The organism is Sphingomonas sp. T1 (assembly GCF_902506585.1).
GTDB lineage: Bacteria > Pseudomonadota > Alphaproteobacteria > Sphingomonadales > Sphingomonadaceae > Sphingomonas > Sphingomonas aerolata.
Map to the genome: position 1 here is coordinate 3,155,881 of NZ_LR733875.1, position 54,363 is coordinate 3,210,243.

The 54,363-nt window shown below is 65.9% G+C and carries 42 protein-coding genes and 1 tRNA gene; 21 read left to right on the forward strand and 22 right to left on the reverse strand.

Annotation, left to right across the window (positions count from 1 at the left end):
* Positions 1-24: 24 nt before the first annotated feature.
* Positions 25-2,526, reverse strand: a complete 2,502-nt coding sequence (ligD, locus tag GV027_RS14390; RefSeq protein WP_159512291.1) for a DNA ligase D — start codon at positions 2,524-2,526, stop codon at positions 25-27.
* Positions 2,527-2,591: 65 nt separating this feature from the next.
* On the reverse strand, positions 2,592-3,476 hold the full coding sequence (ku, locus tag GV027_RS14395; protein ID WP_159512292.1) for a non-homologous end joining protein Ku: 885 nt from the start codon (positions 3,474-3,476) through the stop codon (positions 2,592-2,594).
* Positions 3,477-3,589: 113 nt separating this feature from the next.
* On the opposite strand from ku, the gene pdxH reads away from it, so the two are divergent.
* Genes pdxH through GV027_RS14410 form a run of 3 tightly spaced genes read left to right on the forward strand, consistent with a single transcriptional unit; the run spans position 3,590 to position 5,944 of the window.
* Positions 3,590-4,168, forward strand: coding sequence for a pyridoxamine 5'-phosphate oxidase (pdxH, locus tag GV027_RS14400; RefSeq protein WP_056674035.1), 579 nt, complete (start codon positions 3,590-3,592; stop codon positions 4,166-4,168).
* A complete protein-coding gene (locus GV027_RS14405) occupies positions 4,165-5,112 on the forward strand; it encodes a cation diffusion facilitator family transporter (RefSeq protein ID WP_037529981.1) in 948 nt (315 codons plus the stop codon). Before pdxH ends, GV027_RS14405 begins: the two co-directional genes overlap by 4 nt.
* A gap of 40 nt (positions 5,113-5,152) precedes the next feature.
* Entirely contained in the window at positions 5,153-5,944 is a 792-nt protein-coding gene (locus tag GV027_RS14410; protein WP_031440564.1) for a PhzF family phenazine biosynthesis protein, read from the forward strand.
* Positions 5,945-6,065: 121 nt separating this feature from the next.
* On the opposite strand, the gene GV027_RS14415 is transcribed toward GV027_RS14410, so the two are convergent.
* On the reverse strand, positions 6,066-6,314 hold the full coding sequence (locus GV027_RS14415) for a UvrB/UvrC motif-containing protein (RefSeq protein WP_031440563.1): 249 nt from the start codon (positions 6,312-6,314) through the stop codon (positions 6,066-6,068).
* A gap of 15 nt (positions 6,315-6,329) precedes the next feature.
* Positions 6,330-7,454, reverse strand: a complete 1,125-nt coding sequence (gene mnmA / locus GV027_RS14420; RefSeq protein WP_159512293.1) for a tRNA 2-thiouridine(34) synthase MnmA — start codon at positions 7,452-7,454, stop codon at positions 6,330-6,332.
* Between the two features lie 136 nt (positions 7,455-7,590).
* On the opposite strand from mnmA, the gene GV027_RS14425 reads away from it, so the two are divergent.
* The 3 genes from GV027_RS14425 (at position 7,591) to GV027_RS14435 (ending at position 8,580) form a co-directional block, all read left to right on the forward strand.
* Positions 7,591-7,818 carry a hypothetical protein gene (locus GV027_RS14425; protein ID WP_031393005.1) on the forward strand — a complete coding sequence of 76 codons (228 nt, stop codon included), beginning with the start codon at positions 7,591-7,593 and terminating at the stop codon, positions 7,816-7,818.
* Positions 7,819-7,920: 102 nt separating this feature from the next.
* Complete coding sequence (gene sciP / locus GV027_RS14430) at positions 7,921-8,220, forward strand: CtrA inhibitor SciP (RefSeq protein ID WP_031393004.1); 300 nt, start codon at positions 7,921-7,923, stop codon at positions 8,218-8,220.
* A 102-nt stretch (positions 8,221-8,322) separates the two neighbouring features.
* Complete coding sequence (locus GV027_RS14435; protein WP_031393003.1) at positions 8,323-8,580, forward strand: GlsB/YeaQ/YmgE family stress response membrane protein; 258 nt, start codon at positions 8,323-8,325, stop codon at positions 8,578-8,580.
* Between the two features lie 66 nt (positions 8,581-8,646).
* Here GV027_RS14435 and GV027_RS14440 read toward each other — a convergent pair whose 3' ends face one another.
* Positions 8,647-9,387 carry an SIMPL domain-containing protein gene (locus tag GV027_RS14440; protein WP_159512294.1) on the reverse strand — a complete coding sequence of 247 codons (741 nt, stop codon included), beginning with the start codon at positions 9,385-9,387 and terminating at the stop codon, positions 8,647-8,649.
* Positions 9,388-9,604: 217 nt separating this feature from the next.
* Here GV027_RS14440 and GV027_RS14445 point away from each other — a divergent pair, with 217 nt between their 5' ends.
* From GV027_RS14445 to GV027_RS14455, 3 genes are read left to right on the forward strand one after another with little or no spacing between them, the layout of a single operon-like run.
* Positions 9,605-10,819, forward strand: coding sequence for an efflux RND transporter periplasmic adaptor subunit (locus tag GV027_RS14445; protein ID WP_159512295.1), 1,215 nt, complete (start codon positions 9,605-9,607; stop codon positions 10,817-10,819).
* A 6-nt stretch (positions 10,820-10,825) separates the two neighbouring features.
* Positions 10,826-13,981, forward strand: a complete 3,156-nt coding sequence (locus GV027_RS14450; protein ID WP_031440559.1) for an efflux RND transporter permease subunit — start codon at positions 10,826-10,828, stop codon at positions 13,979-13,981.
* 57 nt (positions 13,982-14,038) lie between these two features.
* Positions 14,039-15,307, forward strand: coding sequence for a DUF445 domain-containing protein (locus GV027_RS14455; protein WP_236559240.1), 1,269 nt, complete (start codon positions 14,039-14,041; stop codon positions 15,305-15,307).
* A gap of 9 nt (positions 15,308-15,316) precedes the next feature.
* On the opposite strand, the gene GV027_RS14460 is transcribed toward GV027_RS14455, so the two are convergent.
* On the reverse strand, positions 15,317-15,997 hold the full coding sequence (locus tag GV027_RS14460; protein WP_031440557.1) for an HAD family hydrolase: 681 nt from the start codon (positions 15,995-15,997) through the stop codon (positions 15,317-15,319).
* Between the two features lie 62 nt (positions 15,998-16,059).
* Between GV027_RS14460 and GV027_RS14465 the strand changes: the two genes are divergently transcribed.
* The 4 genes from GV027_RS14465 to GV027_RS14480 are packed head-to-tail and all read left to right on the forward strand — an operon-like array spanning position 16,060 to position 19,626.
* A complete protein-coding gene (locus GV027_RS14465; protein WP_031396263.1) occupies positions 16,060-17,169 on the forward strand; it encodes an ABC transporter permease in 1,110 nt (369 codons plus the stop codon).
* The gene (locus tag GV027_RS14470; protein ID WP_031396264.1) at positions 17,169-18,065 is read left to right on the forward strand and encodes an ABC transporter ATP-binding protein; all 897 of its coding nucleotides are present in this window, start codon (positions 17,169-17,171) and stop codon (positions 18,063-18,065) included. Before GV027_RS14465 ends, GV027_RS14470 begins: the two co-directional genes overlap by 1 nt.
* Positions 18,065-19,027, forward strand: coding sequence for an MlaD family protein (locus GV027_RS14475; RefSeq protein WP_031396265.1), 963 nt, complete (start codon positions 18,065-18,067; stop codon positions 19,025-19,027). The genes GV027_RS14470 and GV027_RS14475 overlap by 1 nt, the downstream gene beginning before the upstream one ends.
* A gap of 8 nt (positions 19,028-19,035) precedes the next feature.
* Positions 19,036-19,626 carry an ABC-type transport auxiliary lipoprotein family protein gene (locus GV027_RS14480; RefSeq protein ID WP_159512946.1) on the forward strand — a complete coding sequence of 197 codons (591 nt, stop codon included), beginning with the start codon at positions 19,036-19,038 and terminating at the stop codon, positions 19,624-19,626.
* A 7-nt stretch (positions 19,627-19,633) separates the two neighbouring features.
* Here the strand turns inward: GV027_RS14480 and GV027_RS14485 are convergent, their stop codons facing one another.
* The 8 genes from GV027_RS14485 to GV027_RS14520 all read right to left on the reverse strand — a co-directional run bounded on the left by GV027_RS14485 (position 19,634) and on the right by GV027_RS14520 (position 31,784).
* A complete protein-coding gene (locus GV027_RS14485; RefSeq protein ID WP_159512296.1) occupies positions 19,634-20,488 on the reverse strand; it encodes an HpcH/HpaI aldolase/citrate lyase family protein in 855 nt (284 codons plus the stop codon).
* Between the two features lie 66 nt (positions 20,489-20,554).
* Positions 20,555-22,174, reverse strand: coding sequence for an alpha-D-glucose phosphate-specific phosphoglucomutase (locus GV027_RS14490; RefSeq protein WP_159512297.1), 1,620 nt, complete (start codon positions 22,172-22,174; stop codon positions 20,555-20,557).
* Positions 22,171-23,616 carry a glycogen synthase GlgA gene (glgA, locus tag GV027_RS14495; RefSeq protein ID WP_159512298.1) on the reverse strand — a complete coding sequence of 482 codons (1,446 nt, stop codon included), beginning with the start codon at positions 23,614-23,616 and terminating at the stop codon, positions 22,171-22,173. Before glgA ends, GV027_RS14490 begins: the two co-directional genes overlap by 4 nt.
* A gap of 43 nt (positions 23,617-23,659) precedes the next feature.
* The gene (gene glgC / locus GV027_RS14500) at positions 23,660-24,922 is read right to left on the reverse strand and encodes a glucose-1-phosphate adenylyltransferase (RefSeq protein ID WP_031396272.1); all 1,263 of its coding nucleotides are present in this window, start codon (positions 24,920-24,922) and stop codon (positions 23,660-23,662) included.
* A 59-nt stretch (positions 24,923-24,981) separates the two neighbouring features.
* Positions 24,982-27,144: a 1,4-alpha-glucan branching protein GlgB gene (gene glgB / locus GV027_RS14505; protein WP_159512299.1), complete on the reverse strand. Its 2,163-nt coding sequence runs from the start codon at positions 27,142-27,144 to the stop codon at positions 24,982-24,984.
* On the reverse strand, positions 27,141-29,567 hold the full coding sequence (locus GV027_RS14510; RefSeq protein WP_201302629.1) for a glycogen/starch/alpha-glucan phosphorylase: 2,427 nt from the start codon (positions 29,565-29,567) through the stop codon (positions 27,141-27,143). The genes glgB and GV027_RS14510 overlap by 4 nt, the downstream gene beginning before the upstream one ends.
* Positions 29,568-29,697: 130 nt before the next feature.
* Entirely contained in the window at positions 29,698-31,005 is a 1,308-nt protein-coding gene (locus GV027_RS14515; protein WP_159512300.1) for an Nramp family divalent metal transporter, read from the reverse strand.
* A 155-nt stretch (positions 31,006-31,160) separates the two neighbouring features.
* Positions 31,161-31,784, reverse strand: coding sequence for a DNA-3-methyladenine glycosylase family protein (locus GV027_RS14520; RefSeq protein ID WP_159512301.1), 624 nt, complete (start codon positions 31,782-31,784; stop codon positions 31,161-31,163).
* A gap of 72 nt (positions 31,785-31,856) precedes the next feature.
* Between GV027_RS14520 and GV027_RS14525 the strand changes: the two genes are divergently transcribed.
* The gene (locus GV027_RS14525) at positions 31,857-32,174 is read left to right on the forward strand and encodes a 2Fe-2S iron-sulfur cluster-binding protein (RefSeq protein WP_031396278.1); all 318 of its coding nucleotides are present in this window, start codon (positions 31,857-31,859) and stop codon (positions 32,172-32,174) included.
* 114 nt (positions 32,175-32,288) lie between these two features.
* Here GV027_RS14525 and rlmB read toward each other — a convergent pair whose 3' ends face one another.
* A complete protein-coding gene (gene rlmB, locus GV027_RS14530; protein WP_031396279.1) occupies positions 32,289-33,035 on the reverse strand; it encodes a 23S rRNA (guanosine(2251)-2'-O)-methyltransferase RlmB in 747 nt (248 codons plus the stop codon).
* Between the two features lie 21 nt (positions 33,036-33,056).
* Positions 33,057-34,706: a M20/M25/M40 family metallo-hydrolase gene (locus GV027_RS14535; RefSeq protein WP_159512302.1), complete on the reverse strand. Its 1,650-nt coding sequence runs from the start codon at positions 34,704-34,706 to the stop codon at positions 33,057-33,059.
* Positions 34,707-34,832: 126 nt separating this feature from the next.
* On the opposite strand from GV027_RS14535, the gene GV027_RS14540 reads away from it, so the two are divergent.
* The 3 genes from GV027_RS14540 to GV027_RS14550 all read left to right on the forward strand — a co-directional run bounded on the left by GV027_RS14540 (position 34,833) and on the right by GV027_RS14550 (position 37,053).
* A tRNA-Tyr gene (locus GV027_RS14540) sits at positions 34,833-34,919 on the forward strand.
* Positions 34,920-35,078: 159 nt separating this feature from the next.
* Complete coding sequence (locus tag GV027_RS14545; RefSeq protein ID WP_159512303.1) at positions 35,079-36,344, forward strand: tyrosine-type recombinase/integrase; 1,266 nt, start codon at positions 35,079-35,081, stop codon at positions 36,342-36,344.
* A gap of 19 nt (positions 36,345-36,363) precedes the next feature.
* Positions 36,364-37,053 (forward strand): replication protein A, encoded by a 690-nt coding sequence (locus GV027_RS14550; protein ID WP_159512304.1) that lies wholly within the window; start codon positions 36,364-36,366, stop codon positions 37,051-37,053.
* 334 nt (positions 37,054-37,387) lie between these two features.
* Here the strand turns inward: GV027_RS14550 and GV027_RS14555 are convergent, their stop codons facing one another.
* The 3 genes from GV027_RS14555 to GV027_RS14565 form a co-directional block, all read right to left on the reverse strand.
* Positions 37,388-37,849 carry a hypothetical protein gene (locus GV027_RS14555; protein WP_159512305.1) on the reverse strand — a complete coding sequence of 154 codons (462 nt, stop codon included), beginning with the start codon at positions 37,847-37,849 and terminating at the stop codon, positions 37,388-37,390.
* A 602-nt stretch (positions 37,850-38,451) separates the two neighbouring features.
* Positions 38,452-41,904 carry a glycosyl hydrolase 2 galactose-binding domain-containing protein gene (locus GV027_RS14560; RefSeq protein WP_159512306.1) on the reverse strand — a complete coding sequence of 1,151 codons (3,453 nt, stop codon included), beginning with the start codon at positions 41,902-41,904 and terminating at the stop codon, positions 38,452-38,454.
* 67 nt (positions 41,905-41,971) lie between these two features.
* On the reverse strand, positions 41,972-43,126 hold the full coding sequence (locus GV027_RS14565; RefSeq protein ID WP_236559241.1) for an ROK family protein: 1,155 nt from the start codon (positions 43,124-43,126) through the stop codon (positions 41,972-41,974).
* Positions 43,127-43,193: 67 nt separating this feature from the next.
* Between GV027_RS14565 and GV027_RS14570 the strand changes: the two genes are divergently transcribed.
* Together GV027_RS14570 and GV027_RS14575 are read left to right on the forward strand one after the other, a co-directional pair.
* Complete coding sequence (locus tag GV027_RS14570) at positions 43,194-46,373, forward strand: TonB-dependent receptor (protein WP_236559242.1); 3,180 nt, start codon at positions 43,194-43,196, stop codon at positions 46,371-46,373.
* Positions 46,374-46,459: 86 nt separating this feature from the next.
* Positions 46,460-48,052, forward strand: a complete 1,593-nt coding sequence (locus GV027_RS14575) for a tryptophan halogenase family protein (protein WP_159512309.1) — start codon at positions 46,460-46,462, stop codon at positions 48,050-48,052.
* Here GV027_RS14575 and GV027_RS14580 read toward each other — a convergent pair.
* The 3 genes from GV027_RS14580 to GV027_RS14590 form a co-directional block, all read right to left on the reverse strand.
* Positions 48,049-49,524: a carboxylesterase/lipase family protein gene (locus tag GV027_RS14580; RefSeq protein ID WP_159512310.1), complete on the reverse strand. Its 1,476-nt coding sequence runs from the start codon at positions 49,522-49,524 to the stop codon at positions 48,049-48,051. The two genes, GV027_RS14575 and GV027_RS14580, sit on opposite strands and share 4 nt — an antisense overlap.
* Positions 49,521-50,270 carry an SGNH/GDSL hydrolase family protein gene (locus tag GV027_RS14585; RefSeq protein WP_159512311.1) on the reverse strand — a complete coding sequence of 250 codons (750 nt, stop codon included), beginning with the start codon at positions 50,268-50,270 and terminating at the stop codon, positions 49,521-49,523. Before GV027_RS14585 ends, GV027_RS14580 begins: the two co-directional genes overlap by 4 nt.
* A gap of 566 nt (positions 50,271-50,836) precedes the next feature.
* On the reverse strand, positions 50,837-51,073 hold the full coding sequence (locus tag GV027_RS14590) for a DUF3253 domain-containing protein (RefSeq protein ID WP_159512312.1): 237 nt from the start codon (positions 51,071-51,073) through the stop codon (positions 50,837-50,839).
* A 971-nt stretch (positions 51,074-52,044) separates the two neighbouring features.
* Between GV027_RS14590 and GV027_RS14595 the strand changes: the two genes are divergently transcribed.
* Both GV027_RS14595 and GV027_RS14600 read left to right on the forward strand, forming a co-directional pair.
* Positions 52,045-53,439 carry a DUF4139 domain-containing protein gene (locus GV027_RS14595; RefSeq protein ID WP_236559348.1) on the forward strand — a complete coding sequence of 465 codons (1,395 nt, stop codon included), beginning with the start codon at positions 52,045-52,047 and terminating at the stop codon, positions 53,437-53,439.
* The coding region (locus GV027_RS14600) for a DUF4139 domain-containing protein (protein WP_443029540.1) at positions 53,439-54,363 on the forward strand (925 nt) is incomplete at its 3' end. The genes GV027_RS14595 and GV027_RS14600, both read left to right, overlap by 1 nt.

Consider the following 54,363-nt stretch of genomic DNA (forward strand, 5'->3'; position numbering starts at 1 on the left):
AGCCATATACAGGCGGCCGCGCCTTCAGAAATCCGGCAGGACCTGGTCCGCCACACCCCAGCCCTTCAACCCGCGCGACCCGGCGCGTGCGATCAGGTCGTCGGCGTCGCGCACACCCCAGCGGGCGGCGGTGTCGATGTCGCGCAATTCGCTCCACGACACGGGCGCGGCGACAGGTGCGCCGGCGCGGACGCGGGCGGAATAGGGCATCACCGCGGTGCTGCCGCGCTGGTTGCGGAGCCAGTCGATGAAGATCCGGCCCTTGCGCTTGGCCTTGGCCATCGATGCCACGAACCGGTCGGGTTCGGCACTCGCCAGCGCGCGGGCGAAGCGGTCGGCGAAATCCTTGACCGCGGGCCATTCCGCCCTGGGGGTGAGCGGGACGACGACATGGACGCCCTTGCCGCCTGACAGCATTGCGAAGCTGACGAGGCCGAGTTCGGCGAGCTGCGTCTTCAGATACTCTGCGGCCTTCTTGGTATCGTCGAAGTCGAGCCCCTCGTCGGGGTCGAGATCGAAGACGAGCCGGTCGGGCTTTTCGAGCGTCTCGTTGGAGGATCCCCAGCCGTGGAACTCGATCGTCCCCATCTGGACGCAGGCGACCAGCCCGTCGGCATCGTCGACATAGAGATAGTCCTCGGTCGATCCGTCCTTCTCGCGGATCGGTACCTGATGGACCGCGTCGCCGAAGCTGCCGGCATCGTGTTTCTGGAAGAAGCAGGCGCGCGACCGGCCTTGCGGGCAGCGGACGAGGCTGATCGGGCGGTTGCCCGCGAAGGGGAGGATGAGGCCCGACAGCGCGGTATAATAATCGGCGAGATCCCCCTTGGTGACGTCGGACTCGTCGAAGATCACGCGGTCGCGGTTGGTGATCTTGATCGTGGTCTCAGGCGCGGCATCGGGGAGCGGGGCGGGGGTCTCCGCGACGACGTCCTTCGCCGCCTTGTCCTCGCGCAGGCCGATGAAGCTTGAATGGCGCAGCACGCCGTCGGGGGTGGTTTCGGCAAAGGCGATCTCGGCGACGAGCTTCGGCGTGACCCAGCGCGCGCCGCGGACCGCGGCTTTCGGGGCTTCGACGGTCGGCGTCTTGCGGCCGAGCGCCTCGAGCTTGCCGCGGAGCTCGTCCATCAGCGCCTGGTCGAAGCCGGTGCCGACCTTGCCCGCATAGCGATAGGTCTTGCCGTCGCGGACGCCGAGCAGCAGCGACTTGAAGCCGCGCTTCTTGTCGGACGGGAGCCAGCCGACGATGACGAATTCCTGGCGGTGCGTGCATTTGACCTTGAGCCACGCCTTGGTCCGCTTGCCCTGATAGGGCGCGTCGGCGCGTTTCGAGACGATGCCTTCGAGGCCTTCGCGGCACATCGTCTCGAACAATTGCTCGCCCGCGCCGATGACGTGGTCCGAATAGCGCAGGCGGTCGTCATCGGCCGGGATCAGCGGTTCGAGCCGGGCCTTGCGGTCGAGATTGGACAGGCCGGTCAGGTCCTCACCGTCGACTTCGAGCAGGTCGAACGCGAACAAGGTCATGTCTCCGCCGCTGGAGATCGCGTCCTTCAGCGTCGAGAAATCGGGGTGGCCGTTCTTGAAGGCGACGATCTCGCCGTCGAGCAGCGCCGACTTCACGGGGAGCTTCGCGGCAGCGGCGGCGATTCCGGCGAACTTGTCGGTCCAGTCGAGGCCGGTGCGGGTGAAGACCTTGGCCTCGCCGTTCGCGACCGCGACGAGCGCGCGGTAGCCGTCATATTTGACCTCGTGCAGCCAGGCGGTGCCGGTAGGGATGGCGTCGACGAGCGTGCAAAGTTGGGGGTCGCGGAAATCGGGGAGCGTGCCGTCATCCTGGCGAAGGCCAGAATCCAAAGTATGGGCCGCGACGCTTTTGGCTCTGGATCCCGGCTTTCGCCTAGATGACGGGGGAGGGGCGGGTTTGCTCACGCGTGCCGGCTTCTTGCCTTCCGCGATCTCCGCCATCGTACGCCCTGTCGAGACGCTGGTGAGCGCTTCGTCGACCAGCGTGTCGGTGCCGCCCGCCGCGGCGTCGTCGATCTTGCGGAGCAGCCAGTTCTCGCGCTTTTCCTTCGCGCGGGGTTTCAGGCGGATCAGCAGCCATTCGCCCTTCATCCGCTCGCCATCGAGGACGAAGTGGAGATGGCCCTTGTCGAGGTCCTTCGCCGACTTGCCCTTGATCGGTGCCCAGGTGCCGCGGTCCCACAGCATTACCGTGCCGCCGCCATATTCTCCCGCGGGGATCGCGCCTTCGAACGTGGCGTAGCTCAAGGGATGGTCCTCGGTGCGGACCGCGAGGCGCTTTTCGTCGGGGTCGAGGCTGGGGCCGCGGGTGACCGCCCAGCTTTTCAGGACGCCGTCGATCTCCAGGCGCAGGTCCCAGTGGAGGCGGGTGGCGTCGTGCTTCTGCACCATGAAGCTGTTGCCGTTGCCGGGGGTCAGCGTGCCCGCGGGTTCGGCGGTCTTCGCGAAGTCCCGCTTGGCATTGTAGAGCGCAAGGGGGTCGGGGGTGTCAGCCACCATCGGTCTCCCGCGAAGGCGGGAGCCCAGGCTGGGTCCCCGCCTTCGCAGGGACACAACAGGGGGCGTTACGCACGTTTCTTGGCCGGGGTCTTGGTCGCAGTCTTCGGCGCGGTCTTGGCCGGGGCTTTCTTGGCGGGCGCCTTCTTCGCAGCCGCGGTGCCGCCCGATTTCTCCATCGACTTCTTCAGCGCCGCCATCAGGTCGACGACGTTCGACCCCTTGCTCTCGCCGCTGTCCTTGTCGTCGATGATCGTCTTGCCGTTCGCCTTGCGCTTGCGTTCGATCAGGTCCTTCAGCGCGTCGACATACCGATCGTGGAAGTCCTGCGGGTGGAAGTCGCCGCTGCGCTTCTCGATCAGCGCCTCGGCGAGTTCGAGAAGCTCCTCGGAGGGCTTGTCGTCGGGGATGTCGCGGAAATAGCCCTGGGCCTTGTGCACCTCGTCCGCGTAGCGCAGCGTCTCGAGCACCAAGCCGCGCCCGCACGGCTTGAGGCTGACGACATATTCGCGGCCGCGCATCGCGAGCTGGCCGAGCCCGACCTTCTTGGTCCGCCGGAGTGCCTCGCGCAGGACGATGAACGCCTCCTCCGCCAGATCGTCCGCAGGGACGACGAAATAGGGCTTTTCATAATAGAGCACGTCGATCTCGCTCGCATCGACGAACTGGGTGAGCTCGAGCGTCTTCTTCGATTCGAGCTTCACCGCGTCGATCTCGTCCTGGTCGAGCAGGACATATTCGCCCTTTTCGACCTCATAGCCCTTCATGATCTCGTCCGCATCGACCGGGCCGACGCCGGTGACGACCTTATCGTAATGGATCGGCTGGCCCGAGGGTTCGTGGATCTGCTTGAACGGGACCGCCGCACCCGATTTGGTGGCGGAGTAGATTTCGACCGGGATCGAGACCAGCGCGAGCCGGATCTGTCCCTGCCAATAGGCGCGCGCTGCCACGGTGCGGTTTCCTTCGTTGCGAAACCGATTCAATCGTCGGCGTCGCGAGTCGTTCCGTGAGCGCCGTGCCGTGCGGTGTTTCGCGCCCCGTGAAGTTTCGCTATGGCGCTGCCATGTCCGACAACCCGATCACGCTGTTCGACGCCTGGTACGCCGAGGCCAGGCAGACAGAAATCAACGACTCCAACGCTGTAGCCCTCGCCACTGCGGATGCGCAGGGACGTCCGTCGGTGCGGATGGTGCTGCTGAAAGGGCATGGCCCCGATGGTTTCGTCATCTACACCAACCGCGAGAGCCGCAAGGCCGGCGAGCTGACCGCGAACGCGCATGCGGCGTTGCTCTTCCACTGGAAGTCGCTGCGCCGGCAGGTCCGGATCGAGGGGCGCGTCAGCCTTGTGAGCGATGCGGAATCGGACGCCTATTTCGCGACGCGCGGCCGTGATTCGCAACTCGGGGCCTGGGCGTCGGAGCAATCGCGCCCGCTCGACACGCGCGACACGTTCGAACGCCGTTTTGCCGAGGCGCAGGCGCGGTTCGAGGGTGGCGACGTGCCGCGGCCGCCGCACTGGGGCGGGTACCGGATCGCGCCCGATCGCATCGAGCTGTGGCAGGACCGCGAACACCGCCTACATGAGCGGCGACTGTTCGTGCGCGACGGTGAAGGCTGGACCGAAGGATTGCTGTTCCCATGACCCAGGACGAACGCCGCAGGGTGATCCCGCTGGCGACGCGCGCAGCGCTCGCCAGCGTCGCGATGGCGTGTTTCCTGCTGCTGCTGAAGGGCTTTGCGGCGTGGACGACCGGATCGGTCGCGATGCTTGGCTCGCTGGCCGATACCGCGCTCGACCTGCTCGCCAGCCTCGTCACGCTGTACGGCGTGCGGCTCGCGGCGACGCCTGCCGATCACGACCACCGCTTCGGCCACGGCAAGGCGGAGGCGCTCGCCGCGCTGTTCCAGGTGATGCTGATCACCGCGTCGGCGGCCGGCATCGCCTGGCGCGCGATCCTCGCGTTCAACGATCCTCAGCCGACCACGGGCGCCGATTTCGGCATCGGCGTGTCGGTCGTCGCGATCGTCGCGACGGTGTTCCTGCTCGCCTATCAGCGCCGGATCATCCGCCAGACCGGATCGGTCGCGATCCTTGCGGACAATGTCCATTACCAGTCGGACGTGCTGCTGAACGGGTCGGTGATCGTCGCGCTGGTGCTCGACCAGTATTTGGGGTGGAGCGGGGCGGATCCGATCTTCGGCATCGTCATCGCTTTGTGGCTCGCCTGGGGTGCCTTCTCGGCATCGTCGAATGCGATCGACCAGTTGATGGACAAGGAATGGCCCGAGGATCTGCGTGCGCAGTTCCTCGACGTCGCCGCGCGCCAGCCCGGCATCCGCGGCATCCATGACTTCCGCACCCGCCGGTCGGGCAGCCATGATTTCGCACAGTTCCATATGGAAGTCGCGCGCGACCTGACCGTTGCGCATGCCCACGACATCGTCGAGGCAGTCGAGCGCAACCTGCGCACCGCCTTCCCCAAGGTCGAAGTGCTGATCCACCTTGATCCCGAAGGGCATGTCGATACCGACAATCCGCTGGTCGAGGCGGACGTGACGCCGCATTGGTTTGGCAAGCGGGTTTAACCCGCTAGGTGCCCGACAACCGGGTATGAGGGGCAGCAGCATGAGAATACCGTTCGCGCAGATCGATGCGTTCGCCGACACGGCCTTTGCGGGCAATCCGGCGGCGGTGATGCCGCTTTCGGCGTGGCTCGACGATGCGGTGCTGCTGGATATCGCGCAGGAGAACAACCTGAGCGAGACCGCGTTCATCGTCCCCTCGGCCGAAGAGGGCGTCGATTTCGACCTGCGCTGGTTCACGCCGGGCGCAGAGGTCGCGCTGTGCGGTCATGCAACGCTGGCGAGCGGGCATTTCGTGCTGTCGTCGGATAGCGCGCGCGACAGGGTCCGGTTCGCAACGCGGCAGGCGGGGATCCTCGAGGTCGCCTGCGCGGATGGCGGATACACGCTCGAGCTGCCGGCCTGGGCGCCCGCGCCGAAGGCGATGCCGGAGATCGTCGCGGCACTGACGATCGATTCGCCGGTCGAGACCTTGTGGCACGACAAGGGCTATGCGCTGGTGATCGTCGAGGACGAGGCGATCGTCCGCAACCTGAAACCGGATTTCGTCGCGCTGGCGAAGTTTCCAATCGTCGCGATCGTCGCGGCGAAGGGGTCAGCGACCGCGATCGTCAGCCGCGTCTTCACGCCTTATTATGCGATCAACGAGGACCCGGTGACGGGGTCGGCGCATGCGGTGATGGTGCCGTACTGGGCGCAGACGCTGGGCGACAGTTTCACCGCGTTCCAGGCGAGCGCGCGCGGGGGGCGGCTGACGTGCCGGCTCGAAGGCGACCGGGTGGTGCTTGGCGGTGCGTGCGTGACGGTGATCGAGGGCACGTTCCTGCTGCCGTGATCACGGTCTAAATCAGCCCGTCATCCTGACGAAAGTCAGGATCCAGAGCCAAGATCGTCTCGCTCCGTCACCCTGGATCCTGACTTTCGTCAGGATGACGGGTTGGGGAGCGGCGTGGCGCTTAGCGCTTGCGGCCCTTGGTCATCGGGTCAGGCTTCTTGGGCTTCACCCAGCCGGGCGGCGGCGTCAGGCGTTGCTGGCTGGTGCCCAGACCCATCGCGCCGGGTTGCTGGCGGGTGAGTCCCGCGGTGTCGGCGACGGTGCCGCCGCCGCGGAGCAGGCTGATCTGGTCGCGCAGCCGGCCCGCGGTCTCGAAGTCCATCGCCGCGGCGGCGGCTTCCATCTGGCGTCGCAGGTCGTCGATATCCATGCCACGCCCAACGCGTCAGGCGGCGGCGAGTGCCGCCTCGGTCGACGCGATCCAGCCGCCGCCGAGCACGCGGTCGCCGGCATAAAGGACAGTCGCCTGTCCCGGTGCGACACCATATTCGGGTGCGTCGAACACGACGCGGTCGCCGACCAGGCGGGCCGGGACGGGCTTGGCCATCGAGCGCACCTTGGCGGTGAGCGGCCCGGTGAAATCGTCGCCGAGCCAGTTGATGTCGCTCAGCTGTGCCGCCGAAACCGCGAGCGCCCGGCGCGGGCCGACGACGACGCGCTTCGTGTCGGGCTCGACGCGCACGACGTAAAGCGGCTCGGGGCTGCCGCCGATCTCCAGTCCGCGACGCTGGCCGACGGTGAAGTGGATGAGCCCGCGATGCTCGCCGAGCTTCATGCCGCCGATATCGACGATATCGCCCGCGGTATCCGCCTCCGGGCGCAGCTTCTTGACCAGTCCGGCGTAATCGCCGTCGGGGACGAAGCAGATATCCTGACTGTCGGGCTTGGCCGCGACGCCTAGGCCGAGTTCGGCCGCGATCTCACGCACGCGCGCCTTGGGCAGGCCGCCGAGCGGAAAGCGCAGATAGTCGAGCTGCGCCTGCGTCGTCGCGAACAGGAAATAGCTCTGGTCGCGGGCAGGATCCGCGCCGCAGTGGAGTTCGGCGCCGTGCGTCCCCTCGACGCGGCGGACATAATGGCCGGTCGCCAGGCAGTCCGCGCCGAGATCGCGCGCGAGCTTCAGCAGATCGGTGAACTTGGGTCCCATGTTGCACTGGACGCACGGGATCGGCGTGCGCCCCGCGAGATAAGCGTCGGCAAAGGTGTCGACGACCTGTTCGCGAAAGCTCGATTCATGATCGAAGACGTAATGTGCGATGCCCAGCCGGTCGCAAACCGCGCGCGCGTCGCGAATGTCGCGGCCCGCGCAGCACGAGCCCGCGCGGCCGACCGCCTCGCCGTGGTCGTAGAGTTGCAACGTCACGCCGATCGTCTCCGCGCCGGTCGCATGCGCGAGCGCCGCGACGACCGAGCTGTCGACCCCGCCCGACATCGCGACGACGATCCGTCGACCGGCCAGCGACCCCGACCCTGGTGTCGCGCCGCCGAGCTGAAAATCCGCCTGTTCCATCGGTACACCATAGTCTCTGCGACGAGGCGTTGCAAAAAAAGCGACAGGCGCGACAACTCTTTGTCCCGAACTTTACCTCGTTTTCATTCCCCGGCGTTTAGACGGAACCTCTAGTTGGTGTTTTGCGAGTGTCGCGTTGGATCTGAGCTTCCCCCGTTTCGATCGAGAGGCCGAGCTGACCGTTCTGCCCGGTGACCTGGCGGTGTTGATCGTCGGGATCGCCGCGCGTCAGGCGGCGAGCCCGACCGCGGCGGTTCAGGCCGGGTTTTCGCGGGGTGCGATCGATCCCAAGCTGTTCGCCCCCGTCCACGGGGCGTTCAACGGGCCAATGGCGGATGCCTTGACGCGATGGAAACAGGAATGACCGCGGCGTTTACCGCGGCGTTTCAGCCATTCTTCAACTCCCTTGGCTACGGGTCGTAGCCACGTATCGAGAGGGGGCCCCCGCCCCGATCAGAGGTTGTAAATGATCGAGAACCAGAAGTTCCGCCCTGCCAAGGTCATCGGACCGCTCGGCGAGCAATTGACGCTGGATTCGCTGCCGCCGCCGAGCACGACGCGGTGGGTCGTACGCCGCAAGGCCGAGGTCGTCGCCGCGGTCAATGGCGGTCTGTTGTCGGTCGACGAGGTCTGCGACCGCTATGGACTGACGGTCGAGGAATTTGCCGGATGGCAGCGCGCGATCGACCGGTCGGGGATGCCGGGCCTGCGCGTGACACGGATCCAGCACTATAAGTCGCTGTACGAAAGGCAGCAAAAATACTGACCCGAATCAGCCTACATAATCAAAACGCGGGCGGAACAAACGTCCGTGCTCGCACGTCTTTCCGCCATCGCCCGGCTACGGGAACAACGGAGGGAAAGTAAAATGGGTATCATTCTTTGGCTGATCATCGGCGGCGTCATCGGCTGGATTGCCAGCATGATCATGCGCACCGACGCGCAGCAGGGCATCTTCCTGAACATCATCGTCGGCATCGTCGGCGCCTTCATCGGCGGCCTGATCCTGTCGGGTGGCTCGATCAACAGCGCACCGCTGACGCTGACCTCCTTCATCGTGTCGCTGCTTGGCGCGATCGTGCTGCTCGCGATCGTCAACCTCGTGCGCCGCGGCAGCGTCCGCTAAGAGCGGTCGCTACACAGCGTTGAAAAAGGGCCGTCCGGGCGACCGGGCGGCCCTTTTTCTATGCGCTCAGTTCAGCAGGAAGCGGACCTGGACCGAGACGGTGACGTCCTTCTCGCCCGCGACGATCTGGGTGCTGTCCTTGGCCATCGAGGCGCGGGCCATGAACACCGGCGGGTTCGGGTTGCCGGCGTTCTCGCCATTCTCGGTGATCGAGACGATCCGCGAGACGCGCATCCCGGCGGACCGCGCATAGATCTCGGCGCGGGCACGCGCGCGCTTGACCGCATCGGCCCGCGCCTCGTCCAGCGCCGCATCGGGCTGGTCGATCGACAGATTGGGCCCGTCGATCTGGTTCGCACCTTCGGCGACCAGCGCATCGAGGATCGCGCCCGACTTCGCCACGTCGCGGAAGCGGATCGAGACGCTGTTGGTCGCCTGATAGCCGGTGACCGCCGGCGGCTGGTTGTCGGCATAGCGATATTGCGGCGCGAGCCCGACCGTCGCGGTGGCGATGTCGCGCGGCGCGACCCCGGCCTTCTTCAACGCTGCGAGCACGCGATTCATCCGCTGCGCATTGTCCGCCAGCGCAGCCGCGGCGGTCGTCGCCTGCGAGACGACACCCGCACGGATCGTCGCGACATCGGGCACGCGCGTGGTGCGGCCCTCGGCGCTGACGTCGAGCACGGTCCCAGTCGCGGGGACCATCGGTTCGACCGTCGACGCCTGCGCCTGCGCCGAAGCGGCGGCGGGGATCGCGGCGGCGAGCGGAACCGCCGCCAGCGTCGCGATCATGGTGAACCTGGTCATATCGTGTCTCCCTGTAAGTCAGCCTGCTTTCGCGATTGATCGAAGCCGGGTCAACGCAGGCTGAACATCGCGTGCAGCTTGCAGACAGGTGCGATCCTGGTCATGTCTGACATTTGGCTGCGCGGCGTGCCGGGGGGCTTGAGCACGGTGATCTATTTATATAATACAGCTGGCGAGTGGTCCGGCGGATTCGGGTCGGGACGGGGATAGCGCGCGCATGAACTACGAAGCCAGGACGATCGGCGGCGAGCCGCAGCAGGTGCTGACGGATCAGACGCCGCCGTCGCATACCCGTCGCAACATCATCATCGCGGTGGTCGTCATCCTCGCGGCGCTGGCCATTGCCTGGTTCGCGTTCGGATCGGGCAAGAAGGATGCGGCGGCGCCCGGCGCGCCGACCGAGCAGATTCCGAGCGTCACCGTCATCGTGCCCGGTCGCCAGACCGTCGACCGCGTGATCGCCGCGACCGGTACGCTGGCCGCGCGCCGCGAAATGCCCGTCGGCGTCGCGGGCGAGGGCGGGATGATCACGCGCGTGCTGGTCGAGCCGGGCCAGTGGGTCGCGGCGGGGCAGGTGCTCGCGACGGTCGACCGCTCGGTCCAGACCGAGACCGCGGCATCGCTGTCGGCATCCGTATCGGTGGCGCGGTCGGACGAGACGATCGCACAGGCGGAGCTCGACCGTGCGCAGCAGCTGGTCGATCGCGGGTTCATCTCGAAGGCGGATCTCCAGCGCAAGGCGGCGACGCGCGATGCGGCGGCGGCGCGCGTCAAGGTGGCGCAGGCGTCGCTCGGCGAGGCCCGCGCGCGCAACGGGCGACTCGACATCCGTGCACCGGCCGCCGGCCTCGTGCTGACCCGCGGCGTCGAGCCCGGGCAGATCGTCAGCTCGGGGACCGGCGTGCTGTTCCGCATGGCGATGGGCGGACAGATGGAAATGCGCGCAGCGCTGGCCGAAAGCGATCTGCTCGGCCTTCCAGTCGGCGCGCGGGCGACGGTGACCCCGGTCGGTTCGGCCAAGGGGTATAAGGGTGAGGTCTGGCAGGTGTCGCCGGTGATCGACCCACAGACGCGCCAGGGCGTCGCGCGAATCGCGCTCGCCTATGATCCCGCGCTGCGCCCGGGCGGGTTTGCCGCGGCGTCGATCGTCGGTGGCGCGACGGTCGCACCGCAGCTTCCCGACTCGGCGTTGCAGAGCGACGACAAGGGCAGTTTCGTGTATGTTGTCGGTCCCGACGACAAGGTGGTGCGCCGCGACGTGAAGATCGGTCAGGTTTCCGACAGTGCGGTGACGATTGCAGGCGGGCTGCAGGGCAACGAACGCGTCGTCCAGTCGGCCGGCGGGTTCCTCGCACCGGGGCAGAAGGTCAAGCCCGTGACCAAGGCGACGACCAGCGCGACGACGACACCCACCAGTATCAAACGGGGCTGACGCACCATGGGTTTCCGCAACATCTCGGCTTGGGCGATCCGCAACCCGGTACCGCCGATCGTGCTGTTCCTCGCACTGACGCTGGCGGGAATCGTCAGTTTCATGCGGATGGACGTGAACAACGATCCGGATATCGATTTCCCGATCGCGATCGTCGTCATCAGCCAGCCGGGCGCGGCGCCGACCGAACTGGAAACCCAGGTCACGCAGCGGGTCGAGGCGGCGGTGCGGACGCTCCAGGGCATCGACCAGATCAGCTCGACGGTCACCGAAGGTACGTCGCAGACGGTCATCCAGCTCAATATCGGCACGCCGATCGACCGCGCGGTCAACGACGTGCGCGACGCGATCGCGCAGATTCGCGGCGACCTGCCCGAGGGGATCCTCGAGCCGCAGGTGTTCCGCGCCAACACCACCGACGAGGATATCGCGAGCTATTCCGCGATCGCCAGCGACATGACGGTCGAACAGCTCAGCTGGTACATCGACAATACTGTAGCCAAGGAGCTGCTGTCGGTATCGGGGCTTGCCGCGGTCAACCGCAATGGCGGGGTGAGCCGCGAGATTCGCGTGATCCTCGATCCCGTCAAGCTGCAGAGCCAAGGCCTGACGGCGAGCCAGGTCAACGCGCAGTTGCGTCAGGTCAATCTGAACGCGGCGGGCGGCCGCGCGGAGATCGCCGGATCCGAACAGTCGGTCCGCGTGCTCGGCAATGCCAAGAACGCCTATGACCTTGGCCAGACGCAGATCTCGGTCGGCGGGCGGACCGTGCGGCTGGCGGACATCGCGCAGGTCCGCGACCTTTATGCCGAGCAGCGGACGGCGGCGGCAATCAACGGTCGCCAGGTCATCAGCTTCGACTTTCAGCGTGCCAAGGGCGCGTCCGACGTCACCGTGTTCAACGATGCGGTCAAGAAGCTCGAGGCGCTGGAGAAGCGCAATCCGGCAGTGCATTTCGTGCTGCGCTCGAACAGCGTGAAATATACCGAGGAGCAATATCACAGCGCGATCGATGCGATGATCGAGGGCGCGGTGCTCGCGGTGATCGTGGTGTTCCTGTTCCTGCGCGACTGGCGCGCGACGATCATCTCCGCGCTCGCGATTCCGCTGTCGGCGATTCCCGCTTTCTGGTTCATGGATCTGCTCGGCTTCACGCTGAACCAGATGACGCTGCTCGCGCTCAGCCTGGTCGCGGGCGTGCTGGTCGATGACGCGATCGTCGAGATCGAGAACATCGTCCGGCACATGCGGATGGGCAAATCCGCCTATCAGGCGTCGATCGACGCCGCCGACGAGATCGGGCTGGCAGTGCTGGCGACGACGATGTCGATCGTCGCGGTGTTCCTGCCGGTCGGACTGATGCCGGGTATCTCGGGTCAGTTCTTCAAGAATTTCGGTCTGACCGTGGTCGCCTCGGTGCTGATGAGCCTCGCGGTCGCGCGCCTCATCACGCCGATGATCGCGGCCTATTTCCTGAAGGCGCACGGCACCGCCAGTCACGGCGAAGGCAAGCTGATGGACTGGTACATGGCGTCGCTGCGCTTCACGCTGCGGCACCGCTGGCTGCCGGTCGTGGCGGGTGCGGCGGCGACCGCGATCACGATCGCGATGTTCTTCGTCCTGCCCTCGACCTTCCAGCCGCCGCGCGACAGCGACACCAGCACCGCGACGATCGACATGGTCCCCGGCACGACGCTGGCGCAGACTCAGGCGGTCGTGACCCGGGTCGCGAGCATCCTCCAGGCGCAACCCGATGTCGCATCGGTCTATGCGCGCACCGCAGTCGGCAATGGCCGCGTCACCGCGACGCTAAAGGACGATCGCTCGATGAAGAGCACCGCGTTCGAGCGGAGCCTCGCGCCGCAACTCGCGGCGATCCCCGATGCGCGCGTGTCGTTCCGGTCGCAGTTCGGCTGGGGCGGCAGCAATCGCGACGTGACGATCACGCTGGGCGGCGACGACCCGGTCAAGCTCGACGCGACCGCGCAGAAGATCGTCACCGAAATGGCGAAACTGCCCTCGCTCGTCGCGCCGCGCGTCGCGGGCAATCTGCAGCGGCCTGAAATCGTCATCCGACCGCGGCTCGATCTCGCCGCCAATCTCGGCGTGACGACGCAGGGCCTGTCGAGTGCGATCCGCATCGCGACGCTGGGCGATATCGACCAGAACAGCGCGCGCTTCTCGCTCAGCGATCGCCAGATCCCGATCCGCGTCGCGCTCGATCAGAATGCGCGGACGAGCCTCGCGACGATCCAGAACCTGCCGGTCGCCACCGCGACGGGTGGATCGGTGCCGCTCAGCCTCGTCGCCGATATCGGGCTGGGCTCGGGGCCGACCAAGATCGACCGCGTCAACCAGCAGCGTCAGCTGTCAATCGGTGCGGACCTGGCGCCCGGCGTAATCAGCGGTGATGCGCAGAAGCAGATCCATGCGCTGCCGACGATGAACGCGCTGCCGATCGGGGTGAGCGAACTCGTGCTCGGCCAGGCCAAGTGGCAGGCCGAGATGATCAGCAACTTCATCGTCGCGGTGGTGGCGGGCGTGCTGCTCGTCTTCGCGGTGCTCGTGCTGCTCTATCGCCGTCTGTTGCCGCCGTTCGTCAACATGGGCTCGCTGATCCTCGCGCCGCTCGGCGGACTGCTCGCCTTGTGGGTGACGGGCCATCCTATCTCGATGCCGGTCTATATCGGGCTGCTAATGCTGCTCGGGATCGTCGCGAAGAACTCGATCCTGCTGATCGACTTCGCGCTTGAGGAGATGGGCAAGGGCGTCGATATCTGGACCGCGATCGTCGATGCCGGGCACAAGCGCGCGCAGCCGATCGTCATGACCACGGTCGCGATGGTCGCGGGCATGGTGCCGACCGCGCTGTCGATCGGCGGCGACGGATCGTTCCGCGCGCCGATGGGCATCACCGTGATCGGTGGTCTGGTGATGTCGACCGTGCTGACGCTGCTGATCGTGCCGGCGACGTTCAGCATCGCGGTCGGTATCGAGCGCTGGGCAGGGCCACGACTGGGTCGTCGTCTGCTCACCTTCCGGCCCGGCGACGACGGGGCGGAGGTGGTCGGGATCGCCGGCCCCAACGCGCCGGCGCTCGGACCCGCATCGCCCAAGATCGGCTTTCGCGACGGCGATGGCGGGACACAGCCGGCGGAATGATCGCCGGCGTGATACCTCACGGGTGAACTATCCCTGCGTTCGGGGATTGTTTCGGACATGACATCGAATTCCCGCGTGCGCCTGGCCAAGGAAGCGACCAACCCGGCTCTCATTCGCATGCGGATCGTCTCGACCGGGCTGCTGGTATTGATGGCGGTCGTGTTCCTGGTCAGCCGCGTGCTGGTCGACCGGCATCCTGCGATCGGCTTCGTCCGGGCCTTTGCCGAGGCGGCGATGGTCGGCGGGTTGGCGGACTGGTTTGCGGTGACCGCGCTGTTCCGCCATCCGCTCGGGATGCCGATCCCGCACACCGCGATCATTCCGCGGAACAAGGACCGGATCGGCGACACGCTGGCGATATTCCTGCGCGATAATTTCCTGCTGCCCTCGGTCATCTCGCGCCGGATGCGGCGGCTCGACGTCGCGGGCGCGATCGCACACTGGCTGACCGATCCACCCGAAGGGGCAGGGGGACGGTTCCGGTCTGGTGCGTCAAAGCTGGTCGCGCAGATCCTCGAAGGCCTCGACCCCGCGCGGCTCGGCGGCATGGTGAAGGCCGGCATCCGCGCGAGGCTGCGCCAGACCGAGATATCGCCGATCCTCGGCCAGCTGCTCAAGGCGGCGATCGCCGAACGTCGTCACGCCCCGCTGCTCGAGGCGGCGATCCGCTGGGCATCGGTCACGCTCGCCGCGAACGACCATCTCGTCCGCGCGATGGTGCACGAGAAGTCGGGTTCGATCCTGCGCTGGACGGGGCTCGACACCACGGTCGCGGACAAGCTGATCAACGGGTTCGACCGCCTGCTCGCCGAGATGGCAGAGGATCCCCAGCACCCGTTGCGGCTGAAGGCAGAGGAGGCGCTCGAGCGGCTGGCCTGGGACCTGCAATATGACCGCCGCATGCGCGAGCGGGTCGAGGCGATGAAGAACGACCTGCTCGACAACCCCGCGATGCAGCGCTGGCTCGACGGTCTGTGGGAGCAGGCACGCGGTGCGCTGTTGGCGATCGCGCGCGATCCCGAGCGGGCGATGGCGGGCAAGCTGGGCGACGTGCTGCGCCAGCTTGGCGAGACGCTGCTCCACGATCCGCGGCTGTCGCATACGATCAACCGGTTCGTCCGCCGCGCGGTCGTCGGCATCGCGGCGGATTATGGCGACGGGATCGTCCGGCTCGTGTCGGAGACGGTGCGCGGCTGGGATGCCGAGACGATCACCAGCCGGCTGGAGAATGCGGTCGGTCGCGATCTGCAATATATCCGCGTCAACGGCACAATCGTCGGCGGGCTCGTCGGCCTGGTGATCCACACGGTCGACCGGATCCTCTAGTCGCCCCGGTTATCGCTCCCAGTCGGGCATCGGCCAGCCCTTTGCCTTTGCCAGCAGGCGGAGCGGACCGTGCGCGTTGACCGCGAACGGTTCGTCGGCCCAGGCAAAGGTCGGCGCATCGGAGACATGGTCCGAATAGAAGCGGACATGCGCATCGTGTCGCGCGATCCCCTCACGCGCCATCCAGCGCTCGATCATCGCGAGCTTGGCGGGGCCGTAGCAATTCTCGCCGTCGATCCCGGCGAGCAGATGGCCGTTCGCGTCGCGCAGGCTCTCGGTACCGATCACCGCATCGAAGCCGAGCCGTTCGGCGATCGACTCGACGTAGAAGCGGTAGGAGGCGGTCGCCATCACCAGCCTGTATCCCGCCGCGCGATCCGCCTCGATCTGGCGGAGCGCGGCCGCGAAGACCCCGTCGCGCATCACGCGGTCGGCAAACGCCTCGGCGGCGCGACGCTCCTGCGCCGGGGTCAGCGTTTTGCCGAGCATCATCCGCTGCATGATGTGCTTCAGGCGGCCGCGGCTCATCAGCTTGGCGAGATACCCCGCCGCCGCAAGCGCCGCGACCGGCACCAGCGCGAGTCGCCACGGCGCGCCGCCGGTGCGCGTGGTGTGGATCAGGAACGGCGTCCAGGTCGGCGCGTGGGTGATCGTCTTGTCCATGTCGTAGATGGCGAGAAGCTGGGTCATTGGGCCGGCTTACACAGCATTCGTCTTGCCGATCCAGTCCGTTTGCCGCAAAGGTGCCGCCGATGAGCGCGATGGCCGATTTTCAGCAGGACGGTGCCGACACGGGTACGCTTCGCTTCACCGGCGATCTGTCGCTCGCCAACATCGGAAATCTTCCCGATCGGCTCGAGGCGGTCGATGCCGCGTCGATCAAACGGGTCGATCTGAGCCAGGTCGACCGGATCGACACGATCGGCGCCTGGATCGTCCACCGCTTCGCCGCACGCAACGACGCGACGATCGACGGGCTCGATGCCGACGGCCAGAATTTGTTCGATCAGGTCGTCGCCTCCGACCAGCCGCTGGCGGCACGCGGCAAGCCGGTCGGTTCGGTAAAGCGCGTGCTGGGCGAGATCGGCGACGCGGTCGTGCTGACCGGCCGGACGATGCTCGGCCTGCTCGCCTTTCTGGGCGCGACGACGATCGCCTTCGGCAGCGTCATTCGCCACCCCAAGCGCTTCCGCTTCAACGCGGTCGTCCAGCGCTTCGAGGTCGTGGGCATCGCCGCACTCGGCATCGTCGGGCTGATGAGCTTCCTGATCGGCGTCGTCATCGCGCAGCAGGGTGCGGTCCAGCTCCGCCAGTTCGGCGCAGAGGTGTTCACGATCAACCTGGTCGGGCGGCTGACGCTGCGTGAACTCGGCGTACTGATGACTGCGATCATGGTCGCGGGCCGGTCGGGCTCCGCCTTTGCCGCGCAGCTCGGCACGATGAAGCTGACCGAAGAGATCGACGCGATGCGGACGATCGGGGTGTCGCCGATGGAGGCGCTGGTCCTGCCGCGCGTGCTGGCGGCGATCGTGATGATGCCGCTGCTCGCCTTCTACGCGTCGCTGATCGCGATCATCGGCGGTGGGCTGCTGTGCTGGATCCAGCTCGGCATCCCGCCCGTCACCTTCATCGCCCGGATCCGCGAAGTCGTGCCGATCACCGATCTGTACATCGCGCTGATCAAGGCCCCGGTCTTCGGCGCGATCATCGCGGTCGCGGGCTGTTTCCAGGGCATGCAGGTCGAGGCCGACGCCGAACAGGTCGGGCTGCGCACGACCTCGGCGGTGGTGCAGGGCATCTTCCTCGTCATCGTGCTCGACGCGTTCTTCGCGGTATTCTTCACCTGGATCGGCTGGGACTGATGGCCCGCAAGACTGACGACAGCATCATCTCCGTAAAGGGGCTGAGGAACGAGTTCGGCGATTCGGTCGTGCATGACGGTCTCGATCTCGACGTCCGGCGTGGCGAGATTCTCGGCGTGGTCGGCGGGTCGGGGACCGGCAAGTCGGTGCTGATGCGCTCGATCATCGGCCTCCAGACGCCCGCCGAGGGCGCGATCACGGTGTTCGGCGAATCGAATATCGGCCGCGAGGAGACCGAGGCGACCGAGATCCGCAAGCGCTGGGGCGTGCTGTTCCAGGGCGGCGCGCTGTTCTCGACGCTGACGGTTGCCGAAAATGTCGAGGTGCCGCTGCGCGAATTCTATCCCGATCTGCCGCCCGCGCTGCTCGCCGAGATCGCGGCGTACAAGGTCGTGATGACCGGCCTGCCCGCGGATGCCGCGAACAAGTTTCCCGCCGAACTGTCGGGCGGCATGAAGAAGCGCGCCGGGCTCGCGCGCGCGCTCGCGCTCGACCCCGAACTGTTGTTCCTCGACGAACCGACCGCCGGGCTCGACCCGATCGGTGCGGCGGCGTTCGATTCGCTGACCCAGTCGTTGCAGAAGACGCTGGGCCTGACCGTCTTCCTAATCACGCACGACCTCGATACGCTTTACGCGATTTGCGACCGTGTCGCGGTGCTCGCCGACAAGAAGGTGATCGCGGTCGGCACGATCGACGAACTGCTCGCGCTCGACCATCCGTGGATCGAGGAATATTTCAAGGGGCCGCGCGGCCGCGCCGCAGTGGCGACCAAGGAGGCGCATCGCAGCGCCGACGCGGTTGCCGATGCCCACCCGACCGAAGTCCAGTCCAAGCAGTCCGCGCCGGACGACGCCGACGCGACATATGCCGAGAAAGAAGCAAGGACGCTCTGATGGAAACCCGTTCGAACCATGTCCTTGTCGGCGCCGTCGTGCTGATCCTGCTGGCGATGCTCGCGCTGTTCACCGTGTGGATCGCGCGGCTCGGTGGCACGGAAGAGAAGGAATATGACATCTTCTTCCGCCAGTCGGTCGATGGTCTGGCGCGCGGCTCCGCAGTCACCTTTTCGGGTGTGCCGTCTGGTCAGGTGAAGTCGATCTCGCTGTGGAAGAACGACCCGCAGTTCGTCCGCGTCCGCATCAGCGTGAACGAGGAGACGCCGGTGCTCCAGGGCACGACCGCATCGATCTCGGGCGTCGGCTTCACCGGCGTCAGCCAGGTGTCGCTCGATGGCGCGCGCAAGGGTGCGCCCGCGGTCGGCTGCCCCGATTCGAACGGCCAGCCATGCCCGTATGGCGTGCCGGTCATCCCGACCAAGCAGGGCGGGCTCGGTGCAATCCTCAATTCGGCGCCGCAGCTGCTCGAGCGTCTGTCGACGCTGACTGAGCGGCTGACCGGGCTGCTAACCGATCGCAACCAGGCGTCGATCGCCGGGATCCTCGAGAACACCAATCGCCTGACCGATGCGCTGGCCGATCGCGGGCCGGAGATCGCCGCAACGCTGGCGCAGACGCGGGTCGCGATCCAGCAGGCGGGCGATGCCGCGCAGCAGTTCGGCGTGCTCGCGCAGACCACCAACGGGGTGCTCTCCGAAGACGTGAAACCGGCGATGGCCAATCTGAACAAGGCGATCCAGTCGGCACAGACCAGCGCCGAAACGCTGAACGCGGCGATCGGCGACGCGCGGCCCGGGCTGCAGGCCTTCTCGAAGACCACCATTCCCGAAGCTAACCGCCTCGTCCACGATCTGCGCACCACCGCCGCGGCGCTGTCCTCGGTTGCCGAACGTGTCGACCAGCAGGGGGCAGGCTCGCTCGTCGGGCAGCAGAAGCTTCCGGACTATAAGGGTAAGTGATGACCGCCATGAAGACACCGCTGTTCATCCTCCTCGCGGCCCTGCCGCTCAGCGCCTGCATCAGCTTTGGCGCCGCACCGCCGCCGACCCTGCTGACGCTGACGACGCAGTCCGCGGTCGCGGTCGGGCAGAACCAGAATTCGGCGACGTCGAAGTCGATCACGCTGCAGGTGCCGACGGTGCCGCAAGCGCTGGCGACCGCGCGCGTGCCGGTGCAGGCGACTGCGACGTCGATCGCCTATGTGAAGGACGCGCAATGGGCCGAACCGCCCGCGCGGCTGTTCGCGCGACTGATGTCCGACACGGTGGCTGCGCGCACCGGGATGGTCGTGCTGTCGACGGTCCAGGCAGTCGGCGATCCGAGTGCAATGCTGGGCGGGGAGCTGCGCAATTTCGGGCTCGACGCGACGACGCGCGAGGCGGTCGTGACGTTCGATGCCTCGCTGACGCGGGCAGGGATGCAGTCGGTCGAGAAGCGTCGCTTCGAGGCGCGCGTCCCGGTCGCGTCGATCGATGCGCCGTCCGCGGCGGCGGGGATCAACACCGCGGCCAACAGCGTCGCACAGCAGGTCGCGGACTGGGTCGGCCGCCCGCGCTGAGCCGGGGTCAGCCCGCGGGCTGACCCGCCTGTGCGAGCATCGCCTCGGCTTCGGCGAGGTGGAGTCGTTCGACCATCTGACCGTCTAGCCGGATCGCGCCCTTGTCCGCAGTGGCGCCGTCCGCGAACGCCGCGACTATTGTCCGGGCCCAGGCGAGCTGGTCGGGGGTGGGGCCGAACGCGGTGTTCGCCGCCGCAATCTGTGCCGGATGGATCAGCGTCTTGCCGTCATAGCCGAGGCCTGCGCCCTGTTCGGCTTCCACCGCGAGGCGCGCCGGATCGTCGAGCGCGTTGCAGACGCCGTCCAGCGCCACCAGCCCGGCCGCGCGCGCGGCCGTCACGATCGCCATCAGCGCGGGGATGATTGGCATTCGATCGACGCCGGGGCGGCAGCGCAGCTCTTTGGCGAGGTCATTGGTGCCGGCAATCAGCGCGGTGAGCCGCGATCCTGCTGCGGCACGGGCGATCGCAGGGAGTTCGAGCACGCCGCCACAGGTCTCGATCATCGCCCAGATCGGCGGCCCGTCGGTACCCAGTGCGGCGCGGACGGCGGCAAGATCGACGGCGCCGGAGATCTTGGGCACGAGCACCGCATCGACGCCGATACCGCGCAGCGCGGCGATGTCGTCGGCACCCCATGGGGTATCGAGCGCGTTGATCCGCACCACCAGCTCCCGCGTGCCGCCCCCCCCCGTGCCGATCTCGGCAACGACACGGTCGCGCGCCGCCGCCTTCTCGTCGGGCGCCACCGCATCTTCGAGGTCGAGGATCACGACGTCGCAGGCCAGACTGCGGGCCTTGGCGATGGCGCGGGGGTTGGAGGCGGGCATGTAGAGCGCGCTGCGGCGACGGCGAAGGATCATGACGGCCAGCCTAGAAGACTATGGCCGGGGTTTGAACCCCGGCCCGCCTGCCGCGGGGCGACGCGCTCAGGTAACGACGTCGGGCGCGCTGCGGCCGGTGTGCTGCGCGATCCCCGCGATCGATTCGGCCGCCGCGACGATGCTCGCCAGCATGTTGCCGGTTTCGCGGTCGAGATCACCGCCGACGGGCTCGTAGCGTTCGAGATAGACGCGCAGCGTCGCGCCGGTGGTGCCGGTGCCCGAGAGGCGGAACACGACGCGGCTGCCGCCTTCAAACAGAATGCGGACGCCCTGGTTGCGACTGATCGAGCCGTCGGTCGGGTCGGTATAGGCGAACTCGTCCGCGGTCTCGACGGTGAGATCACCGAACTGCTTGCCGGGCAGGGTGGCGAGGCTGGCGCGCAACGCGGCCATCAGCGCGTCGGCGCGCGGGGTCTCGATGCCCTCGTAATCGTGGCGGGCGTAATAGTTGCGGCCGTACTTCGCCCAGTGATCGCGCGCGATCGCGTCGACGCTCTCGCCGCGGACCGCGAGGATGTTGAGCCAAAGGAGCACTGCCCAGAGCCCGTCCTTCTCGCGAACGTGATCGGACCCGGTCCCGGCGCTTTCCTCACCACAGATCGTCGCCATGCCGGCATCGAGCAGGTTGCCGAAGAACTTCCAGCCGGTCGGCGTCTCGTACGCGGGAATGCCGAGCGCCTGTGCGACGCGGTCGGCAGCCGCGCTGGTCGGCATCGAGCGGGCAATGCCCTTCAGCCCTCCGGCATAACCGGGGGCGAGGTGCGCGTTTGCCGCGAGCATCGCGAGGCTGTCCGACGGGGTCACGAAGCGGTGGCGGCCGATGATCAGGTTGCGGTCGCCATCGCCATCCGATGCTGCACCGAAATCGGGGGCGTCGGGCGCCATCATCGTCTCGTACAGCTCATGCGCGTGGACGAGGTTGGGGTCGGGGTGATGCCCACCGAAATCGGGCAGTGGGGTGCCGTTGCGCACCGTGCCCGCGGCAAAGCCCAGGCGGCGTTCGAGGATCTCTGTCGCATAGGGCCCGGTGACCGCGCTCATCGCGTCGAACGCCATCGTCAGCTTGGCAGCGCGGATCGCGTCGAAGTCGAACAGCGTCTCCATCAGCGCGGCATAGTCCTCGACCGGATCGACCACCTCGACCGGCATGTCGCCGACCATGACCTCACCGTCCTGGTCGAGATCGATGTCGGCCGCGTCGACGGTCAGCCAGCGGTCGATCTCGAGCGTCCGCGCGTTGATCGCGTCGGTGATCGATTCAGGCGCGGGACCGCCATTGGCGATGTTGTACTTGATCCCGAAATCCTCGTCGGGACCGCCAGGATTGTGGCTGGCGGACAGGACCAGCCCGCCGATCGCCCCACGCTTGCGGATCATGTGGCTGGCGGCGGGTGTCGACAGGATGCCGCCACGCCCGACAATCACGCGACCAAAGCCGTTCGCGGCGGCCATGCGGATTGCGACCTGGATCACCTCGCGGTTGAGAAAGCGGCCGTCGCCGCCGATTACCAGCGTCGTGCCGGTCTTGTCCTCGACCACGTCGAACACCGACTGGACGAAATTCTCGGCATAGTTAGTCTGCTGGAAGACCTTCACCTTCTTGCGCAGACCCGATGTGCCCGGCTTCTGGTCGGTATAGGGCGTGCTTGTAACGGTACGGATCATGTAGACTCCACAAGGTTCGAATACAGGGTCGCATAACGCCGGCCACTCTCGTCCCACGAGAAGTCCGCGCGCATCGCATTGCGCTGCAACATGGCCCAGCGATCGGGGCGTGCATAGAGCGCGATCGTTCGGCGCAACGCATGGCTAAGCGCTTCGGGCGTGATGCCGTCATGCTGAATACCGGTAGCAACGCCTGCGGCGACCGCCGCCTCGTTCGCGTCGATCACCGTGTCGGCCAGCCCGCCGGTGCGCGCGACGACGGGGATGCAGCCATAGGCCAGCCCGTAGAGCTGAGTCAGGCCGCAGGGTTCGAAGCGCGAAGGGATCAGGATCGCATCCGCACCCGCCTGAAGCAGATGCGAGACCGGCTCGTCATAGCCGATGCGAACGCCGACCCGGCCCGGATGCCGCTCGGCGGCGGCGAGAAAGGCGTGCTCCAGCGCGCTATCGCCCGACCCGAGCAGTGCCAGCCGGCCGCCGAGCGCCACCAGCTCGTCGATTGCCGCGACGAGGACGTCCATGCCCTTTTGCCAGGTGAGCCGGCTGATGACGGTGAAGATCGGGCCGTCGCCGGTGTCGAGGCCGTACAGCGTCTCGACCGCACGCTTGTTGATGCGGCGGCGGGTGAGCGTGCGCGCGGTGTAGCGCGACGGTAGCGCGGCATCGGTGGCGGGGTTCCAGACTGCGGGATCGATGCCGTTGACGATTCCCGTCAGCCGATCGGCACGGACGTTGATCAGCCCTTCGAGGCCCATGCCGAATTCGCCGCGACGGATCTCGGCGGCATAGGTCGGGCTGACCGTGGTGATCGCATCAGCAGCCTCGAGCCCGGCCTTCAGGAAACCGACGCCGCCATAATATTCGATCCCGTCGAGCGCGAACGCCGCGTCGGGCAGCGCGAGGTCGGCGAAGATCTCCGCGCCATAGCGGCCCTGGAAGGCGATATTGTGTATCGTCACGATCGTCTTTGCCGGCGTGCCCGGCCCGGGGGCGTAGCGCAGATAGGCCGGCGCCATTGCCGCCTGCCAGTCATGCGCATGGAGGATGTCGAACTGCTGCCCGTCGACAACGCCCGAGGCGAGGTCGGCGGCGGCCCGGCTGAACGCGGCAAAGCGCAGCCAGTTGTCGACCCAGTCGGCGCCGGTCGTGTCGCCATACGGACCGCCGCCACGCGCGAACAGGCTGGGCGCGTCGAGGATCAGCAGCGGATGGTCGCCGATGCTCGCCGCGAGGATCCGCGCCTCGACGCCGAGCAGGTCGGTGTAGCGGTGGACGACCTTTGCCGTCCGCATGACCGCGGTGAGCGCGGGATAGCCGGGAAGGAAGGTGGTCATCGCGACGCCGTGATGCGCGAGCGCGGCGGGCAGCGCGCCGACGACATCCGCAAGGCCACCGGTCTTGATCAACGGATAGGCTTCGGACGCTACCGAGAGAACACGCATCAGCCGGGCCCCTGTCCTGATCGAGAAAGCGTCGTATACACCCTCACGCGATCAGCCGGTCGATCATGGATTTGGTTACGAGCACCACGCCGCTGTCGGTGCGGCGGAAACGCTGCGCGTCGAGTTCGGCATCCTCGCCGACGACGAGGCCGTCAGGGATGACGACGCCGCGATCGACCACGACTTTCGACAGGCGCGCGCCGCGGCCGATCTCGCAATGCGGCAGGATCACCGCCTGATCGAGCATCGAATAGCTGTGCGCACGCGTGCCCGTGAAGATCAGGCTACGGTGGATCGACGATCCCGAGATGATGCAGTCGCCCGAAACGAGGCTCGACACCGCTTCGCCGCGGCGTCCGTCATCGGCATGGACGAACTTGGCCGGCGGGGTGACCTCCGAATAGGTCCAGAGCGGCCAGCTGCGGTCGTAGAGGTCGAGCTTGGGCACCACGTCGGTGAGGTCGATATTGGCCTCCCAATAGGCGTCGACCGTGCCGACGTCGCGCCAATAGGCCTCGACCTCGCTGCCCGAGCGGACGCAGCTGTCGGAGAAGCGATGCGCGACCGCCTTGCCGTGCTTGACGAGGTAGGGGATGATGTCCTTGCCGAAATCGCGTGCGGATCCCGGCGTCTCGGCATCGCGACGCAATTCGTCGAACAGCAGCTTGGTGTGGAAGACGTAGATCCCCATCGACGCCAGCGCGATGTCCGGGTTGCCCGGGATCGCGGGCGGATCGGCCGGCTTCTCGACGAACGCGGTGACATTGTCATGCTCGTCGACTGCCATCACGCCGAAGCCGACCGCCTCCATCCGCGGCACTTCGAGGCAGGCGATCGTGACGTCAGCACCGGTCTCGCAATGCTGTTGCAGGATCAGCTCGTAATCCATCTTGTAGATGTGATCACCCGCCAGGATGACCATATATTCGGGCGCGTGGCTCTCGATGATGTCAATATTCTGGTAAACCGCGTCGGCGGTGCCCTCATACCATTGAAACTCGCTGATCCGCTGCGAGGCGGGCAAGATGTCGAAGCTCTCGTTGCGTTCGGAGCGCAGGAAATTCCAGCCGCTCTGAAGATGGCGGATCAACGAATGCGCCTTGTACTGGGTCGCGACGCCGATCCGGCGGATGCCCGAATTGATCGCATTCGACAGCGCGAAGTCGATGATCCGTGCCTTGCCGCCGAAATACACCGCGGGTTTTGCGCGGGTATCGGTCAGCTCCATCAACCGACTGCCGCGACCACCGGCCAGCACATACGCCATTGCGTCGCGCGCCAGTGGCTGTCCCCGCCGTTCAACCATGTCCGTCTCTCCCTAATCGTCCGCCGTATAACGCCCCGTTACCCGCGGCTTGTTCCGTCTCAGCCCTCAAACTCGAGCATGATCGTCGCGAGCGGGGGCAAGGTGACCCAGGCCGCACCGTCCTCCGCGACCACGCCGCCGAGGTTGCCGAGCCCGCTGCCCCAATATTCATGCGCGTCGCTGTTGATGATCTCGCACCAGCGGCCGTCGAGCGGCAGCGGGATGCGGTAAGGCGCGCGCGCGATCGGCGTCATGTTGGCGATCACGGCGACCGGCTTCGCGCCAGGTGCCTTGCGCAGCCAGGCGAAGACCGAATTGGTGGCATCGTCGGCGATCAGCCATTCGAAACCCTCGGCCTCGCAATCGCGCGCATGAAGCGCGGGCTTGTCGCGATAGACTATGTTCAGATCGCGGACGAGGTTGCGGATGCCCTCATGGCTGCGGCTGTTGCGCAGGCACCAGTCGAGCGCACGACCTTCGGACCATTCGCGGCGCTGCGCAAACTCCTGCCCCATGAAGAGCAGTTTCTTGCCCGGATAACCCCACATGAACGCGTAATAGGCGCGCAGATTGGCGAATTGCTGCCAGTCGTCGCCGGGCATCTTGGTCAGCAGCGAGCCCTTGCCATGGACGACCTCGTCATGGCTGAGCGGCAGGACGAAATTCTCGCTGAACGCATAGACCAGCCCGAAATTGATCTCGCCGTGATGATGCTTCCGGTGCAGCGGATCGCGCGCCATGTACTGGAGCGTGTCGTGCATGAAGCCCATGTTCCACTTGAACCCGAAGCCCAGGCCGCCGCTCTTGCCGTCGTCGCCGACCGGCGCGGAGACGCCCGGCCATGAGGTCGATTCCTCGGCGATCGTGAAGATGCCGGGATGCTGGCCATACACCGCGCGGTTCATGTCCCGCAGGAAGGCGACCGCCTCCCAGTTCTCGCGCCCGCCGGTGTCGTTGGGGATCCATTCGCCCGCCTCGCGCGAATAATCGCGGTAGAGCATCGACGCGACCGCATCCACGCGAAGCCCGTCGATATGATAGCGCTCGGCCCAGAACAGCGCGTTGTTGACGAGGAAGGACGATACTTCGCGCCGCCCGAAATTGTAGATCGCGGTGTTCCAGTCGGGGTGGAAGCCGAGCCGCGGGTCTTCATGTTCGTAGAGCGCGGTACCGTCGAAATGCGCGAGCCCGAACGCGTCGGTCGGGAAGTGCGCGGGAACCCAATCGAGCAGCACGCCGATCCCCGCCAGATGCGCGCCGTCGACGAACCGCGCGAACCCCTCGACATCGCCGAACCGCGCGGACGGCGCGTAAAGCCCGGTGGTCTGATAGCCCCAGCTCGGATCATAGGGATGTTCGCTGATCGGCATGAACTCGATGTGCGTGAAGCCCATCTCGACCACATACGGGATCAGCCGGTCGGCGAGCGCATCCCAGGTCAGGAACCAGCCCTCGGCATCGCGGTCCCACGATCCGGCATGCACCTCGTAGATGCTGATCGGCACGCGGCGCGGATCGACCGAGGCCCAGTGTTTGCGGTGGCTCGTATCCGCCCATTCATGCGCGAGCGTGCGGGTGATCGATGCGGTCGCGGGACGCAGCTCGCTGGCAAAGGCGAAGGGATCGGCCTTCAGCGGCTGGAGCCGGCCGTCGGGGCCGACGATCTCGTATTTATACGCGCGATATTCGGCGATGTCGGGAATGAAGATCTCCCAGACGCCGACGTCGCCGCGCCTGCGCATCGCATGGCGGCGGCCATCCCAGTCGTTGAAGTCGCCGACCACCGAAACGCGCTGCGCATTGGGGGCCCAGAGCGCGAAATGCACGCCGGGCGCGCCTTCGTGCTCGATCAGGTGCGCGCCCAACTTGTCATGGAGGCGGTGGTGCGTGCCCTCCGCCATCAGCAGGTCGTCGATCGGGCCGAGCACCGGACCGAAGCTGTACGGGTCGGTCACCCACCAGTCCGCGCCGCCACCCTCGGCGTGATATTTCACCGGTTGCGGATCGCCGTCGATCGGTCCCTCGAACAGCCCGCGATCGTCGATCCGGGGGAGGGTGCCGAGCGTCGTGCCGTCGAGCGCATGCGCCTCGGCGGTCGTCGCACCCGGCAGCCAGGCGCGCGCAAACGTGCCGCCGGGGCCGGCATGCACGCCGAGCAGCGAGAAGGGATCGTCGTGACGCCCCTCCAGCAGGGCAACGATGGCGCCTTCGGGCGGCTTCACATTACCGTCCAGATATCGCGGGCATATTCACGGATCGTCCGGTCCGACGAGAACCAGCCCACACGCGCAACGTTGCGCACGGTCGAGGCGACCCAAGCGTCGCGATCGTTCCAGCGCGTGTCGACGCTGCGCTGCGCGGTGGCATAGCTGTCGAAATCGGCGGCGAGCATGAACCAGTCGCCCTCGTACAGTCCGCCCATCAGCCCGGCGTAGCGCTGACGATCATCGGGCGAGAATACGCCCGAGGCGATCGCCGAGACCGCCTGGCAGAGCTCGTTCGACCCGTCGATCACGCTGCGCGGATCATAGCCCGATGCGCGCTTCGCTTCGACCTCGTCCGCGGTCATGCCGAAGATGAAGATGTTGTCGTCGCCGACGCGGTCCTTGATCTCGATATTCGCGCCGTCGAGCGTGCCGATGGTCAGCGCGCCGTTCATTGCGAACTTCATGTTGCCGGTGCCCGACGCCTCGAGCCCGGCGGTCGAGATCTGTTCGCTGAGATCGGCGGCGGGGATGATCTGCTCCGCGAGCGACACATTATAGTTGGGCAGGAACGCGACCTTGAGCAGTCCACCGACCGACGGGTCCGAATTGATCCGGCGCGCGACGTCGTTCGCCAGTTTGATGACGAGTTTCGCATTGTGATAGCTCGACGCCGCCTTGCCCGCGAACAGCTTCACGCGGGGCGTCCAGTCGCGTTCGGGATGGCTGCGGATCTGGTCGTACAGCGCGACCGTCTCGATGATGTTGAGCAGCTGGCGCTTATATTCGTGAATGCGCTTGATCTGCACGTCGAACAGCGCGTCGGGGTCTATGCGCAGCCCCATGCTGTCCTTGATATGATTTGCCAATGCCACCTTGTTCGAACGCTTCACCGCCCAAAACCGCTCCCTGAACGCGGGATCGTCGGCAAAAACATCGAGATCGATCAGCCGTTCGGCATCATCAAGGAAGCCGTCGCCGATCGCGTCGCGGATCAGCGTGGTGAGGCCCGGGTTGCACTGTTGAAGCCAGCGGCGCGGGGTGATCCCGTTGGTCTTGTTGTTAATCCGCGTCGGATAGAGGCGGTGGAGATCCGCGAAGACCGTCTTCTTCATCAGCTGCGTATGGAGTGCTGCGACGCCATTGACGCTGTGCGATCCGGCAAAGGCGAGGTTGGCCATCCGCACGCGCCGCTCGCCGCCCTCGTCGATCAGGCTGATCGCGGCGATCGCGCGGTCGTCTATCCCTGTGACCCCGCGTGCCTCGCGCAGCAGCCTTGCGTTGATCGCGTAGACGATCTGCATGTGGCGCGGCAGCAGACGCTCGAACAGCGGCAGCGGCCAGCTCTCCAGCGCCTCGGGCAGCAGCGTGTGGTTGGTGTAGCCAAAGGTCGCGCGCGTGATCTTCCACGCCTCGTCGAAAGCGAATTCGTGATGATCGATCAGCAGCCGCATCAGCTCGGCGACCGACACCGCGGGGTGCGTGTCGTTCAGCTGGATCGCGGCCTTGTCGGGCAGCGTGCGGATGTCGCCGAAATACTGGATGTGGCGGCGGACGATGTCCTGGATCGAGGCGGACGAGAAGAAATACTCCTGCCGCAGCCGCAACTCCTGCCCCGCGGCGGTCGAATCATTGGGATAGAGCACGCGCGTGAGCGTCTCGGCGCGGAGCTGGTCCGCAAGCGCACCAGAAAAGTCGCCCGCGTTGAACCGGTCGAGCTTGATCGGATCGAACGCGCGCGCGGTCCACAGTCGCAGCGTGTTGACGTGTTCGCCGCGCCAGCCGACGACGGGGGTGTCGACCGCCATCGCCTCGACCGCCTCGGCGGGACTCCAGTGAACCTGACCGCTGTCGGTCGCGATGACCTCGCCGCCGAAGCCGATGAAATAGGCGCTCTCGCGGCGTTCGAACTCCCAGGGATTGCCGTGCGCGAGCCAGCTTTCGGGCATCTCGACCTGCCAGCCATCGTCGATCCGCTGACGGAACATGCCGTTCACATAGCGGATGCCATAGCCATAAGCGGGCAGCGCGAGGCTCGCCATGCTCTCCATGAAGCACGCCGCCAGCCGCCCGAGCCCGCCATTGCCGAGCGCCGCGTCGGGCTCGATCTCCTCGAGCGCGGCAAGGTCGACGCCGTGCAGCGCGAGCGCCCGCGACACCTCGCCGCTGCGTTGCAGGTTGGTCACCGCATCGCGCAGCAGCCGGCCGATCAGAAATTCGAGGCTGAGATAATAGACGCGCTTGGCGCCCGCCGCATGCGCCGCCTTGGTCGATGCCATCCAGCGTTCGACGATGTCGTTGCGCACGGTGAGGATCGTTGCCGCGAGCCAGTCGTGCGGAAGCGCGGCCTGCGCATCCTTGCCGATCCGGTGGACGAGCGTGTCGAGGATCGAATCGGCCAGCGTCTGGACGGAGCGCTGCAGGGCGGGGTTTGCGGTCACGCGAATTCCGGATCTCGTTGTCGTCACCGGTGATCCTAGCCGCGCGGACACCTTTGTCACGCGGACTTGCGTGGTCGCGGGACGCGATCGGCCAGTGAACCGTGCATCCCCTGATCCATGTCAGTTTATCTCAGAGCATGCCGATCAGCAGCGTCGCGTTGAGGCCGATAATGACCGCGGCGATGACCCAGGCGAGCGCTTTGAGCCAGACCGGGCTGACGAGCGAACCCATGATTCGCGCGTCCCCGGTGAACTTGACGAGCGGCACGACCGCGAAGGGGAGCTGGAGGCTCAGCACGACCTGGCTCAGCACCAGCAGCCGGGTCGCGCCCGCATCGCCCGCGGCGCCGACGACGAATACCGCGGGGATGATCGCGAGCAGCCGCGTCACCAGCCGGCGTAACCAGACGGGCATGCGCAGGTTGAGGAAGCCCTCCATCACGATCTGGCCGGCGAGCGTGCCCGTCACGGTCGAATTCTGGCCCGAGGCGAGCAGTGCGACTGCGAACACGACGCTCGCAGCCCCCATGCCGAGCATCGGCGCGAGCAGCGCATGCGCCTGGTCGATATCGGCGACGTCGGTGCGCCCGGCGACGTGGAAGGTCGCAGCGGCGAGGATCAGGATCGCGGCGTTGATGAAGAAGGCGAGGCCGAGCGCGATCGTGCCGTCGATCGTCGCCATCGTCACCGCGTCACGCTTGCCCGCCTCGGTCGGCGCGAACGCACGCGTCTGGACGATCGACGAGTGGAGATAGAGGTTGTGCGGCATCACCGTCGCACCGAGGATGCCGATCGCGATATAGAGCATCGCCGGGTTGGTGACGATCTCGGTCGTCGGTACCAGTCCGCCGAGCACCCCCGCCATGTCGGGCCGCGCGAGGAACAGCTCGAAGATGAAGCATCCGGCGATGATCACCAGCAGCGCGACGATGAACGCCTCGAGCTTGCGGAAGCCAAAGCGTTGCAGCGCGAGGATCAGGAACACGTCGAGCGCGGTGAGCACGACGCCCCAGACCAGCGGCAGACCGAACAGCAGTTTGAGCGCGATCGCGGTGCCGAGCACTTCGGCCAGATCGCAGGCGATGATCGCGATCTCGCACAGGAACCAGAGCACGACCGAAACGCGCTTCGAATAATGCGCGCGGCAGGCCTGGGCGAGGTCGAGCCCGGCGACGATGCCGAGCCGTGCGGACAAGGCCTGGAGCACCATCGCCATCAGGTTGGACAGCAATACGACCGAGAGGAGCGTGTAGCCAAACGCCGAGCCGCCGGCGATGTCGGTCGCCCAGTTGCCCGGATCCATATAGCCGACCGCGACGAGATAGCCCGGCCCGACGAACGCGAACAGCCGCCGCCAGAAGGGCGCGCCTTCGGGAATGGCGACGGTGCGATAGCTGTCTGACAGCGAATGGGCGAGGGCGGAACTGGGCGGCGGCATCGCCCGTGCTTTGCCGGATGGGAGCTGAGGGGACAAGCGGTTCGGTTGGCAGGCGGATATCGGGCGGGCGGCGCACCGCTTTTCTTGCTTTCGTCAGGATGACGGGAGGGGGCGAGTGGGGTCTCGCGGGCATGGCCTCGCTTAAGCGGCCGCGCTCAGATCACCTTCATGTCGGCCTGGTAATGGTGCCAGAGGAAGATCGCTGCCGCGCCGCGGTGCGGGCGCCAGGCTTCGGCGAGTTCGCGGGTCAGCTTCTCGCTCGGGCGGGCGTCGTGGCCGAGGATGCGGCCGATCTCGATCTGGACCGCGAGGTCGCCCGCGGGCCAGATGTCGGTGCGGCCCTCGGCGAACAGCAGGTAGATTTCCGCCGACCAGCGGCCGATTCCCTTGACCCGGATGAGGGCAGCAATCGCCTCCTCGTCGTCGGCGGGCAGGTTCGTCAGGTCGAGCCGGCCGCTCGTCACCTCGTCGGCGAGGCTGCGGGCGTAGCCGAGTTTCTGCCGCGACAGCCCCGCGCTGCGCAGCGTCTCGTCGCTGGCGGCGGCGATGTTGGCGGGGTCCGCGGCACCACCGACGAGCGCGTCGAGCTTGTTCCAGACCGATTGCGCGGAGGCGACGCTGACCTGCTGGCCGAGGATGGTGCGGAGCAGCGTAGCAAAGCCGCGCTCGCTGATCCGCGGGGCAGGGTGGCCCTTGTTCGCGACCGCCACCGCGAAGGCGGGTTCAATCGCACACAGCGCGGTCATGGCAGCCTGCAACTGGGCGGCGTTCAGGCCCATGACGCGAACCTTGCAGCTTGATCGGGGCGGCGGCGCGCGGCATGGACCGCGCACGGTTTTTCGGAGGACAGCATGCCCAAGCTTATCGTCGTGACGCGGGACGGGGAAGAACGCGAGCTCATGGGCGAAACGGGTCTTTCGGTCATGGAAGTGATCCGCGACGCCGGGATCGACGAGATCCTCGCCCTGTGCGGCGGCTGCTGCTCCTGCGCCACCTGCCACGTTCATGTCGACCCGGAATTTGCGGCCAAACTCAAGCCGATGAGCGAGGACGAGAACGACCTGCTCGATTCAACGAGCGACCGCGACGACTATTCGCGGCTGTCGTGCCAGATCGACATGACCGATGCGCTTGACGGGCTGAAGGTCCGGATCGCCGCCGAGGATTGATCCGGTCCCTTGGGACGGGCGGTTGGGGCGGGGGTTTCGAACCCCACGCCCCTCACCCTTCCCACCGCTGCGCGGCGGGGCCCTTCCCTCTCCCCCGGGGGGAGAGGGCGATAGTTAGCGCGTCGTCACCGCATAGAGTGCGATCGCGGCGGCGTTCGAGACGTTGAGGCTCTCGACCTTTTCCGAGATGGGGAGCTTGGCGAGCTCGTCGCAGTGATCCTCGGTGTTCTTGCGCATGCCTTCGCCCTCGGCACCGAGCACGATCGCGATGCGCTGCGTCCCCATCGCGTCGGACAGCGTCTGTGTCGCATGGCCGGTGAGGCCGATCCGCCAGAACCCGGCTGCGGCGATTTCCTCGAGTGCGCGAGCGAGATTGACCACGCGGATCCACGGCACCGTCTCGAGCGCACCCGACGCGGCGCGGGCGATCGTGCCCGATTCGGGCGGTGCGTTGCGGTCGGGGGTGACGATGCCGAGCGCATCGAACGCCGCAGCCGAGCGCAGTATCGCGCCGACATTGTGCGGATCGGTCACGCCGTCGAGGATGACGAGCGGACGGTTGTCGTCCTTGCCATGCTCGAGCAGGTCGGCGAGCCACATGTCCTCGAGCGGCTCGACCTCGATCACCACGCCCTGATGCGGGGCGTCGCCCGGCACCAGTCGCGCGAGATCGGTGGCCTCGGCGAAGGTCACCGGCACGGCCGCGGGTAGATCGAACCCGGCCAGCGCCTCGCGCGTGCCCATGATCTTGCGCACCGTGCGTTCGGGATTGGCGAGCGCTGCGCCCACCGCATGCTTGCCCCAGAAGCGCGGACGCCCCGCGGGGGCCTTGCTCGGCCGGTGGCCCTTGCGTGCTGCCATCAGAGCGCTCCCGTCATCATATCAGTCATCGTCATCGCTATATCCATAAGGGTCGGTCACCACCGGCTTGGTCGGCAGTGGCGTGCGTGGCAGCGCCTTGTCCGCATTCGCCGCGCTGAGCAACACCGATGCGAGCACGATCGACGCCTGGCGCATGTCCTCGGCCTTCAGGTGATCGAAGGTGTCGGCCGACGTATGATGGATCCGGCTGCCATAATCGAGCGGATCCTGGATGAACTGGAACCCCGGCACGCCGACCTGTTGCAGGAAGACGTGATCAGTGCCGCCGGTCGGCCGCAGGACGACGTTCGACGCGCCCATTGACGCGAACGGGCTGAGCCAGTCGCGAAAGATCGGCACGACCGCGGGGTTGGTCTCCGCATAGAGCCCGCGCAATTTGCCCGAGCCATTGTCGATGTTGAAATAGGCAGCGAGGTCGGCATGACCCGGCAGCGGGGTAATCGGCCATTTCTGTGAAAAGCCGTAATAGCTCTGCATGCCCGTCTGCGGCGGGTCGTTGGGACTGCCGCGTGTCGCCAGGTGGCGGGTGACATAGGCCATCGAACCGAGAATGCCCTGCTCCTCGCCCGACCAGAGCGCGAACCGGATCGTCCGCTTCGGGCGGACGCCGGTTGCGGCCAGGATCCGTGCGGCCTCCATGATCATCGCCGAGCCCGCCGCATTGTCCGCGGCACCGTCCGCAGCGACCCAGCTGTCGAGATGCGCGCCCGCCATGACATAGCCGGCCTTCGGATCGGTCCCGGGAATGTCGGCGATGATGTTGTACGCCTGCGCATCGCTGTCGTCGAAGCGGACGTCGCTGACGATCTCGAGCGTCGGGGCGGGGCCCGCCTTGGCGAGCCGCGCGAGGCGTCGGTAATCCTCCGCGGCGATCTGTACGCCCGGCAGTGCGGGCGTGTCGCCGACACCGAACAGATAGCCTTCGCCGCTGACCAGCTTGCCGTCGTGATAGGCCATCGTCGCGGTCGCGACCGCGCCTTCGCTTTTCAGGAACGCATCGAGTTTCTTCGAGAAATCGAGCCGCTTCATCCGGCGGTCGGCGGCATCGGGGTCGTAATTCGGCTGCTGGAACCGGTCGAGCCTCGCGATATCCTCGCCGCTCAGCCGCTTGAAGGCGGGCTCGGCAGGTTCGTCACCGGTGCCGGGCCGCGTGAGCATCACGATCTTGCCGCTGAGCTTGCCGCGCCATTTCGCGAAGTCGCGCTCGCGCGCCATCGGTGCGACGATCACGGGCGCGCTGAGTGCGGTACCGTTCGTGCCGGGGGTCCAGGCAATGGGAATCGCGGTCAGTTGCACCACCCGCGGGGTCGTCATCCGCACGCTCGACCGTTCGATCGACCAGCCGCGACCGAAGGCGAACCCTTCCTTGTGAACATTCGTGAGGCCCCAGTCGGCGAAGCGGCGCTGAGTCCACGCCTCCGCCGTACGCATCGACGGCGAATTCGTGAGCCGCGGGCCGATGACGTCGGTCAGATGCTGGACGGTCACCATGACCTGGCTGTGATTGGTCCCTTCGTCGATGATGCGGTTGACCATGGGTTGATCAGGCTTTGCGGTGCCGCCACGCTCCCTGGCGGCCGCGGGGCTGAGCGCGATGATCGTTACGGTTGCGGCGAAAATGGCAAGTCGGCACGGACGCGATTGGTGCATGAAGGTCCCCCTGGGCAATTTTTTATGCATGAAAGGCTATGCGGGGGCGGAAGTTGGCGCAACCCGCGTTGACAGCACCGACAAGCTTCGCCATTGAGCCGCCTCGCTCGAGAGAGTGGCCCCTTTGGACAGGTGGCCGAGTGGTTAAAGGCAGCAGACTGTAAATCTGCCCGGGTTTCCCGTACGCTGGTTCGAATCCAGCCCTGTCCACCATCCTTTTATTTCATGTAATCCCATTCGGTCTCTTCGGAGACCGAACAGGCCCTGCCTGGGGCTTGTTCGTTGTGTCAGTGCGTTCCAAAGCGTGTCTATGGAACGCGAGCGATTCAGGGGCACTTTGGGGGCACGGTTTGAAGCCCTTGGGGGCACCGGATGCTGACCGATACGGCCTGCAAAAGGGCGAAGGCCTCAGAGAAGCCGTACAAGCTGGCCGATTCACAGGGGCTGCATCTCTACGTGACGCCGACCGGCTACAAGAGCTGGCGCTGGAAGTATCGTTTTGCAGGGAAGGAGAAACGCCTAGTTTTTGGCGCCTATCCAGAGCTTACTCTCGCAGAGGCGCGGGGGATGCGCGAGGATGCCGCCCGGCAGGTGCGCGCCGGCATCGACCCATCGGTGGAAAAGCGTCAGCGATTTGCGGCGCATCTGGCGCGGGCCGGCAGTACCTTCGAAACGGTTGCGAACGACTGGTATGCGAGCCAGGAACGGACATGGTCTCCGCGGTACGCGAAGATTGTTCGCCGCAGTCTCGACAAGGACGTCTTCCCGAAGCTGGGCAACTTGCCGATCGATTCGATCACGACGCCGCTCGTTTTGCAGGTGCTGCGCCCAATCGAGCAGCGTGGGGCAATCGAGACGGCTCATCGCGTGCGCCAGCGGATTTCGGAAATCTTTGCGCGAGCTATAGCGAGCGGCATCGCCACCAACGACCCTGCAACTGTGGCAGCCAGAGCGCTGTCGAAGGTCAAGAAGGGCAAGTTTCCCGCTGTGCGGACGGTAGACGCTGCACGGACGGTACTGCGCACGGTAGAAGCCCAGCCAGGACACCCGTTGACCAAGCTGGCGTCTCGTCTGCTGGCGCTCACGGCAGTGCGTTCGGGCGTGCTCAGGATGGCGGAGCCGAAGGAGTTCGAGGAACTCGACGGCGACAATCCGATCTGGCGCATACCGGCCGCCAAGATGAAGCTCGTGCTCGAGCGCAAGGAAGACGCAACGTTCGAGTTTATCGTGCCACTGGCGCGGCAATCGGTCGCTTTGGTCAAGCTGGCGATGGAGTTCACCGGTGCGCATCAGCCGCTAATCTTCCGGAGCGTGCGTCATCCGCGCAAGCCCATCAGCGACAGCACAGTCAGCAAGGCATACCGCGAGGCCGGCTTTTCGGGGCTGCACGTACCTCACGGATGGCGGTCGACATACTCGACCATCATGAACGAGCTGGCGGCGGTGGAGAATCGTGTTGGCGATCGACCGATCATCGATCTGATGCTTGCGCACGTGCCGGAGGGAGTGGAGGCGGCATACAATCGCGCCGCGTATATGCCTCGACGCCGCGAGTTGGCGCAGGAGTGGGCCGATATGTTGGTTCAGGGGCTCGTCCCTGCGGAAGCGCTTTTAACGGGGCTGCGGCAACACGCCTGATCTCGAAAGGAGCCGCGGCATGACCGCGCGCTCCTTCAACGAGGTGACCACGGGAATTCGCGACCGGGCTCGTTCGGGTTCGCCGGTTCGTCGCAACAGCCGGAACGCTGGCGGCGCAGAGGTCTCCCTCTGGCGCACGCACAACATGTTTCCCAAGACGGAGCATAACGCACGCATGCGCGCGGCCGAGGCGTTCGATCACGAGACCAAGCTGCCAGGCAAGCGCAATGGCGCCCTCGGCGCGGTCGGGCTCGAGGTTCTGCGCTGTCTGCTTCGCCTGCGCGGCCGCAAGGACGGCCGGCTTGACCCTACGTATCAGTGGATCGCTGACCGGATACATCGCTCGCGTAGCGCCGTCGGAGAGGCACTGGAACGCCTGAAGGCGTGCGGCTTCCTGGACTGGATACGTCGGTGCGTACCGATCGAGGACGCACTGCCTGACGAGCAGCAAAGCGAGCAGATCTCGAATGCCTTCATCCTGCTGCAGCCGCCAACGGTGCGAGAGTGCGTCCGCCGCTTGCTGCGCCGGCCGAGCGAATTCGTCCGCGCCGTTGCTGAGAAGCTGGCGCGGCAGAAAAAGCTCGACACGGCGACGGTCGACGACGTGATCGCCGAGGTTCAGAGCCCAGAGCTTCGGGCTATCCTCGCCCGCGTCCGTGCTTTCGTCGATAGTGCAAATCCGCCGAGCGGTCACACAGAGGCCCTGTAAGATCTAAATATAGAAGGAACGCCTACGGCGTGGGCAATTTGAAGCTCCACAGGTCCCCGAGGCCTCGAACCCAACTGGTTCAGCGTCCAGCGACCGCGGGTGAGCGTGCCGGCTTGCGCCGACCCGTGCATCCTGGGGAGGATGCGTGACTTCGGGGCCGGATGCATATTAGCGCTAGGCACATGCCAAGGCGGCGATGCCCTGATCACGGCGCCACATGAACGTCCGGGATGGAGAGAAAGGCGGACGAACCACTCAAGGAAAGGTCGATAGCGATAGCCGACGTGCCGCAGCACACTATTTCCCGAAAACGATCCGGTTTCCAGAATGACGTTCAGCTTAACGTGGCGAGGCGGCGGGCGCGTTCGATATCCTTGGGCCGGCCAAACTTTGCGAGCATGGTTTCCATTTCCGCCCGCTCAGGAATGAAGACCATGGTGCCGTCTAGCTCAACCGCCTGCCGGGTTGTCGGGCGAACCGGCACCCACGCCGTGCCCGAGTAGCGGCGGAAATCCGCCATGAATTCAACCGGCAGTGCTGTCTCCGTCCACCTGCCGAAAATGCTGGAGCGGAATAAAGCGTGCGCAGATCCTCTGCGAAGCTCAATGCCGATCGTCGGAAAGATACGCCGTGCATCAGCGACGCTCAACAGCACGTCCACGTCTCCAACACTATCTGGATCAGCCCCGTGGAGCGCGACCGCTGCGCTGCCCATGATCCACCACGGATCAGTCGCCCCATCCATAATGGAGCCAATCGCTGTCAGCGATGTGGCAAGGTCTGGGCTGATACTCATCTGCCTCAAAAGCACCTGGTGTTTTAGCGAGCGTCGTTACCTTGGCGGACTGTAACGTTTTTCGCCGCCCGACAAGGTAGCAGTTATTGCGCTTCCGACGGACCGAGTGCCGGCTTTCCGTCCTGAATCTGCATCAGGACCGTCGCGGCGGTAAACGGCTTCGAGATCGATGCGTAGGTGCATCAATCTGCATCAGGGGAGGATCTCTAAAAGGGGCCCAGAAACCCGCATTCTCCCAAGGCTCGCATCATAATTCGAGTTGCATCAAAAGAGACGCAGAAAGCTCGCGGGCGAGGCGGGGGTTCTTGCGCTGGATTTGGGTGGGGGACACGGGCCGACGCAATCTGGTGGAAAGCAGCCTGTCTGCTTTCGGCCGGCGATCGGCATAAACGGACGTTCGTTCAAAAGAAGGGGCGGGGGGCCGAGTGGCGCTCCTTGGTGGAAAGCCGGCAGTTCGCATTAGGTGGCACTTTTAGCGTAAAACGCCGGTTGTTCAGGTGTGCCCCGTCGCCCTTCAAGGCGTCCCGTTCCGGACGTAGTTCCGATCATCAGGGGCGGCGACGCAGTCGCGCCCCATAATGACCTGCGTACGATCAAACGGGCTATCGTCCGATTGGACGCGTCATTTCTGGGAGGTTCCAGCCTCGTAACGTCACCGCCGCCGGCGCCGCGCCGACCGTCTTTGGATAGCGGATTTCGATGCGCCGGGTCTCACCGGGCAGGAGCGCGACATAATTGTCGTTGTAGAATGCCGGCAGGATGCGCTTTCCCGCCGTATCGACCAGCGTCAGCTTCGCATTGAGCGCGGGCACTTTGGTGTCATTGGTGAGCGTCACGGCCACCATCATGTCGTCACCGACCGATATCGGGGCGGCAACCGAACTGCTCAGGGTAACGCTCTGCAGGCTGTTGAGCATCTGATAGGCAGCCTCGTCCTTGCCGCGCCAGTAGAAATTCTCCGCAACCGTCTTGCCGGACTGATCGGTCATGTCGAGCTTGACCAGAAGCATCGGGTGCGATGCGAACAGGCGGTCGAGCGGCACGGCGGCAAGCGGGGTTGCCGCATTCGCCTTTGCATCGAGACGATCCTCGCGGCTGAACAGTTCGGCATTGTCGAGCCCGACGACCCGCGTGCGTACGAGAAGGCCGGGGCGTGGCTCGCGGGTGGTATTGAGTACGACCAGTTCGTTGCCCGGCAAGTTCAGCTGAACGTGGAGCGGCTCCGCGGCCTTTTTCGCCCCGTAATATGCCGCATGAGTATCATAGTCCCAGCTGTAGATCTGCCATGCGTTCGACGGCCAGGCCGGGTGGGTCATCCACAGGAGCCGACCGGAGTTCTTGGTCCAGAGATGGCCCAGAAACCCTTCATACATCGCCTTGTGCGTCTCGAGATTCATCATCTGTGCTTTCCGCTCGAAATCGGCGAAGCTCGTCGCAGGCCCGAACATCGTCGCCAGCGTCGTCATGAACGTCTTGGTGTCGCCGTTCCCGGCAAAGTGCCAGTCGTGATAGGCCAGCGTGTCGCTGAGCGGCCAGGTCTCGCTATCGGGCATGGTGGCGCGGACGGATTCAAGCGTCGAGAGCGACGGCGTTCCCGTTTCGACTGAGAAGCCGCTGGCCAGATCGGTGAAATAGCCCACCGGTGGCCGGTAGTTGTACGGCCCCGATCCCTGCAGATTGACGACGTTCGAGCTGCCCGTGAACCAGCGCGTGCCATCCTCGCGCGCGATGAGATCGTCGAGCCCTTCGTTCAGCGTGGGATAGGGCACGCCTTCGTTGCGGCCGAACCACAGGATGATCGACGGGTGATTGCGATAGCGCCGCACGACGTCGTCCGCATTCTTGAGGAAGAGCTCTGGGTCCTGCGGCTCGACCTGGAAATTCTGCGTTGATTGCCAGAAATCGTTGAGCACCATCATGCCGGTCTCGTCGGCGAGGTCGAAAAACTCGGCTTCGGTGTTATTACCCATCCAGTTGCGGATGACGTTCATGTGCGCCTCCTTCTGGAGACGGAAATAGGGTGCCAGCCGGTCCCGGCCGACGCGTTTCATCGCATCGTCCATGCCCCAGTTGCCGCCGCGCGCCGCGATCTGCACGCCGTTCACGCGGATGGTCAAATGCGGCTCGGGCATCGTCTCCTCGACAGGCGTCACCGCCGGTGAGGTTTGGCCGGCGACGGTCAGCGACTCGGTCCACCCGTTCGGCGACTGCTTGATCGCTTCGTGACGGACGTCGATAAGACGTTCGCCGCGCAGGCTGCCATCGGTGAACTGCAGATTGACCCGCCGGAGCGCGCCCGCGGTATCGAACAGCGACAGGTCGTAGCTCACCTCACGGATCCCGAACCGGTCGGTACGCGTGTCCGACAGCCGGCCATCAGCCAGCGCCTCGAGCGACAATTGGTACAGCGCCTGCTCGCCATAGCCGTTCGGCCACCAGAGTTTCGGATTTGCGACGCGCAGCTGGGCGAAGTCCTTGGGCGAGAAGGCGACCTTCGTCTCGCCGGGCGATACGGTCACCGTCTTCTCGACATGCACATCGCCAAACGCCGCGCGAACGGTGACGCTGCGCGGCGTGGTGCCGTCGTTGCGAACGGGGACGGTGATGTAAACATCGGCACGGTCGGTCCGTGGCAGCGGCAGGTCGGTGACGACCTGTGGGTCGAGCAGGCGGACGTCGCCATGCGCCAGCAGTTCGACCGGACGCCACAGCCCGGTGTTGCGGTCGCGGATGCCGGGAATCCAGTCCCACCCTTCGGTGGCGACGAAGGTCGGACCGTCGATGGCGAGCTGCCCGCCATTCTCGCCGACGCCGGCGCTGATCGACTGTTCGTGCGGAATGCCGGGATGGGGCGGCGGCGACACGCGCACCGCGACGACATTGTCACCGGCGACGGGGATGAGATCGAATTGGCCGCGGATGAATGCGCCGCGTGTGCTGCCGAGCTTGCGGCCGTTTGCCCAGACGTCCGCGGCATAGTTGATGCCGCCGAAGACGAGCGTAAGCCGCTTTCCGGCGGCTTCGGGCGGGACTGTGAAGCTGGTGCGGTACCAGTAATCCTGCCGGGCGAGGCTTTCGGGAATCTTGAGGTTATTCAACCCGTAATAGGGGTCGGGATAGACTCCGCGATCGACCAGCGTGGTCAGCACGGTGCCCGGCACGGTTGCGGCACGCCAGGTGCCGCTGGGCACGCCCGGACGTGACAGCGTCGCACCATCGTCGCGCACGTCCGGCGCGGCGGCGAGCTGCCAGCCGTTCACCAGCCAGCGGCCGTCGCGTGCCGGCGCCAACCCCGTTGGCGGCAAGGGCATATTTAAGACCGGCGGCGTGGTGGCGTCGCCGCGTGCCTTTGGCAGCGTCCACGGATCCTGTTGCTGCGTCAAACCGATATTGGCTTGTTTCTGGAGCGGCCAGCCGACGCCGACCTGCCAGAACTGGACGAGCGCGAAGTCTGGCTGCGCGCGGGCTTCGTCGGCCAGTGCCGCGGCGCTCCGCGCGCGCGCGTCGAACGTCGCGTTGGCCAGCGATCCGCCGAAATGCTGCTTCGCGCGGCCGGTGCCGGTAACGGGTGCCAGTGCCAGACGGGGCGTGACGGCGACCGAGCGGCCGGCGCGCGACGCGACCGGCCGGCCGTCGACATAGAGCGTCAGCGTGCGACCGTCCGACACGGCGGCGACATGCGTCCAGCGACCGGCGGCGAGCATGCTTCCGCCGGTGACGCGGACGCTGCCGTCGGCGCCGGTGACGCGGCCATCGACGAGCGAGAGACAGCGGCAGGCCCCCAGCGGACCGCCGACGGCCAGCAGGGTGCCGGTCATGCGCGTTGCACCGGGCCGGACCCAGGTCGACAGTGTCCAGGGCGCATCGGCGGCGACCCCTGCCTGCGCGCCGGTCAGGTCGCGCTCGACGCCGATCCCGCCGGCGAGGATGTCGACGTTATAGGGGCCGGCGTTGCCGATCGCTGCTGGCGCGTCGGCTGGCGTGGTTTGCGCTGCGACCGCGCCCGACAGGGCCGTTCCTAGCAGTAACAGGGTGGTGAGTGTCGCCAGTCGCATGAATAGTCCCTCCTGAGGTGCCGGCTTGGCAGTGCTGCCGGTCAGTTTTGAGCCGCGGTATGCCGGGTCAGTGACCGACCTGCGGATCTTTTGTCCACAATCTTGCGGCACCGCGAACGCCGGAGGCGTCGCCCCAGCGTGCGGGCACGATACGGCCGTCCCACAGGTCGGAAAATGTGTGGTGGCGCACGACATCGGGCAGGCCGGCGTAGATTTCGGTGACGTTCGACATGCCGCCGCCAAGGACGATCACCTCGGGGTCGAGCAGGTTGACGACGAGCGCGAGCACACGCCCGAGGCGATCGACATAGGCACTTAGCGCGGCGCGGGCCGCGGGGTCGCCGGAGCGCGCCGCGGCAACGATGTCGGGCGCGCTGAGCGCCAGCCCGTGTTCGGTGGCCGCGGCCCGCGCAAAGCCGGTACCCGAAACCCAGCTCTCGATGCAGCCCGACAGCCCGCACCAGCATGTCGGAGCATCGGCCTCGCGTCCGCCGGGCCAGGGCAGGGGCAGATGGCCGATCTCGCCAGCGATCCCGTGTGCACCATCAATCGCGGCGCCTGACAGCACGACGCCACCACCAACTCCGGTACCGATCACCAGCGCAAAGACGCTCTGCGCACCCGCAGCGGCACCATCGATCGCCTCCGACAGAGCCAGGCAATTGGCATCGTTGACGAGCCGTACGGGGCGACCGAGCGCCCGGGCGAGGTCCTCGCGAAAGGGGCGGCCATTGAGATAGGTAGAGTTGCTGTTGCGCATGATCCCGGTTCGCGGTGACGGCGAGCCTGGTGCACCGATCCCGACCGTGCAGCGCGCGCCCCCGGCGTCGTCCGCCGCGGCGACCAAGTTCGATATCGCGGTCAGCGCGCTGTCGTAGCTGCCGGGATTGGGAATGCGTTGCCGCCACGCAGCCGCGCTGTTTTTCGAGAGCAACACGGCTTCGATCTTCGTACCGCCGAAATCGATACCGAGCGCCGGCGCGGCATCTTCGCATACCAGCCCGCCGATGTTGGCAATGGTACCACTCTCCCCCACGATATCCTCCCCCAAGCTCGTGACCGCTACACGGCCATCCTGATCGACAATGCCAGTTCGAAAAATAAACGCAAATTGATTATCCAATTGACGGCGGTTTGCGGCGCGGTAGAACACGGGTGCCAAGACAACGGTAAGTTGCGGCTGGCACGTGGGAGAGGGGTAGGGCGCCGCGGCGCCGATCAACTTCATTCTCGCAGGCTAAAGCGTTCGCCAATCGCTGGCGGTGTTGATTGTGAGGGAGAGGGTCGGAATGTTGCGCGCAAAATCCAAGAACATGTTGATGGTCGCCGCGTCGGTGACGGCGTTGGTCAGCAGCAGTACTGCGCTCGCGCAGCAAACATCGACGACGCAGGGGGTGTTGCAAAGCGCGCCCACAGATCAGGCTGCATCACCGTCCGCGGCTGCGGCCGATCAGGCGAGCGAAACGCAAACCCCGACCACCCCGACGAGTGATGCCGCCGCAGAAAGCGAGGACATCGTCGTTACCGGCATTCGCGGCGCGCAGCGGCGTGCGGTCAACCTGAAGCGCGATGCCGCGTCGGTCACCGATTCGATCTCCGCCGAAGACATCGGCAAGCTGCCCGACGTGACCATCTCGGATTCGCTCCAGCGTATCCCTGGCGTGCAGATCCGCCGCGACGCGGGTGAGGGGGCCGCAATCAACATTCGCGGCCTGCCACAGGTGACGACGCTGCTCAACGGCGAGGCCTATCTCGGCGCGCAATCGATCACGACGATCCAACCGAATTTCAACGACATCCCGTCGCAGCTGTTCGCCGGCGCCGACGTCATCAAGTCGAGCACGGCGGACCTGCTCAACGCGGGCATCACCGGCACCGTCAACCTGCGTACGCGCCGTCCGTTCGACCTGAAGAAGGGCTTCACCTTCGCGGCTGCCGCCGAGGGCGCGTACGGCGACAAGACCAAGGAATTCGATCCAAACCTGAACGGCTTGTTCGGCTTCCGTGGTGAGAAGGTCGGCTTCCTCGTGTCCGGGGCCTATTCGAACCTGCATCTGTCGAACTCGCACAACGGCATCCAGGAAGGCTATGGCGCAGCGCTCCACAACGAGCAGTTCAACACCGCCGCCAACCCGACTGGCGACGTCAACCTGAGCAGCGGCTTTTCGCCCGCCAATCGTCCCAAGGGCACGATCGTAGGTACCGGCCGCGACGTGAACGGCGATGGTGACTCGAACGACGCGTTCATCGTCCCACAGGGTTTCACCGCCTGGGACAAGGTGAACCAGCGCGAGCGGATCGGTATCAATGCTTCGGCGCAGTGGGAGATCAGCGATGCGCTGACCTTGAACGCCGACGCGTTCTTCACCCGCCAGAGCGAGAACGACCGGACTGCCGGGATCCAGATGCAGAACGTGAACTGGCAGGCGGCCGAATTCGTCCCGGGGCAGTCGCGTAACACGGGTTCGGTTGTTTCGCTCAGCAACGGCGGCGTGACTCGCGACTATGACCTGAACACCACACAAGTCTATAATTACGATCTCGGCAACTTCGACTCGTACGCGCAGAATGATCGCTTCAAGTCGCAGTCGCAGAACTACAATGTCGAACTCAAGTACGACAATGGCGGTCGCTTCAAGGCAAGCCTGCGCGGTATCTACGGCAAGGCCTATTCGAATTACGACCAGAGCTATCTGCAGTTCAGCCCGTCCAACGGCGCGCAGTGGCAGCCGGGCGGGATCGGTCATTATCCGACGGGAGACGTCGCGTTCAATCCCGGCGGCTATGTCGTTAACACCCTGGCAGGCGCGGCGTCGCTACCAGCGACGGTCGATTTCACCGGCAACCAGCCCGTGTTCACGCTGCCATCGCAGCTGACGAACGCGCTTGGCAATATCGACAGCTACACGATGAAGACGACCTCGTCGGAGGGCAATTACCGGCGCAAGGGCGACCTCAAGCTGATCCGCGGTGACGTCTCCTACGAGGCGAACGACAATGTCAGCCTGGCCCTGGGTGGCCGGTATAGCGAGCGCACGGTCGACGATTTCGAATTCGATCGCGCGGCACCGCTCTATGCCGGGCAGGCGTCGCAGGCGGGTGGCTGCCTGGTCAAATGGAAGGCATTCGACGTCCCCCTGAACGATGCTTCGTGCCGTGCCGGTACGGGCACATTCGGGACCGCCAGCTTCGCTCCCTACACCGCAGGGCAGGTCCGCAAGGCGAGCGATCCGATCTTCAACGGGCAGGTCAAGCAGTACAACCTGCCGGGCGCTGGCCTGCCGCCGATCTACGTGCTGGATCCCAAGGTAATGGACAACGCGCTGGCGTTCCAGAACAGCTTTTATCCCGGCAACGTGGAAGTGCAGAACCCCGGCGCGTCGTTCAACGTCGGCGTGAAGCAGATCTCGGGCTACGCGCAGCTCAACGTCAAGGGCGACGTATTCGGCATCCCGGTGTCCGGCAATGCGGGCCTCAAGGTCATCAACACCAAGCTCGACATCACGCAGTTCGTCACCGGTTCGCCACAGCCCTATGGCCTGGCCAATCTGAGCAACGGCACCGTCGAGACCAAGCGCAGCTTCACCGACTTCCTGCCCGCCTTCAATCTCGCGTTCAACCTCGCCGAGAATGTGAAGCTGCGGCTTGCCTATTCGAAGACGATGACGTTGCTCGACCTCAATCAATGGGGCGGCGGCCTTAACCCGACCTATGCGATCGACACGAGCAACCCCGGTTCGCCCGTGTTCCGCGTCACCGGCGGCAGTTCCAACGGCAACCCGCAGCTCGATCCGTGGCGCGCCACCAACGTCGAGGGATCGCTCGAATATTATATCGGCGCGAGCAGCCTGATCAGCGTCGGTGCCTTCTACATCGACGTTGCGAGCTTCATCCAGTCGGGCAACATCGTCCGCACCGACCTGCCCGACAATGACGGCGTCGTTCGCAACCGAACGGTCTCGATCAGCACGCCGGTGCAGGGCGATGGCGGGACGCTGAAGGGCGTCGAGGCAGGCTGGAAACAGTCGTTCAGCGACCTAGGCTTCATGCCGTCGATCCTGACCAACTTCGGTATCGACGCGAACATTACCTATTCGCCGTCCGACTCCGGGGCGGTCGATCTGAAGGGCGATGCGATCCCGTTTCAGGATAATTCGAAGATTCAGACCAATCTGGCAGGCTTCTACCAGGACGATCATTTCCAGGCGCGTGTCGCGTGGAATTATCGCTCCAAGCGCGCGGTGCAGCAGAATTTCGGCGGTATCCAGGGTCTCGAACTCTATCAGCAACCAACCAACTATGTTGATGCGTCGATCAGCTACGACTTCACGCCGAACCTGACGCTGTATGCGCAAGGGTCGAACCTGACCGGAGAATACGAGAAATACTATCTGACCTTCCCGGATGAGAAGGCCTACAACAACATTTACGAGCGCCGGTTCATGGCGGGTGCACGCTTCAAGTTCTGAGGCGTAATGTGTGACGCAGATGCCCGCCGGCTTTCATCGGGGTGGCGGGCACCTGTACGCCGGACAGCGTTGACGGGGAGTTGGTCATGACGGGCAGAACACCGGGTCCGGCATCCGCCCGCGGGCCGCTGCGCTCGATCGTCATCGTCGGGGGCGGCACGGCGGGGTGGATGGCGGCAACGTTGCTCGCCCGGCGGCTCGACCGCCAGCCGGTCAAGATCACGGTCATCGACTCCAGCGCGATCGGCACGGTCGGCGTCGGCGAGGCGACCGTGCCGGGCATCCGCGATTTCTTCCGCGAAATCGGCGTCACCGAGCAGGAGGTGATGGCGGCGACGCAGGGCACGGTCAAACTCGGCATCGAGTTCGTCGACTGGAAGCGCGAAGGCGAGCGCTTCTTCCACCCGTTTGGCCTGTACGGCATGCGATCGCGCGGCGTGGCGTTCCATCATTACTGGCGCAAGATGAACGCTGCCGGTCACGCTTCGCCGCTGGCCGATTTCTGTCTCGCGACCGCGCTGGCGAAGCGCAACCTGTTCATGCCGCCGACCGACCGGCCGGTTCACGATCTGCTGTTTTTCGACTGGGCGGTGCACTTCGATGCCGGGCTATTCGCACGGTTCCTGGCGCAGAAGGCGATCGCATGGGGCGTCGAACACATCGATGCCACTATCACCGATGTGCGCGTCGACGGTCGCACGGGGTTCATCAGCGGGGTGGACACCAGTTGTGGCAAGGCGATCGACGGCGATCTGTTCATCGACTGCTCGGGGTTCCGGTCGCTGCTGCTCGGCGGCGCCCTGGGCGTGCCGTATGAAGACTGGACGAACCTGCTGCCGTGCGACCGGGCAGTGGCGATGCCGTGCACGCGATCGGGGCCGCTGACCCCGTATACACGCAGCACCGCGCTCGAAGCCGGTTGGCAGTGGCGCATCCCGCTCCAGCACCGCGTCGGCAACGGGTATGTCTATTCGAGCCGTCACATCTCTGACGACGAGGCGGTCGCTACGCTGAAGGGGAGGCTCGAGGGCGAAGCGCTAGGTGAGCCAAACATGATCCGCTTTCGCACTGGGCGGCGTACGGCCTTCTGGCAGGGGAACTGTGTCGCACTTGGTCTCGCCGCGGGCTTCATGGAACCGCTCGAATCGACCAGCATCACGCTGATACAGACGGGTATCGAAAAGCTTCTCGCCCTGCTGCCCGATCGCGGATTCGATCCCGCGCTGGCGGAGGAATATAATCGCACGACCGGATTGGAATATGAGCGGATCCGCGATTTCCTGCTGCTCCATTATTTTGCCAATGTCAGGCGTGGAGAGCCGATGTGGGATCGCTGCCGCGACACGGCGCTTCCCGAGGCGCTGGCGCACAAGCTCCGGTTGTTCAAGGCGCGCGGCCATCTGGTCCGGTATGAGTGGGAATCGTTCCAGGATCCGAGCTGGCTGTCGATGTATGCAGGCTTCGGGATCGACGCGGCCGCGCATGATCCCGGTGCCGACCATTTCTCGATTCCGGCCCTGGAATCGGCGTTTGCCCGCATGAAGGAGTCGATTGCACAGGCAGTAGCGCTCGCGCAGCCGCACGACGCGTTCCTCGGCCTGTCGGCGCGCCATCCGGCGCGCGCGCAGGCTGCCGAGCCCGGCGGCGCTCCCGATCGCCTGATGATGCCGGCGCGTTAGGGAATGTCGCGCAGCGTGCAGATTGGCCCGCGCAGGTCTCGCCGCGCAGCCGGGCCGGTCTGTTCGAACGCCATGTAAGCGCGCGTGTCGGCCGAATAGCGCGCCCATAGGGGCAACCCGCCGCTGTTGGGATTGCCGGTTCTGACGAAGTTGACCCAATAGCGTTGCAGCGGCGGCTGGCCGGGTTGCGGCGGGTTGAACACATAGCCGATCTCGCTTGCATGGCTGACCGTGCGGCCAGTCGGCGCGTAGTCGAACTGATACTGCCACACCGGTACGCCTGCGCGTGCGAATGCCCTCGAGACGGCGATCGTCGGACAGCGAAAGGTCACGTCATCGGCGATCTGCGTGGTGACGTCACCCAGGCGCGGGTCGTCGACAGGTATGCCGCCGCGCTGGAGCCCGTAGAGATCGAGCGCCCGGTCGGCGCCGGCACCGAATTCGCGTCGAACCGTCGCCTCCGCCGCCGCGCGACCGCCATGTAGGGGCAGTTCCTTCGCGTTGACGCCGATGACGAGCGGCGTCCGTGCGAACCGGCCGCTCGCCAGCAGCTTGGCGGGCGTGTCGGTCAGGACGCGACCGTCGATTACCGCCTGCAACCAGATGAAGCTGTCATCGTCCAGATCGGGAACATCGACTGCGTCTTGCGCCTCCAGGATTTTGTCGACGGACAGGTTGCGGAGCTGGGCGGTCGGGGCCGTATCCGGCAGTCCGGCGGCCCTTATGAGACGTTCACCCAGGCGTTCGTTCTGCGCGAGCGTGCGCGGCGCGACGCCGAAACCGGGCGTTCCGCTTTCTTGGATCGCCTGCGCGAACAATCCGCGCGAAGCCGGGGCCAGCTGGTGTAGCGCGACGTCCTGCGCGCCGGCGGATTCCCCCGCAATCGTGACGCGCTTTGGATCGCCCCCGAAGCGCGCGATGTTGCGCTGGACCCAGGCGAGCGCCGCCTGCTGGTCCATCAGCGCGTAATTGCCCGAACGCCCGCCCTGTTCACGGCTGAGGGCGGGATGCGACAGGAAGCCGAGCGCGCCGAGGCGGTACTGGATGCTGACCAGCACGATGCCTGCTTCGGTGATCCGCGATTCGACGGTGCCGCCGCCGGCGCCCGCGCGATTGCCACCGCCGTGGATCCATACCAGCACCGGCAGCGCCGCGGTCGCGCTCGACGTCGGCGTGCGTACGTCGAGGAACAGGCAATCCTCCGAGCTATGGATCGCCGCGTCCCGGTTCCAGTCGCCATAGACGGGTTGCGGACAGGCCGCATGGGGCGCGATTGCCTCGACAGGTTCAGTCCAACGCGTCGGCCGTTCGGGCGCGCGCCACCGCAGCGGTCCGTTCGGCGGTTTGGCGAAGCGGATGCCGCGGAACACCGCACCGCCGTTCGCAAGCGCCTCGCCGCGGACCGGACCATCGTCGGCGCGCACCACCGGGCCGGCGGTGACGGCTGCGAGCGCCAGCGCGAGAACGATCACCGGGCGAGCGCCTTCGGGGCAGGCTTGGCGAGCGAGGCGCGGATCGCCGCTTCGGCAACCGGTCCCATGACGGCATATCCCGCCTTGTTCGGATGGACGCCGTCATAGGTCAGGCTCGCACGGAACCCCTTGCCGTCGTGTAGCGCCGTCCAGTAATCGGCATAGGTAGCGCCGGTCTGCGCAGCATATCCCTTCAACCAGCTATTCATCGCCACGATCTTGTCGGCGGTTTCCAGGCCGGGCCGCCACGGAAAATTTGCGGCGGGCGGGATCGAGGCGAGGATCACACGGATCCCGTGCGCGCGCGCGAGTTCCGCCATCGTCATGATATTAGCCTTCGACTGGTCGGGCGTCATCGGCCCGGTATTACCGGCGATGTCGTTGGTGCCGGCCATGATCTGTACGACTGCGGGTTTCAGATCGATCACGTCCTGGCGAAAGCGCAACACCATCTGCGGCGTTGTCTGCCCGCCGATCCCGCGTCCGATGCGGTTGTTGTCGGTAAAGAAGGTAGGGGCCATGTCGAACCAGCCCTGCGTGATTGAATCGCCGATGAAGACGACGCGTGGGCCCGCCATGCCGGCAGGCAAGGCCGTATTGGCCTCCGTGTAGCGGCCGAGCCATGCCCAATCGGTATGCAACCGCTCCTCCGCTTGGCGCGCGGCGCTGGCCTTCACATCATCCGTCTTCGCGATTGTCGGTGCGGCCACTGCTGCCAGAGACAAGCTGAGTAAGATCGTGTTCATATTGCGTTCCGGAATTCTCGCAGCGCTATCGCATAATGAGACGGCAAAGCTAAATTTTGTGCGACCGGCCAACTATGGGTTGTGGTGCCTTATCCTCACACTGATCCAGGGCAGCGTGGGTTTCGCAGAGCGTGGGGCCACGACGGTCTCCAACTTGTTGCCTGCAATCTGGCAGCACGCTTGGGGCGGCGGTGCTGGTCATTGAGCTCAATGACAGCCTAGCACGCTGACCCGCTGGGCCGCTGCAACAGATTCAGTAGATACTCGTAGGGCAGGGGTCGGCGGCAAGCACAGTGGCGAAGTGGGCAGGGCTAGCGCGCGGCCTGCACCTGACGTTCTAAGGCGTCCTGATAATCGTAGGCGTCACGCTCGCGCTCTCCGTGTTCGTGCCGCAAGCGACCAAGGAGCACAGCGTGCCAACCTAAACCGATGTCTGTTTGCGGGCCGCGGAAGGAGCGGCTTGAAAGTCTGCCCGTGGGTCGCCGCAGCCGCAGCTCCTGAATATGACGTTGTTGAGCTGACTTCCGATACTGGAATGGGCAAAATATGCGAATTAAGCCCTAGCTTCAATCGCCGCCAAGATTGCGGATCCTGTACGGTCCTGAGCGCTTTGCAAGCGGCTGTCCCTTCCAGCTGAGCCGTACCAGCCCGTTGCTCACTAGCTCGTCTATCGCTTCATGGACTGCAGGCATTGCGCTACGCCAATCCTGTGCAATTGAACGGGCCACTTCGCTTGGGCATATCGTCGCCCCCGGTGCGCGGCGCTCGAGCAGGGAAAGTGTGGCTGCCTTCGGATCCGTCATTCAGACTGCGTCGACCGCGCGCTCCGGCTGGTCAAGGTGCTATTGGCATTCGGTGCCTTCCTCGGGCAGCTTATCCGTGCAGAACGTGGCAGGATGGTCGTGAGAAACTCGCGGCAAGCGGAAATACCTCTGGTCGACGGATTCGACGAAGAACCGGATATTACCGACTGCGCGCGCCGATGTGATCTCGGGTCCGTTCTGGAACGACCTCCGCGCGGCAGCTGCAACGATGGGTGTGTGGAGCTTCTATCGCAAAGAGCGGATGGGACCCCGGAGCGAGCTTGGCCAAGATCTCCGCCTGCGGGTGCAGGCTGGGTTAGTCGTCTCGGCGCAGTCCGGCGATCGTTCGCCGTCAAGAAGGACATCTCGGCGGAACTGCGCGGCCAGTTCAAGCGGAACTGGTCAAACCGGGCCGACAAAAAGCATTCTTGCCTATACTTTGGGCCGAGCATCACTTTCGGGACGAGGTTCTAGCCCATCGGATGCAGCCGGCATGGTCGACGAGGGCCCCATTGGAACGCCTGCTCGGCTAGCCTGTCGCGGCGGGCGCGTCGGCTAGAATACGAAGCTAAACGAACGTCGCCTCTTCGGGCGAAGGTAGGACGGTCTGAGCGTCGCCTTATGGGTCTTTGCGGATTCGGTGGGAAGGCGTCGCCGAGCTCGGCGTCTACCGGATCGATATCTTGTTCGGGCGTTCCAAGGATTGGCGGCGTATCGGCACCCGCTACGACCAGTAACCGACGGACTTGCTCTCCGCCGTCGCTCTCGCGGACACCGTCATTTTGGCTATGATCAACGTCTCATAACCTTAATGGCGCAGCGCACCGATCAGAGCGAACAAGCGCCGTTGTTTGGGTCAGAAAATCAGACGCACAATGTCGCGTTGCCCTTCTGATGCGGTCTCGCCATTATAGCAAGGACCGGGGGAGAGTGACGTGCGCAAAAGCATCTCGAGAGCGTGTGGTTTGGTGATGCTGCTCGGGTCGATTTCGGCAGCCGCTCAGCAATTGCCGCCCCCTGCTGATTCCCCGACCGCCGGAACGGCGCAAGGCGACGTGTCGGTCACCATCTACACCAACGACGTCGCCCTGGTGCAGGACATCCGTCCGCTGAACCTGGCGAGCGGGCGGGTTCGCCAGAATTTCCCCGACGTGAGCGCAGCGATCCGACCGGAAACGGTGTCGCTGACCGTGCCCGATGCCGCGATCGTCGAGCAGAATTTCGACTATGATCTGCTCAGCCCGTCGAGCCTGATGGAGAAAGCGATCGGCGAGACCATCACGCTGGTGCGGACCAATCCGGCCACCGGCGCGGAAACCCGCGATCGCGCGAAAGTGCTGGCGGTGAACGGCGGCGTGGTCATCGAAGTGAACGGTCATGTCGAGGTACTGCGCGACGACGGCCTGCCGGTGCGCGCGGTGTTCGACCGGGTGCCCGACGCGCTGCGGGCGCGCCCGACGCTGTCGGTGACACTGACCAGCACGCGCGGAGGAACCCGCCCGGCGACGCTGTCCTACCTGAGCCGCGGGCTCGGCTGGAGCGCCGATTATGTCGCGCTGTTCGACGACAAGAGCGGCACGGTCGATATCCAGGGCTGGGTAACGCTGAAGAATAGCAGCGGGACGACGTTCGCCAACGCCAAAACGCTGCTGGTCGCCGGCGAGGTCGGCAGCGCCGACGATGACGGCAGCGGCGGCTATGCGCCGCGTCCGCGCCGCCGAACGACGACACGCCCCGGCACCGAGAGCGCCGCGCGCGAGCAGCTCGGCGACTTCTACCTCTATCCGCTGGCCGAACGCACCACGATCGCCGACAAGCAAATTAAGCAGGTCAGCTTCCTCGATGCCAAGGGCGTGGCGGCGGGCGCCGGCTATCGGTTCGAGAATGGCTGGCTCGGCAGTTCGGACGAACCACGCAGCGCGCACTCGGTGCTGCGGTTCAGTAACTCGGGTGCAGCAGGCTTGGGCGATGCGCTGCCGGCGGGGGTGGTCCGGGTCTATGTCCGCGATGCACGCGGGCAGCCGCAGTTCACCGGCGAAAACCGGATCGAGCATACCCCGCAAGGGTCGACCATCGCGCTTCCCACCGGCGACGCGTTCGACGTGAAGGTGCAGCCCGTCACCGTGTCGCGCACGCGGCAGGGCGACAGCCGCTGGCGCACGGCGATGCAGTACAAGCTGACTAACGCCCGCGCCCGTCCGGTCACGGTCGAGCTCATCCAGGGCGGGCTCGACTGGGGCGACGTCCGGGTCGTGGAGGACAGCGCAAAGGGTGAACGTCGCACCGCCGGCACGCTGGCGTGGCAGGTATCCGTGCCGGCCAATGGCAGCACCACGGTGACGGCGACCTTCGACACGCGCTACTGATGCGCCATCTGCTGCTCCTGACGGTCGCGCTGCTGGCGGGCAAGGCGGAGGCGCAGACGACCGTCACCTCGTCCGCGCCGGACCGCGTCTCGCTCACGGTGTACCGGGCACCTTATGGCCGCGGGGCGATGACCCTCCAGTATCTCGGTGGCTTTGCATTGGTAACGGAGACGCGTCGCGTCCGGCTGCCGCGCGGACCGGCGGTTCTGCGGTTCGAGGGCGTGGCGCAAGGGATCGTGCCGGTCAGCGCAGTCATCGACGGCCTGCCCGGCGGCACGATCGAGAAGAATCGCGACGCCCGCCTGTTGTCGCCGGCCTCGCTTGTCGACGGTACGCTGGGTCGTGACGTGACGCTGACCCGAACGGACAGGGCGACCGGACGACCGACCAGCGAGCCCGCGACCATTGTCGCCGGCCCGGCACCGGGCGTCATCCTCCGCACGGCGACGGGGATCGAGGCTTTACGCTGTTCGGGTCTCGCGGAGCGGCTGGCGTTCGCCAGCGTCCCAGGCGGCCTGTCGAGCAAGCCGGTGCTGAGCGTAACGACCATCAGCCCGGCGGCGCGCACGGTCACGGTGCGTCTGTCCTATCTCGCGTCCGGGTTCGACTGGCGGGCGAGCTACGTCGCTGCGCTCGCCGCCAACGGGCGAACGGTCGACCTGTTTGCCTGGCTGACCCTCGCCAACAGCAACCCGGAAGTGTTCCCGAAGGCCGAGGTGCAGGCCGTCGCGGGCCGGCTCAACCGGGTGGCGTTGCCCGCGGTTCCGGCGGCGGCGGGCGGGCTGCGGCTGGTCTGCTATCCGCTCGGCACGACGACGTCGGATCTGCCCGAAACGGAGTTTGAGCCTGCCGACGAGATAGTGGTGACGGCGTCGCGCGCGATGGCGCCCCCCCCGCCGCCGATGATGGCGCCCCCGGCACCAC

Excerpts from the sequence above, each read along its gene's own strand:
- ligD (WP_159512291.1), bottom strand. The coding sequence starts at position 2,526 with ATGGTGGCTGACACCCCCGACCCCCTTGCGCTCTACAATGCCAAGCGG.
- pdxH (WP_056674035.1), top strand. The coding sequence starts at position 3,590 with ATGTCCGACAACCCGATCACGCTGTTCGACGCCTGGTACGCCGAGGCC.
- GV027_RS14405 (WP_037529981.1), top strand. The coding sequence starts at position 4,165 with ATGACCCAGGACGAACGCCGCAGGGTGATCCCGCTGGCGACGCGCGCA.
- GV027_RS14410 (WP_031440564.1), top strand. The coding sequence starts at position 5,153 with ATGAGAATACCGTTCGCGCAGATCGATGCGTTCGCCGACACGGCCTTT.
- GV027_RS14415 (WP_031440563.1), bottom strand. The coding sequence starts at position 6,314 with ATGGATATCGACGACCTGCGACGCCAGATGGAAGCCGCCGCCGCGGCG.
- mnmA (WP_159512293.1), bottom strand. The coding sequence starts at position 7,454 with ATGGAACAGGCGGATTTTCAGCTCGGCGGCGCGACACCAGGGTCGGGG.
- sciP (WP_031393004.1), top strand. The coding sequence starts at position 7,921 with ATGATCGAGAACCAGAAGTTCCGCCCTGCCAAGGTCATCGGACCGCTC.
- GV027_RS14435 (WP_031393003.1), top strand. The coding sequence starts at position 8,323 with ATGGGTATCATTCTTTGGCTGATCATCGGCGGCGTCATCGGCTGGATT.
- GV027_RS14440 (WP_159512294.1), bottom strand. The coding sequence starts at position 9,387 with ATGACCAGGTTCACCATGATCGCGACGCTGGCGGCGGTTCCGCTCGCC.
- GV027_RS14445 (WP_159512295.1), top strand. The coding sequence starts at position 9,605 with ATGAACTACGAAGCCAGGACGATCGGCGGCGAGCCGCAGCAGGTGCTG.
- GV027_RS14450 (WP_031440559.1), top strand. The coding sequence starts at position 10,826 with ATGGGTTTCCGCAACATCTCGGCTTGGGCGATCCGCAACCCGGTACCG.
- GV027_RS14455 (WP_236559240.1), top strand. The coding sequence starts at position 14,039 with ATGACATCGAATTCCCGCGTGCGCCTGGCCAAGGAAGCGACCAACCCG.
- GV027_RS14460 (WP_031440557.1), bottom strand. The coding sequence starts at position 15,997 with ATGACCCAGCTTCTCGCCATCTACGACATGGACAAGACGATCACCCAC.
- GV027_RS14465 (WP_031396263.1), top strand. The coding sequence starts at position 16,060 with ATGAGCGCGATGGCCGATTTTCAGCAGGACGGTGCCGACACGGGTACG.
- GV027_RS14470 (WP_031396264.1), top strand. The coding sequence starts at position 17,169 with ATGGCCCGCAAGACTGACGACAGCATCATCTCCGTAAAGGGGCTGAGG.
- GV027_RS14475 (WP_031396265.1), top strand. The coding sequence starts at position 18,065 with ATGGAAACCCGTTCGAACCATGTCCTTGTCGGCGCCGTCGTGCTGATC.
- GV027_RS14480 (WP_159512946.1), top strand. The coding sequence starts at position 19,036 with ATGAAGACACCGCTGTTCATCCTCCTCGCGGCCCTGCCGCTCAGCGCC.
- GV027_RS14485 (WP_159512296.1), bottom strand. The coding sequence starts at position 20,488 with ATGATCCTTCGCCGTCGCCGCAGCGCGCTCTACATGCCCGCCTCCAAC.
- GV027_RS14490 (WP_159512297.1), bottom strand. The coding sequence starts at position 22,174 with ATGATCCGTACCGTTACAAGCACGCCCTATACCGACCAGAAGCCGGGC.
- glgA (WP_159512298.1), bottom strand. The coding sequence starts at position 23,616 with ATGCGTGTTCTCTCGGTAGCGTCCGAAGCCTATCCGTTGATCAAGACC.
- glgC (WP_031396272.1), bottom strand. The coding sequence starts at position 24,922 with ATGGTTGAACGGCGGGGACAGCCACTGGCGCGCGACGCAATGGCGTAT.
- GV027_RS14515 (WP_159512300.1), bottom strand. The coding sequence starts at position 31,005 with ATGCCGCCGCCCAGTTCCGCCCTCGCCCATTCGCTGTCAGACAGCTAT.
- GV027_RS14520 (WP_159512301.1), bottom strand. The coding sequence starts at position 31,784 with ATGGGCCTGAACGCCGCCCAGTTGCAGGCTGCCATGACCGCGCTGTGT.
- GV027_RS14525 (WP_031396278.1), top strand. The coding sequence starts at position 31,857 with ATGCCCAAGCTTATCGTCGTGACGCGGGACGGGGAAGAACGCGAGCTC.
- rlmB (WP_031396279.1), bottom strand. The coding sequence starts at position 33,035 with ATGGCAGCACGCAAGGGCCACCGGCCGAGCAAGGCCCCCGCGGGGCGT.
- GV027_RS14535 (WP_159512302.1), bottom strand. The coding sequence starts at position 34,706 with ATGCACCAATCGCGTCCGTGCCGACTTGCCATTTTCGCCGCAACCGTA.
- GV027_RS14545 (WP_159512303.1), top strand. The coding sequence starts at position 35,079 with ATGCTGACCGATACGGCCTGCAAAAGGGCGAAGGCCTCAGAGAAGCCG.
- GV027_RS14550 (WP_159512304.1), top strand. The coding sequence starts at position 36,364 with ATGACCGCGCGCTCCTTCAACGAGGTGACCACGGGAATTCGCGACCGG.
- GV027_RS14555 (WP_159512305.1), bottom strand. The coding sequence starts at position 37,849 with ATGAGTATCAGCCCAGACCTTGCCACATCGCTGACAGCGATTGGCTCC.
- GV027_RS14560 (WP_159512306.1), bottom strand. The coding sequence starts at position 41,904 with ATGCGACTGGCGACACTCACCACCCTGTTACTGCTAGGAACGGCCCTG.
- GV027_RS14570 (WP_236559242.1), top strand. The coding sequence starts at position 43,194 with ATGTTGCGCGCAAAATCCAAGAACATGTTGATGGTCGCCGCGTCGGTG.
- GV027_RS14575 (WP_159512309.1), top strand. The coding sequence starts at position 46,460 with ATGACGGGCAGAACACCGGGTCCGGCATCCGCCCGCGGGCCGCTGCGC.
- GV027_RS14585 (WP_159512311.1), bottom strand. The coding sequence starts at position 50,270 with ATGAACACGATCTTACTCAGCTTGTCTCTGGCAGCAGTGGCCGCACCG.
- GV027_RS14590 (WP_159512312.1), bottom strand. The coding sequence starts at position 51,073 with ATGACGGATCCGAAGGCAGCCACACTTTCCCTGCTCGAGCGCCGCGCA.
- GV027_RS14595 (WP_236559348.1), top strand. The coding sequence starts at position 52,045 with ATGCTGCTCGGGTCGATTTCGGCAGCCGCTCAGCAATTGCCGCCCCCT.